60 protein-coding genes, 3 tRNA genes and 4 pseudogenes (2 of these 67 running past the window's edge) are annotated in these 54048 nt (G+C 63.3%); 24 read left to right on the top strand and 43 right to left on the bottom strand.

The features are described 5' to 3' along the window. Window positions 1-51, bottom strand: the start of a protein-coding gene (locus ACVIGA_RS00875; RefSeq protein WP_456664963.1) for a TonB-dependent receptor family protein. 2337 nt of this gene lie to the left of the window's left edge; the window shows 51 of its 2388 coding nt (coding positions 1-51); it begins with the start codon at window positions 49-51; its stop codon lies beyond the left edge, outside the window. 84 nt (window positions 52-135) lie between these two features. After that, window positions 136-756 (bottom strand): DUF2946 domain-containing protein, encoded by a 621-nt coding sequence (locus ACVIGA_RS00880; RefSeq protein ID WP_456664964.1) that lies wholly within the window; start codon window positions 754-756, stop codon window positions 136-138. A 209-nt stretch (window positions 757-965) separates the two neighbouring features. Between ACVIGA_RS00880 and ACVIGA_RS00885 the strand changes: the two genes are divergently transcribed. From ACVIGA_RS00885 to ACVIGA_RS00900, 4 genes are all read left to right on the top strand, one after another. Next, on the top strand, window positions 966-1391 hold the full coding sequence (locus tag ACVIGA_RS00885; RefSeq protein ID WP_456664965.1) for a globin: 426 nt from the start codon (window positions 966-968) through the stop codon (window positions 1389-1391). An 88-nt stretch (window positions 1392-1479) separates the two neighbouring features. Continuing rightward, entirely contained in the window at window positions 1480-2517 is a 1038-nt protein-coding gene (locus ACVIGA_RS00890) for a sugar ABC transporter substrate-binding protein (protein ID WP_223967258.1), read from the top strand. Window positions 2518-2526: 9 nt separating this feature from the next. Continuing rightward, window positions 2527-4029 (top strand): sugar ABC transporter ATP-binding protein, encoded by a 1503-nt coding sequence (locus ACVIGA_RS00895; RefSeq protein WP_456664966.1) that lies wholly within the window; start codon window positions 2527-2529, stop codon window positions 4027-4029. A 12-nt stretch (window positions 4030-4041) separates the two neighbouring features. Beyond that, window positions 4042-5076, top strand: a complete 1035-nt coding sequence (locus ACVIGA_RS00900) for an ABC transporter permease (protein WP_456664967.1) — start codon at window positions 4042-4044, stop codon at window positions 5074-5076. Between the two features lie 351 nt (window positions 5077-5427). Here ACVIGA_RS00900 and ACVIGA_RS00905 read toward each other — a convergent pair whose 3' ends face one another. The 23 genes from ACVIGA_RS00905 to ACVIGA_RS01015 all read right to left on the bottom strand — a co-directional run bounded on the left by ACVIGA_RS00905 (window position 5428) and on the right by ACVIGA_RS01015 (window position 28720). After that, entirely contained in the window at window positions 5428-6621 is a 1194-nt protein-coding gene (locus ACVIGA_RS00905; RefSeq protein WP_456664968.1) for an aspartate kinase, read from the bottom strand. Window positions 6622-6660: 39 nt separating this feature from the next. Then, window positions 6661-7893, bottom strand: a complete 1233-nt coding sequence (locus tag ACVIGA_RS00910; RefSeq protein ID WP_456670711.1) for a peptidase M15 — start codon at window positions 7891-7893, stop codon at window positions 6661-6663. A 785-nt stretch (window positions 7894-8678) separates the two neighbouring features. After that, entirely contained in the window at window positions 8679-9983 is a 1305-nt protein-coding gene (gene mtnK, locus ACVIGA_RS00915; protein ID WP_456664969.1) for an S-methyl-5-thioribose kinase, read from the bottom strand. Window positions 9984-10054: 71 nt separating this feature from the next. Beyond that, a complete protein-coding gene (locus ACVIGA_RS00920) occupies window positions 10055-10330 on the bottom strand; it encodes a DUF1467 family protein (RefSeq protein WP_223967252.1) in 276 nt (91 codons plus the stop codon). A gap of 6 nt (window positions 10331-10336) precedes the next feature. Continuing rightward, on the bottom strand, window positions 10337-10741 hold the full coding sequence (mce, locus tag ACVIGA_RS00925; protein WP_016841811.1) for a methylmalonyl-CoA epimerase: 405 nt from the start codon (window positions 10739-10741) through the stop codon (window positions 10337-10339). A 42-nt stretch (window positions 10742-10783) separates the two neighbouring features. Further along, on the bottom strand, window positions 10784-12454 hold the full coding sequence (locus tag ACVIGA_RS00930; RefSeq protein ID WP_456664970.1) for a ribonuclease J: 1671 nt from the start codon (window positions 12452-12454) through the stop codon (window positions 10784-10786). Next, the gene (locus ACVIGA_RS00935) at window positions 12454-13260 is read right to left on the bottom strand and encodes a biotin--[acetyl-CoA-carboxylase] ligase (protein WP_456664971.1); all 807 of its coding nucleotides are present in this window, start codon (window positions 13258-13260) and stop codon (window positions 12454-12456) included. Before ACVIGA_RS00935 ends, ACVIGA_RS00930 begins: the two co-directional genes overlap by 1 nt. A gap of 61 nt (window positions 13261-13321) precedes the next feature. Then, on the bottom strand, window positions 13322-14758 hold the full coding sequence (gene nuoN, locus ACVIGA_RS00940; protein ID WP_375774963.1) for an NADH-quinone oxidoreductase subunit NuoN: 1437 nt from the start codon (window positions 14756-14758) through the stop codon (window positions 13322-13324). Between the two features lie 10 nt (window positions 14759-14768). Further along, complete coding sequence (locus tag ACVIGA_RS00945) at window positions 14769-16283, bottom strand: NADH-quinone oxidoreductase subunit M (protein WP_212314858.1); 1515 nt, start codon at window positions 16281-16283, stop codon at window positions 14769-14771. Continuing rightward, a complete protein-coding gene (nuoL, locus tag ACVIGA_RS00950) occupies window positions 16284-18371 on the bottom strand; it encodes an NADH-quinone oxidoreductase subunit L (RefSeq protein ID WP_456664972.1) in 2088 nt (695 codons plus the stop codon). 8 nt (window positions 18372-18379) lie between these two features. After that, complete coding sequence (gene nuoK / locus ACVIGA_RS00955; RefSeq protein WP_027537255.1) at window positions 18380-18688, bottom strand: NADH-quinone oxidoreductase subunit NuoK; 309 nt, start codon at window positions 18686-18688, stop codon at window positions 18380-18382. Beyond that, window positions 18685-19323: an NADH-quinone oxidoreductase subunit J gene (locus ACVIGA_RS00960; RefSeq protein ID WP_375774965.1), complete on the bottom strand. Its 639-nt coding sequence runs from the start codon at window positions 19321-19323 to the stop codon at window positions 18685-18687. Before ACVIGA_RS00960 ends, nuoK begins: the two co-directional genes overlap by 4 nt. A gap of 9 nt (window positions 19324-19332) precedes the next feature. After that, window positions 19333-19827, bottom strand: coding sequence for an NADH-quinone oxidoreductase subunit NuoI (gene nuoI / locus ACVIGA_RS00965; protein WP_097673576.1), 495 nt, complete (start codon window positions 19825-19827; stop codon window positions 19333-19335). 7 nt (window positions 19828-19834) lie between these two features. Further along, window positions 19835-20905: an NADH-quinone oxidoreductase subunit NuoH gene (nuoH, locus tag ACVIGA_RS00970; protein ID WP_223967244.1), complete on the bottom strand. Its 1071-nt coding sequence runs from the start codon at window positions 20903-20905 to the stop codon at window positions 19835-19837. A gap of 10 nt (window positions 20906-20915) precedes the next feature. Beyond that, entirely contained in the window at window positions 20916-22991 is a 2076-nt protein-coding gene (gene nuoG / locus ACVIGA_RS00975; RefSeq protein WP_456664973.1) for an NADH-quinone oxidoreductase subunit NuoG, read from the bottom strand. A 9-nt stretch (window positions 22992-23000) separates the two neighbouring features. After that, window positions 23001-24326 (bottom strand): NADH-quinone oxidoreductase subunit NuoF, encoded by a 1326-nt coding sequence (gene nuoF / locus ACVIGA_RS00980; protein WP_456664974.1) that lies wholly within the window; start codon window positions 24324-24326, stop codon window positions 23001-23003. 19 nt (window positions 24327-24345) lie between these two features. Further along, on the bottom strand, window positions 24346-24570 hold the full coding sequence (locus ACVIGA_RS00985) for a hypothetical protein (protein ID WP_456664975.1): 225 nt from the start codon (window positions 24568-24570) through the stop codon (window positions 24346-24348). After that, a complete protein-coding gene (gene nuoE, locus ACVIGA_RS00990) occupies window positions 24570-25181 on the bottom strand; it encodes an NADH-quinone oxidoreductase subunit NuoE (RefSeq protein WP_163153441.1) in 612 nt (203 codons plus the stop codon). The genes ACVIGA_RS00985 and nuoE overlap by 1 nt, the downstream gene beginning before the upstream one ends. Before the next feature lie 41 nt (window positions 25182-25222). After that, the gene (locus tag ACVIGA_RS00995; protein ID WP_375782744.1) at window positions 25223-26419 is read right to left on the bottom strand and encodes an NADH-quinone oxidoreductase subunit D; all 1197 of its coding nucleotides are present in this window, start codon (window positions 26417-26419) and stop codon (window positions 25223-25225) included. Continuing rightward, window positions 26416-27033 (bottom strand): NADH-quinone oxidoreductase subunit C, encoded by a 618-nt coding sequence (locus ACVIGA_RS01000; RefSeq protein ID WP_223967239.1) that lies wholly within the window; start codon window positions 27031-27033, stop codon window positions 26416-26418. The genes ACVIGA_RS00995 and ACVIGA_RS01000 overlap by 4 nt, the downstream gene beginning before the upstream one ends. Window positions 27034-27043: 10 nt before the next feature. Then, a complete protein-coding gene (locus ACVIGA_RS01005) occupies window positions 27044-27634 on the bottom strand; it encodes a NuoB/complex I 20 kDa subunit family protein (RefSeq protein ID WP_163153433.1) in 591 nt (196 codons plus the stop codon). Next, window positions 27625-27990: an NADH-quinone oxidoreductase subunit A gene (locus ACVIGA_RS01010; RefSeq protein ID WP_018271860.1), complete on the bottom strand. Its 366-nt coding sequence runs from the start codon at window positions 27988-27990 to the stop codon at window positions 27625-27627. Before ACVIGA_RS01010 ends, ACVIGA_RS01005 begins: the two co-directional genes overlap by 10 nt. A 214-nt stretch (window positions 27991-28204) precedes the next feature. After that, window positions 28205-28720 (bottom strand): MarR family winged helix-turn-helix transcriptional regulator, encoded by a 516-nt coding sequence (locus tag ACVIGA_RS01015; RefSeq protein WP_456664976.1) that lies wholly within the window; start codon window positions 28718-28720, stop codon window positions 28205-28207. Between the two features lie 150 nt (window positions 28721-28870). Here ACVIGA_RS01015 and ACVIGA_RS01020 point away from each other — a divergent pair, with 150 nt between their 5' ends. After that, entirely contained in the window at window positions 28871-30061 is a 1191-nt protein-coding gene (locus ACVIGA_RS01020; protein WP_456664977.1) for a Rieske 2Fe-2S domain-containing protein, read from the top strand. A gap of 50 nt (window positions 30062-30111) precedes the next feature. Further along, a complete protein-coding gene (locus ACVIGA_RS01025) occupies window positions 30112-31404 on the top strand; it encodes a spinster family MFS transporter (RefSeq protein ID WP_456664978.1) in 1293 nt (430 codons plus the stop codon). On the opposite strand, the gene ACVIGA_RS01030 is transcribed toward ACVIGA_RS01025, so the two are convergent. Next, the gene (locus ACVIGA_RS01030; RefSeq protein WP_456664979.1) at window positions 31401-32219 is read right to left on the bottom strand and encodes an alpha/beta fold hydrolase; all 819 of its coding nucleotides are present in this window, start codon (window positions 32217-32219) and stop codon (window positions 31401-31403) included. The two genes, ACVIGA_RS01025 and ACVIGA_RS01030, sit on opposite strands and share 4 nt — an antisense overlap. 191 nt (window positions 32220-32410) lie before the next feature. Beyond that, entirely contained in the window at window positions 32411-33313 is a 903-nt protein-coding gene (locus ACVIGA_RS01035; RefSeq protein WP_456664980.1) for a TRAP transporter substrate-binding protein, read from the bottom strand. 238 nt (window positions 33314-33551) lie between these two features. On the opposite strand from ACVIGA_RS01035, the gene ACVIGA_RS01040 reads away from it, so the two are divergent. From ACVIGA_RS01040 to ACVIGA_RS01065, 6 genes are all read left to right on the top strand, one after another. Beyond that, window positions 33552-33755: a hypothetical protein gene (locus tag ACVIGA_RS01040; protein ID WP_021079164.1), complete on the top strand. Its 204-nt coding sequence runs from the start codon at window positions 33552-33554 to the stop codon at window positions 33753-33755. Window positions 33756-33808: 53 nt separating this feature from the next. After that, the gene (locus tag ACVIGA_RS01045; RefSeq protein WP_456664981.1) at window positions 33809-33949 is read left to right on the top strand and encodes a hypothetical protein; all 141 of its coding nucleotides are present in this window, start codon (window positions 33809-33811) and stop codon (window positions 33947-33949) included. Window positions 33950-34047: 98 nt separating this feature from the next. Further along, window positions 34048-34248, top strand: coding sequence for a hypothetical protein (locus ACVIGA_RS01050; RefSeq protein ID WP_456664982.1), 201 nt, complete (start codon window positions 34048-34050; stop codon window positions 34246-34248). Window positions 34249-34287: 39 nt separating this feature from the next. Further along, on the top strand, window positions 34288-34455 hold the full coding sequence (locus ACVIGA_RS01055) for a hypothetical protein (RefSeq protein ID WP_223967230.1): 168 nt from the start codon (window positions 34288-34290) through the stop codon (window positions 34453-34455). A 166-nt stretch (window positions 34456-34621) separates the two neighbouring features. Further along, on the top strand, window positions 34622-35923 hold the full coding sequence (locus ACVIGA_RS01060; protein WP_456664983.1) for a hypothetical protein: 1302 nt from the start codon (window positions 34622-34624) through the stop codon (window positions 35921-35923). Between the two features lie 444 nt (window positions 35924-36367). Further along, the gene (locus ACVIGA_RS01065) at window positions 36368-36553 is read left to right on the top strand and encodes a hypothetical protein (RefSeq protein WP_223967228.1); all 186 of its coding nucleotides are present in this window, start codon (window positions 36368-36370) and stop codon (window positions 36551-36553) included. A 117-nt stretch (window positions 36554-36670) separates the two neighbouring features. Here the strand turns inward: ACVIGA_RS01065 and ACVIGA_RS01070 are convergent. Further along, window positions 36671-36747: transfer RNA gene (locus tag ACVIGA_RS01070), tRNA-Asp, on the bottom strand. Between the two features lie 307 nt (window positions 36748-37054). Between ACVIGA_RS01070 and ACVIGA_RS01075 the strand changes: the two genes are divergently transcribed. Further along, a complete protein-coding gene (locus tag ACVIGA_RS01075) occupies window positions 37055-37378 on the top strand; it encodes an HU family DNA-binding protein (protein WP_224924859.1) in 324 nt (107 codons plus the stop codon). A gap of 158 nt (window positions 37379-37536) precedes the next feature. Continuing rightward, window positions 37537-38796 (top strand): peptidase T, encoded by a 1260-nt coding sequence (gene pepT / locus ACVIGA_RS01080; protein ID WP_456664984.1) that lies wholly within the window; start codon window positions 37537-37539, stop codon window positions 38794-38796. Between the two features lie 121 nt (window positions 38797-38917). Here the strand turns inward: pepT and ACVIGA_RS01085 are convergent, their stop codons facing one another. The 9 genes and pseudogenes from ACVIGA_RS01085 to ACVIGA_RS01125 form a co-directional block, all read right to left on the bottom strand. Further along, window positions 38918-39769 (bottom strand): class I SAM-dependent methyltransferase, encoded by an 852-nt coding sequence (locus tag ACVIGA_RS01085; RefSeq protein ID WP_456664985.1) that lies wholly within the window; start codon window positions 39767-39769, stop codon window positions 38918-38920. A 34-nt stretch (window positions 39770-39803) separates the two neighbouring features. Beyond that, on the bottom strand, window positions 39804-40109 hold the full coding sequence (locus ACVIGA_RS01090; RefSeq protein WP_456664986.1) for a YciI family protein: 306 nt from the start codon (window positions 40107-40109) through the stop codon (window positions 39804-39806). A 22-nt stretch (window positions 40110-40131) separates the two neighbouring features. Further along, window positions 40132-40425, bottom strand: a complete 294-nt coding sequence (locus ACVIGA_RS01095) for a hypothetical protein (RefSeq protein WP_375774981.1) — start codon at window positions 40423-40425, stop codon at window positions 40132-40134. A gap of 459 nt (window positions 40426-40884) precedes the next feature. After that, window positions 40885-41250 (bottom strand): annotated as a pseudogene (locus ACVIGA_RS01100) (integrase core domain-containing protein); the annotation flags it as partial. A gap of 27 nt (window positions 41251-41277) precedes the next feature. Next, on the bottom strand, window positions 41278-42156 hold the full coding sequence (locus ACVIGA_RS01105; RefSeq protein ID WP_456664987.1) for a hypothetical protein: 879 nt from the start codon (window positions 42154-42156) through the stop codon (window positions 41278-41280). A gap of 114 nt (window positions 42157-42270) precedes the next feature. Continuing rightward, window positions 42271-44418 carry a S8 family peptidase gene (locus tag ACVIGA_RS01110; protein ID WP_456670712.1) on the bottom strand — a complete coding sequence of 716 codons (2148 nt, stop codon included), beginning with the start codon at window positions 44416-44418 and terminating at the stop codon, window positions 42271-42273. A 271-nt stretch (window positions 44419-44689) separates the two neighbouring features. Then, window positions 44690-45790 carry an AAA family ATPase gene (locus ACVIGA_RS01115; protein ID WP_456664988.1) on the bottom strand — a complete coding sequence of 367 codons (1101 nt, stop codon included), beginning with the start codon at window positions 45788-45790 and terminating at the stop codon, window positions 44690-44692. A 495-nt stretch (window positions 45791-46285) separates the two neighbouring features. Next, window positions 46286-46449: pseudogene (locus ACVIGA_RS01120) on the bottom strand (IS3 family transposase); the annotation flags it as partial. A gap of 48 nt (window positions 46450-46497) precedes the next feature. Next, window positions 46498-46574 (bottom strand) — tRNA-Val (locus tag ACVIGA_RS01125). A gap of 302 nt (window positions 46575-46876) precedes the next feature. Here ACVIGA_RS01125 and ACVIGA_RS01130 point away from each other — a divergent pair. From ACVIGA_RS01130 to ACVIGA_RS01165, 8 genes are all read left to right on the top strand, one after another. Further along, a complete protein-coding gene (locus ACVIGA_RS01130; protein ID WP_456664989.1) occupies window positions 46877-47317 on the top strand; it encodes a hypothetical protein in 441 nt (146 codons plus the stop codon). After that, window positions 47286-47447 (top strand): hypothetical protein, encoded by a 162-nt coding sequence (locus ACVIGA_RS01135; RefSeq protein WP_456664990.1) that lies wholly within the window; start codon window positions 47286-47288, stop codon window positions 47445-47447. Before ACVIGA_RS01130 ends, ACVIGA_RS01135 begins: the two co-directional genes overlap by 32 nt. Window positions 47448-47942: 495 nt before the next feature. Further along, on the top strand, window positions 47943-48185 hold the full coding sequence (locus tag ACVIGA_RS01140; protein ID WP_456664991.1) for a hypothetical protein: 243 nt from the start codon (window positions 47943-47945) through the stop codon (window positions 48183-48185). Window positions 48186-48289: 104 nt separating this feature from the next. Next, a complete protein-coding gene (locus tag ACVIGA_RS01145) occupies window positions 48290-48466 on the top strand; it encodes a hypothetical protein (RefSeq protein WP_456664992.1) in 177 nt (58 codons plus the stop codon). Continuing rightward, window positions 48463-49122, top strand: coding sequence for a hypothetical protein (locus ACVIGA_RS01150; protein WP_456664993.1), 660 nt, complete (start codon window positions 48463-48465; stop codon window positions 49120-49122). Before ACVIGA_RS01145 ends, ACVIGA_RS01150 begins: the two co-directional genes overlap by 4 nt. A 5-nt stretch (window positions 49123-49127) precedes the next feature. Next, the gene (locus ACVIGA_RS01155; RefSeq protein WP_456664994.1) at window positions 49128-49604 is read left to right on the top strand and encodes a hypothetical protein; all 477 of its coding nucleotides are present in this window, start codon (window positions 49128-49130) and stop codon (window positions 49602-49604) included. Between the two features lie 232 nt (window positions 49605-49836). Further along, window positions 49837-50208, top strand: a complete 372-nt coding sequence (locus ACVIGA_RS01160) for a hypothetical protein (RefSeq protein ID WP_456664995.1) — start codon at window positions 49837-49839, stop codon at window positions 50206-50208. Window positions 50209-50219: 11 nt separating this feature from the next. Beyond that, a complete protein-coding gene (locus tag ACVIGA_RS01165) occupies window positions 50220-50744 on the top strand; it encodes an HD domain-containing protein (protein WP_456670713.1) in 525 nt (174 codons plus the stop codon). 47 nt (window positions 50745-50791) lie between these two features. Here the strand turns inward: ACVIGA_RS01165 and ACVIGA_RS01170 are convergent. The 6 genes and pseudogenes from ACVIGA_RS01170 to ACVIGA_RS01195 all read right to left on the bottom strand — a co-directional run bounded on the left by ACVIGA_RS01170 (window position 50792) and on the right by ACVIGA_RS01195 (window position 53125). Beyond that, window positions 50792-50868: transfer RNA gene (locus ACVIGA_RS01170), tRNA-His, on the bottom strand. 253 nt (window positions 50869-51121) lie between these two features. Then, window positions 51122-51295 (bottom strand): annotated as a pseudogene (locus ACVIGA_RS01175) (IS256 family transposase); the annotation flags it as partial. After that, a pseudogene (locus ACVIGA_RS01180) lies at window positions 51268-51437 on the bottom strand (IS5-like element ISNeu3 family transposase); the annotation flags it as partial. The pseudogenes ACVIGA_RS01180 and ACVIGA_RS01175, both read right to left, overlap by 28 nt. A 210-nt stretch (window positions 51438-51647) precedes the next feature. Continuing rightward, entirely contained in the window at window positions 51648-52316 is a 669-nt protein-coding gene (locus ACVIGA_RS01185; protein WP_456664996.1) for a toll/interleukin-1 receptor domain-containing protein, read from the bottom strand. A 6-nt stretch (window positions 52317-52322) separates the two neighbouring features. Then, window positions 52323-52520: a hypothetical protein gene (locus tag ACVIGA_RS01190; protein WP_456664997.1), complete on the bottom strand. Its 198-nt coding sequence runs from the start codon at window positions 52518-52520 to the stop codon at window positions 52323-52325. Between the two features lie 347 nt (window positions 52521-52867). Beyond that, window positions 52868-53125: a hypothetical protein gene (locus tag ACVIGA_RS01195; RefSeq protein ID WP_456671011.1), complete on the bottom strand. Its 258-nt coding sequence runs from the start codon at window positions 53123-53125 to the stop codon at window positions 52868-52870. 122 nt (window positions 53126-53247) lie between these two features. On the opposite strand from ACVIGA_RS01195, the gene ACVIGA_RS01200 reads away from it, so the two are divergent. Further along, on the top strand, window positions 53248-53775 hold the full coding sequence (locus tag ACVIGA_RS01200; protein ID WP_456664998.1) for a Csu type fimbrial protein: 528 nt from the start codon (window positions 53248-53250) through the stop codon (window positions 53773-53775). An 11-nt stretch (window positions 53776-53786) separates the two neighbouring features. Beyond that, window positions 53787-54048: the 5' end (the start) of a fimbrial biogenesis chaperone gene (locus tag ACVIGA_RS01205; RefSeq protein WP_456664999.1), read on the top strand. 467 nt of this gene lie beyond the right edge of the window; only the first 262 of its 729 coding nucleotides appear in the window; the start codon lies at window positions 53787-53789; its stop codon lies off the right edge, out of view.

Genomic DNA, 54048 nt, shown 5'->3' on the forward strand with positions numbered 1-54048 from the left:
AAAGCCCAGCGTCAGCGCACTGGCCGCGGCCCGCGGATGAAATCGAAACATGGATGAATCCTGACACCGGCTCTTCGGCCGGCTTGCTCTAAGGCACTCGCCGGCGCGCGAGGCGCACCGGCAGCGAGAACGTCGTCAGGAAAACAGCGGCGGCGCGCGGGCTTGCGCGGAGAGGCGCGCCTGCGAGCGATCGAATTCGTTGGCGAAATCAAGCCAGGCGATGCGCGTCGAAGGCCGCTCGACGGCGTGAGCCGTGATTTCGGGGTTATCAACGGGCGCACCGGTCTGCAGCACGCTGCATGCGGAACAACAACCGTCGTGGGCATCATGACCGGTCTGGTCACCCTGCCCGGCTCCGGAGCCGGCATTGCCATGGCAGATGGTGGCAGGCGCGAGTGGATCGGACAGGGCAAGGCTCGTCGCCCAGCAGGCCCCGATCGGTGCGAAAATCTGCACCAGCAGGGCAACCAGGACTATGGGCAGAAAAATCTTCAGCCGCCGGCGCATCGCAAAACCCATCCGGTACGGAACTAACCACCACAGGCCTCGGAAGTCGAGATCACCAACCTCGCGCATTTCTTCCGGCTGACGGAAATTGCCGGGCGTGACACTTGCGTCACGGCCACTCCACAGGCCTTTGTATCCCCTTACCCCGTCACGTGTTTTCAGCTCACTTTCGCAACTGCCGGTGGCACTATCCCAATCATTTCGCAAATTGCTCGAAATTTGAACAATCGTTGCCGAAAATGATGACAAGGCTGGAAAGATAGTCTACCAATTCGGGCTCAGGCCAGCCGCGAGGTGTGTCCTGGTGGTCCAAGTCTCGGGAGGAGCCCGACGCGCACAAGCAGCGTCACCCCATGAATCAAGATCAAATCGAATTTTTGGGGCAAATAGGGTCGACACAATTTTTGGAGCAGGGCTTGGAGCCCTGCTCTTTTTTTATGTGATGATCGCAAAGCACTATGACTCCATCATCGAATCCAATCGAACGCAGCTTTGAACTCGCAGCCGCGGCTTGCGATGATCTGACGCCGCACGTGTACCAGCGCCTGTTTCGCGAACATCCCGAGGCGCAGGCGATGTTTCGTACCGAAGGCAGCGAGCCGGTGAAGGGCTCGATGCTGGCGTTGACGATCGAAGCCATCCTCGATTTCGCGGGCGAGCGCCGCGGACATTTTCGCCTGATCGAATCCGAAGTGTTCTCGCATGATGCCTACGGGACGCCGCGCGAATTGTTCGTCGCATTCTTCGCCGTGATCGCGGACTGCTTGCGCGAAATTGTCGGCGAGCAATGGTCTGACGAGATCGATGCTGCGTGGCACAAGCTGCTTCGCGACATCGAGGCCATCGTGCTGCAACAGAAACATCTCGTGGACGCGAGGGCGTAGCGTCACCGTTCCGATTGTGACACACTCCCTTTATCCGCGGCGCGTGCAACTGACGCCGACGGTCAGAAAAACGAAGAGGGAGCAAACAATGCCAGGAACCGACAAGGGGATGGACAAGGCGTCGACGACTCGGCGTGACCTTCTGCAATTGGCGGCGGCAGGCGGAGCTGCGGCCGGCCTGTTCGGCGGAATGGGCGTGACGACGTCCGCGCTCGCAGCCGAAATGGGACGTTCGGAAAAGCCGCTGAAAGCCGCGTTCTCCAACGCCGGATTGCAGGCGACGTGGTGCGCGCAGGGCAAGCAGGCCGCAGAATTCTGGGGCAAGCTGTTCAACGTCGAGGTGACCTGGTTCGACGGCCAGCTCGATGCCGTCAAGCAGCGCGCCGCAATCGACAACATGGCGTCGCAGAAATGGGATTTCGTCGCGATCCAGGCGTTCGGCATCGGCACGCTGACCCAGCCGGTGCAAAAGATGATCGACGCCGGCACCCCCGTGATCGACATGGACACGCTGATCGCGCCACTCGACCAGATCAACGTCCATTCGTTCCTCGCCCCGGACAACGAGTTCATGGGCGCCTCGGTGACGCAGGCGCTGTGCAACGCGATCGGCGGCAAGGGCAAGGTCATCATGACCCAGGGCGCGCTCGGCCACACCGGCGCGCAGGGCCGCGCCAAGGGCTTCAACTCGGTCGTCAAGCAATTCCCGAACATCGAGGTGCTGGATACCCAGCCCGCCGACTGGGACGTCTCCAAGACCGCCCGGCTCTGGGAAACCTACCTGACAAAATATCCGCAGATCGACGCGGCGTTCTTCCACAATGACGACATGGCGCTTGCCGCCGCCAACATCATGAAGGCGCACAACCGCACCAACATCCTGATCGGCGGCGTCGACGCCATGCCGCCGGCGATCCAGGCGGTCAGCGAAGGCCGCATGTTCGCAACCGTGCGCAATCCGTCCTGCCGCATCCATGGCGGTGCGATCGTCGCGGGCGTCGCTGCCGTGGTCGGCGGCGAGAAGAGTGGCCAGGGCATTCCAAAGAATGTCGTGACCGATGGTCCCGTGGTGACCAAGGCCAACGCCGCCGGCATGCAATGGATGGAGGATCACTTCCTGATCTGAGCGGTCCGCATGTCGCAGGGACGCTCCCCGATCCTCGAGTTGAACCAGATCACGAAGGCCTTCGGCGGTGTCGAAGCCCTTCGTGGGGTCGACTTCGCGCTGCACGCCGGCGAGATCCATGGTCTCGTCGGCGAGAACGGCGCCGGAAAAAGCACGCTGATGAAGATCATCGCCGGCGTGCATCCGGAGTTCTCCGGCCGCTTCGTGCTCGACGGCAAGGAAACCCGCTTCCGCTCCACCCGCGACGCCCATGCCGCCGGCATCGGGATGGTGCATCAGGAGCTCAGCGTCGCGCCTGATCTCACCGTCGCCGAGAACGTCTTCCTCGGCAACCAGCCGACCAACCGCCTCGGCTTCGTACAATGGCGGCGGATGGCGCGCGAGGCCGGCGAGCAGCTGTCCCGGTTCGGCATCGACGTCGATCCGATGACGCGGCTCGGCGACCTGCCGATCGGCCTGCAGCAACTGATCGAGATCGCCCGCGTGCTGTTCTCCGGCGCGCGCATCGTCATCCTCGACGAGCCGACCTCCGCCCTCTCCCCACCCGAGGTCGAGCGCCTGTTCACGACGCTGCACAAGCTCCGTGACGACGGCACCAGCATCGTCTTCATCTCGCATTTCATCGAGGACATCCTGCGGGTGTCCGACGTGGTCACCGTGTTCCGCAACGGGCGGAAGATCGCCGAGACCGCGTCCGCGGATACCACCAAGGGCGCGCTGATCGAAGCCATGATCGGCCGCGGCGGCGAGGCGCTGGAGCACAGCTACACCGACGACCTGATGCTCCCGCAACCGGGGGGCGGCTCGACGGTGCTGAAGGTCGATCAGCTCTCGCTCCGCCGCAGCCTGCAGGACGTCTCGTTCGAGGCCCGCGCCGGTGAGGTGCTCGGCATCTACGGCTTCATGGGCTGCGGCCAATTGGAGCTGTCGCGTATCCTGTTCGGCAAGCTGAGACCCTACGGCGGAACGCTTGTCGTCGATGGCGCCGCGAAAACCTTCCGCAGCACCGCCGCCGCTCGGCGGGCCGGCGTTGCGCTGGTGCCGGAGAGCCGCCGCGCCATGCTGTTCCACCAGGAGCCGGTCTACAAGAACATCTCGATCAGCATCCTCGAGCGGATCTCGGCGCTGCTGCTCAAGCCGGTGCGCGAGCGCGCCATCGCCCAGCGCCAGGTCGAGCAGTTGCAGATCAGGCCGCCGGTGGTCGGCCTCGATCTCGGCATGCTCTCGGGCGGCAACCAGCAGAAGGTGGCGCTGGCGAAATGGCTGACCTACCCGCCGCGCCTGCTCGTGCTGTGCGAGCCGACCCGCGGCATGGATGTCGGGGCCAAGAACGACGTGATCAACATCGTGCGCGACCTCCGCGCCAAGGGACTGGCGATCATCGTGCTGTCGACGGAGCCGGAGACGGTGTTGTCGCTGGCCGACCGGATCCTGGTGCTGAAGCGCGGCGCGGTGGTGCGCGAATTCGCCGGCGAAGCAGTCAGCAAGGATCGGCTGCTCGAGGCGGCGTAATGGAGAGTCATCATGGCGAGCAGTGACAGCGCGACGAGCCCAGCCGATCACAAGCGGCCGCGCGGGCTGGCGCCGTTCCTGCGCTCGCAGATGCGCAACATCGCGCCGTTCCTGACGCTGATCTTCCTCAGCGGCTTCTTCGCGATCGCGAGCCCGTCGTTTGCGACCATCGACAATCTCGGCAATATCCTCACCCAAGTGTCGGTCACCGGCATCATCGCGGTCGGCCTCACCTTCGTGATCCTGTGCGCCGAGATCGATCTGTCGATCGCCAGCATCGCCAACGTCACCGGCATTGCGGTGGCGTACTTCACGCTGCAGGAGTCCTACGTCAACATCGCCAATATCCCGATGCCGGGTTTTGTCGCGATCCTGCTGGCGCTGGCGCTGTGCGCGCTGCTCGGCCTCGTCAACGCCCTGGGCCTGACCATCATCGGCATCCCCTCCTTCATCATGACGCTCGCCATGATGCAGATCGCGGCCGGCGTCTCGGCGCTTCTGGTGCGCGGCCAGATCGCCTACAAGGTGCCGCCGCTGATCACGACGCTCGGCTCGGGCTCGATCGGCGGCATCCCCTGGATCGTGATCGTCGCCGCGGTGATGCTGCTCGGCGGCCATCTGGTGCTGACCTACACGCGTTTCGGCCGCTACGTCTACATGGTCGGCGGCAACCGCGAGGCCGCCGAATTTGCCGGCCTCAACGTCAAGCTCATCCTCGGCAGCGTGTTGGTGATCTCGGCGGTCTGCTCGGGGATCGGCGGCATGCTTGGCGTCGCGCATTTCGGCAGCGCGCAGCAGAACGAGTTCGACACCTATCTCCTGGATTCGATCGCGGCCGTTGTGGTCGGCGGCACCAGCCTGTTCGGCGGCCGCGGCGGCATCGGCAACACCATCGTCGGCCTGTTCGTGCTCGGCGTGCTCAACAACGGCCTCGACCACGTCAACATCGACAGCTTCCTGAAGATCCTGATCCGCGGCCTGATCCTGCTCGCCGCGCTGATCATCAACGTCTACGCGCAGCGGCTGCGGGAGCAGGCAGCGGAGTGAGTTTGCTGAAACCGCTCGGCATGAACGTGCCGGAGGCGCTCGTCCTCTCCAGTTGTCGATATCGCGGCACATCCACCGCTGTCGTCCTGGCGAAAGCCAGGACCCATCCCCCGCAGCAGGAGTTGTGAATGGGATTCGTCGTTCCAGCGTCGCGCAACAACGATCACTTGGGGCAATGGGTCCTGGCCTTCGCCAGGACGACGATGAGTATGGGGACGCTGCTTTGCGTTCTCGGGGCACATTTCGCCCGAGCTTGCGCCGTCGGGCAACTCAGTGGCATGGGCGGCGATCGCAAATCGCGCCGACACCGCGTGCACGATCATTCATCCGCGCCATCGCGAATTCGCAGTGCTAGATCAGCGAATGCAAAGCCCTGACCGCGGCCTCACGGCTCTCCACCGGAACAAAGAAACTTACCGAATGCGATGACAAGACATACTTGTCGGCGATGATCCCGTGATGTTGCAGAATCTGAACCGCCTTGTATGGCAGGTCCGAAGAAATGCCGCCGAAGCAAGTGAGGCTCACCGAACTCAGAGTCTCGCGCTGCTTGCGCAGGTCTTTGCTCCCTTCCAGTGTGCGGAGCAACGCGTCGAGTGTCTCCGAATCGCAAGTCATCATGATGCGGGTTTTGTCGGCGGTGAAAGCCGAGGCCAGGAGTTGCGGCCAAGGCAAGCCATTTTGCTTGAGATGCAGCGCGAACTTCTCAAAGCCTTGATTGAGGTTCGCCGAATCGATCTCCACGTGCTCAATGCGAGCCATTGAGTTGACGGCCAGGACTTTTCCGTTCTCCATGTCCGCGACCTCCTTCGTCACTTGCGTGCTGTGTCGAGCGCCGCCCCACTTTCTCAAGACCAGAGGCACGTTTTGGCTGTGGGCCAGCTCCACGCTGCGGAAATGCAGGACTTTTGCGCCCCAGAAACACATTTCGGACAGGGATGCGAAATCCAGCTGACGCAAGGGTCTTGTATCCGCGACGATGCGAGGATCAGCCGAGCACACTCCGTCGACTTCCTTGATAATCTCGCAGCACTCCGCCTTGAGCGCCGCAGCCATGGCGACCGCAGTGGTATCGCTGCCACCCCGGCCAAGCGTCGTGATTTCCTTGGTCAGCGGATCGACGCCCTGGAAGCCCGCCAAGACCACGACGCGTCCGCGATCGAGCTCTTCGCGCACACGAATGGGCCGCACATCCAAGATGCGTGCGGATGAATGGGATCCGTCGGTCATCACACCGGCCTGACTGCCGGTAAAGCTGATCGCCGGCACGCCTAGATCAGATAGCGCCATGCTCATCAAGGACATGCTGATGCGCTCGCCGGTGGTCAACAACATATCGAGTTCGCGGCGATTGGGATGCGGGCTGATCTGATAGGCCATCCTGACGAGTTCGTCGGTGGTCTTGCCCATCGCTGAAACGATCGCCACGACACGATGACCACGGCCATGCAAATCAGCGACACTGCTCGCCACTGCGCGGATTCTTGCCGGTGTTTCGAGACAGGCGCCGCCATATTTTTGTACGATGATGGGATTGCTAGGCATTCTTGCCCGCGTCGTGTTGAAAGGCGCAGCCGAACCGGATCAGATCGTTCTCCCCTTCGACGCTTTTGCGGTTTTTGATCGTTTCGCCGCGACCTGCAGAGCGCCCCGGTTGCGCTTCTTGATATCCGCTTCCGCGTGTTGAGCTTTCGTCCCGCCGCGGTGAGCGGCGTATTCCTTGCCGTCTATCGGCGCGACATGCGGTGGATCTCGATTGAGATACGGTCGTCCGATTCCAAAGTCCGATCCGCGCGCATCGATCCATTTCCAAAGGGCCTCAGTGGAAACCCAACGCTCCGCGCGCGTCGCGCCTTTGACGCTCACGATATCAGCGGCAAGCCCGTGGCCGTAGCCACCGCGGAAGCTCCCTCCATGGTATGACTTGTCGGACGCCGCCTTCAGGCCGCTCGCGATCGATTGACGGTAGTCATCGCGGAACGCGCTGGTTATCCCGGGCGACAACCCGGCCTGCTCCGCCGCGTAGAGCGCATGAAAGAGCTTGAGTTTGAAGCCCCGATCCACCCCTCCAATCACGTAGTCGATCATCGGCATGCCCATTCTTCCCGCCGCCTTCGGATCCTTCCACGTGAAATCGTTATCGACGCGCCTGCTGAACGTCCTGGTGACGGTCACCGTCTTGCGCTTCCTTTTGACCGTTACTTTCCGCTGCTCTTGTACGCTGATGGTGTCTTCCTTGGGCGTCCGCTCGTAGAGGGCCCACAGGTACCGGTCGATGCACACGTCAACGACGAGGCACTCTTCGAAAATATCCAGGGGTCTCGCGGCCTCCTTGGTGTCGCTCGACACTGGAGGCGCGCTCGCTGTCGTCGTTTGCACCCGCGATGTTTCGACCGGCAGCGTCTGCGACGAATCCGGCAACGCCGCTACGACAATCGATTTCGGCTCGCTTGAGGTCGCCGTCGCATCAGGGGTCGTCGCCGGCATCGATTCAACCGCCATCGCCGCGTCGACGTTAGCGACAGCGTTGCGCGTGACGTCTGCCTGCAGGGTGGCCGTCGTGAAGGCCGGCTCCGTCACGGGTTCGGCAGCCATCGTCACCTCAGCGTTCACGTTGGCAACGTTGCTGGCTGCAGGTGTCTGTGGCGTATCGGCCAGTTCGGCATTGGCGGCGAGAGATGGTGCGAGGCCCTCGATGGGCGCTGCTCCAAAGTTCCCCATACCGGCAAAGCCAGCAAGCCAGGCAGCGAGCCAACCTGCGAGAACGACCGCCCCGCACAGCTCTGGCGTCACCGTCGCAATTCGCCGCGGGTTCATCATCCCGTAGCCTCCAAAGGCCCGATCCGAGCCCTGTTGCACAGCCAAGCACGCGACGGGGTCAATCATTTGGATCAAAATGTAAACGCGCAATGGGCGGAAGCCGTTGGCCCTACGCTTTTCCAAAGGGTGTTGCTCGAGCGCAACGCGCGATCGCTGGCAGCGTGCCGCCGCCTTCGGTGATTTTCACCAGCTATGAAGCTCTGATGTTCGCTCCAGGTCAGGAGCTGAAGTTGGGCCCCTCATCGCTCGCTCATGGTTAATTCCGTACTCAAGCGCCGTGGCAATGGCCCAAATATTCGCTAACCTCTGGTGGGCAGCGGAGGGCTCGCCTTTGTCAGCGTCGAGGGCACACCGTGAGAGGATCGGCTGGAAAATGGCGGTCGCGGCCGGGCTTGCTCTAAGTCAGGCCGCGGTAGCAGCACCGCCCGATAACCCAAATCCTGCGGTTGCCCCATGGTTTGAGAGCCTGAAGCAACCAGGCACCGGTGCATCGTGCTGCTCGATTGCGGATTGCCGGACGGTAGAGTTCCGACAGGACCGAGACGGCTACGAAGTCCTAATCGATGGTCGCTGGAAGTTGTCGGCGCCATTCTGGCTGCGGGTCCCACCGAACAGGATCATCAACAGAACCGACAATCCGACGAACCGCGCCGTGGTCTGTTTCACGCCTGAGGCCGGCATTCTCTGTTTCGTGCGTCCGGCCGAAAGTTAGTTCATGCCGGGGCGGCCTGCCAAACAATCCTGGCCGATCCTTGCCGCACACGACGATCGAGTGCTCCCGGTCATCTGGCGAACTCCGGCTGCCAGTGGCGGAGCTCACGCGCGGCGTAGGTGACTGTGCCGATCGTCGTGTAGGACGCAGCCTCCAGCATCATGTTGCGAGCGAGCTTGAGGGCGCGTGCCTCGCAGATCGCGCGCTGCTTCTCGTCCGCGATCCACTCGAAATCGATGTTGTGCGCAAGGCCAAGGATGCGCCGGATGGTCTTGGCGGCGGCGAAGCCGACCGTGTCCTGGAACAGCCGCGCCATATAGGCCTGCCGCTCCGCCTCCAGCCGCGCGGCGCCGGCCTCGCCCGCGAACAGCGACGCCGGATAGCCGTCGCCATCAGCCTCGCTGCGCCACAGCGCGAGAAACTTGCGCGAAAATTCGCTCCAGACGCCCTCGATGGTTTCCAGGAGCCAGGCCTCGAACGCTGCGCGCTCGCCCGGCGTGCGCTCATGACCGGCGGAGGCCAGATAGGCCATCAGGAGATTGCCGATGACGGCACCGATGTCGAAACCCATCGGACCATAGAAGGCGAATTCGGGATCGATCACCTTGGTCTCGCTGTCGGTGACCATGATCGAGCCGGTGTGCAGGTCGCCGTGCAGCAACGCCTCCGGGCTCGCCATGAATTTCAGCTTGAGCCTGGAGATCGCGACATGGAGGTCGAGATCCTCGCGGAACGCCGCCGCCGTCGCGTCGAGATACGGCGCGGTCCAGCGATTCTGCTCGGCGATACGATAGGGGTCGGTGAAGATCAGATCCTCGGTGATCTTGCAGAGCGCGTGGTTGCCGGCGAAATCGGCGATCCCCTGCTTCTTATCCGCAGCCGACAGCGCCAGGTCGGACGTGAAGAACAGCGTCTGCGCCAGGAAAGTCGAGACATCCTCGACAAAGCGCGGATAACGCGTGGCGCCGATCAGGCCCTTGCGCATGATGATGTGCGGCTCAAGCAGCTCCATCGCGGTGAGCGCGAGCGGCGCATCATGATGCAGCACCGCCGGCACGAGGTTCGGCGCCAGCCGTGCCTGATGCACCAGCGCCAGATGCTCGTAATGGGCTCGCGACAGCGGCAGCGGCCAGCTCTCGCCGACCAGCCGCACATAGGGCAACGCCTGCTTGACGGCGATGCCGCCGCTGCTGCCCTTGACGATGAAGACGAGGTTGAGATTGCCGTCGCCGACCTCGCTGATCGACCAGTCGGCCGGCGCTCCGCCGAGTTGGGTGACGATGCCGGGAAGGCTCGCGAGATAGTCGCGCAGATCGGCTTCCCGCAGGATTCGATAGGCGCTCTGCCCGGAGCCTGGCTGGGCCTGCAGGTTCATCGTGGTCGCCTCCTCCGCATCGCCGAGGTGAGGTTGATCCTCACTCCATCGGCATCAGATCCTGGTCGGCTTTAGAACGGCATCCCCATCAGCTTGGACAGCCGCTCGACCGAGAGATAGCCGGCATAATAGGCCCACATGCCGATCGCGAAGATCACGGCCGAGATCAGCGTGGTCCAAAACAGCTTGCGGCCCATCCGCGCCATGATCGGCGCGCCGGGGTCGGTGCCGGGCGCGCCGACGCCGTCCTCATGCTGGCTGCGTATGCCGAACGGCAATGTCAGGAACAGCACGAGCCACCAAAGGACGAAGTAGATCGCAAGCCCGGTGGAGATCTGGTACGCCATGTGGTCTCAGGCCTGTTCGATCTCGACCAAGGCGCCGGAAAAGTCCTTGGGGTGGAAGAACAGCACCGGCTTGCCGTGCGCGCCGATCTTCGGCTGGCCATCGCCCAGCACCCGCGCACCCTCGGCGATCATGCGGTCGCGGGCCGCGATGATGTCGGGCACGTCGTAACAGACATGGTGGATGCCGCCGTCGGCGTTGCGCTCGACGAACTTTGCGATCGGCGAGGCCTCGCCGAGCGGCTCGATGAACTCGATCTTGGTGTTGGGCAGCGTCACGAACACGGTGATGACGCCATGTTCCGGCAGCGGCACCGCATCGGAAATCTCGGCATTGAAGGCCGTGCCGTAGATTTTGGCGGCCTGCTTGGCGTCCTTGACCGCAATGGCGACGTGATTGAGCCGGCCCAGCATATCTCTCTCCCTTTGTCGTTGCGCACGCCTTAAAGGCGTGTGTCAGACCGTCAGAACGTGCACGACGCAGATCGGCTTCTTGCCCCACTGCTCGTTCAGCGCGGCCCGCACCGCGCGGCGCACCGATTCCCCGAGCGCGTCCGGATCGCGGCGCCGCGGCTTGGGCAAGCCCTCGATCGTCGATACCACGACATCGAACACGATGTCGTCGAGCAGCTCGCCCGCCGCATTGTTCTCCGGCATGCCGACCAGATCAACCTCGGGATCGTCGACCATCTCGCCCTGCGCGGTCATGGCGATGGCCACGAAGGCGCAGCCCGCAAAACCCATCCGCCGCCGCTCGACCACGGCGCGCGACTTGGAGTCCTCCAGGATGGTTCCGTCCTTGTAGAGCCGGCCCGACGGCACTTCGCCGACGATGCCGGGATCGCCGGGCCCGAGCTTGACGAGGTCGCCGTTGCGGCAGGTCAGGACTTTCGGGACACCCGCAGCGCGCGCCAGCTTGGCGTGCTCGGCGAGATGCAGCGCCTCGCCATGCACGGGGATCAGCAGCTGCGGCCGCACCCAGGAGATCATGTCGCGCAGCTCGTCGCGGCGCGGATGGCCGGAGACGTGCACCAGATGCTCGCGGTCGGTGATGATTTCGACGCCCTGCGTCACCAGCCCGTTGATGATGCCGCCGACCGCCTTCTCGTTGCCGGGGATGGTGCGGGAGGAGAAGATCACGGTGTCGCCCCTGTTCAGGGTCACCTGCGGGTGATCGTTGTTGGCGATCCGGGCCAGCGCGGCGCGGGGCTCGCCCTGGCTGCCGGTGCACAGCGCCAGCACCTTGTCGGCCGGGAAATGGCCGTAATAGTCGGTGCTGCGGAATTTGTGCGAGCTGTCGAGATAGCCGCATTCGCGCGCGACCTGCACCACGCGCTCCATGGCGCGGCCGACCACGACGACCTCGCGATCGGCGGCGTTCGCAGCGTCCGCCACCGCCCTCACGCGGGCGACATTGGAGGCGAAGGTCGTGACCGCGACCCGGCCCTTGGCCGCCTTGACCAGCTTCTTGATGGTGGCGGCAACCTCGGTCTCCGAGGGCGAGCGCCCGTCGCGCACAGCGTTGGTGGAATCGCCGACCAGCGCCAGCACGCCTTCGTCACCGAGCTCGCGCAGCCGCCGCTCGTCGGTCGGCAGGCCGATGATCGGGGTCGGATCGATCTTCCAGTCGCCGGTGTGCAGCACGATGCCGACATCGGTCTTGATCGCCAGCGCGTGCGATTCCGGAATCGAATGCGCCACCGGGATGAACTCGACATTGAACGGGCCGATATCGACCCGGCCGCCCGACGGGATCACCGTGATCGGGATCTTTGGCGGATTGCGCTCGGCGGCGCATTTGGCCTCGAACAGCGCCGCGCTGAACTGAGTTGCGTAGATCTTGCAGCCGAGCTTCGGCCAGAGATCGATGATCGCGCCGAAATGGTCCTCATGAGCGTGCGTCAGCACGAGGCCCATCAGATTGTTGCGCTCCTTCTCGAGAAAACGCACATCCGGCATGATCAGGTCGATGCCCGGCAGATGCTCCTCGTCGCCAAAGGAGACGCCGAGATCGACCGCGAGGAACGAGCGCTGGTGTCGGTTACCGAGCCCATAGATCGACAAATTCATGCCGATCTCGCCGACGCCGCCGAGCGGTGCAAAGGTAAGCTCGTCAGGTCGCGCCATCACACCGCCCTCTTAGAGGCTGCGCTGCCGAAATAGACCTCGCCCGCCGCGACCGGGACACGCTTGCCCTCGGCCGTACACACGATCAGACAACCTGTCTCGTCGATGGTTTCGAAGATGCCCTCGATGGTCGCCGAGCCCGTGTTGATCGCGACCTCGCCGCCAAGCCCGGCCGCGCGCTCGAGCCAGCGCCGACGGATCTCCGCAAAGCCGCGGCCGTTGTCCCAGATGCCGCGGAACTCGACCCAGGCATCGGACAGCGCCGTGAACAGCTCTTCCGCACTGATTTGGACGCCGAGCTCGGCCAGCGACACCGCAGGTGTCGGCGTGCCCTCGGGCGACGCCACGACATTGGTGCCGATGCCGACAACCACCGCGAGGCGATCGCCGACGGCTTCGGCCTCCATATTGATGCCAACCAGCTTCGCGCCACCAGCGAGCACGTCGTTCGGCCACTTCAGCGCATATCTCGGCCGGTCAGAACCGAGACGAAGGGCCGCCTCGACACTGACCTTCTCCAGGGCGGCTTCCTCCGACAGCCCGGCGACAAAGCCGAGCGTCGCGGCAACGGCCGGCGGAACGTCCATCAATTCGAGAATGCTGCTGGCAAGGTTGCCGCGCGGCGCGATCCATACCCGCTGCCGCCGGCCCCGCCCTGCGGTCTGCTCGGTGGTGACGAACCACATCGGCCCCTGCTCGCCGTCGCGGGCGCGCAGCATCGCCTCGGCGTTGGTCGAGCCGATCTGGTCGAAGGCGGCGAGCTTATAGCCCGCCGCAATGGCCCGAGATCCGAGCGTGAAGGTCATAGTGAGGTTATGCGCATGATCCGATCCGAAAGCCAGCGCCCTGTTTTCGGGATCATGTGCATCAGAATAGCGACTTCGCCGCCGCCGTGGCCACGCTCACCAGCGGGCCCGGATAGGCGAAGAAGAAGATGTTGAAGATGCCTGCGACCGCCAGCACGGTGCGCAGCTCGACGCGGACCGGGTCGAGCTTGCCGAGCGGCTGGTCGAAATACATCACCTTGACGATCGACAGATAGTAGAACGCGCCCACCACGCTGGTCAGCACGCCGATCACCGCGAGCGTGAACAGATTGGCCTTGATCGCGGCGACGAACACGTACCATTTGCCGAAGAAGCCGGCGAGCGGCGGCACGCCGGCCAGCGAGAACAGCAGCATTGCGAAGATGAATGCGATCAGCGGGTTGGTGCGGGACAGACCGGCGAAATCGCTGATCTGCTCCAGCGCCTGGCCGTTGCGCTTCATCGCCAGAATGATCGAGAAGGTCCCGAGCGTCATCGCGACATAGATCGTGATGTAGATCAGCACGCCCTGCGCGCCCTCGACCGTGCCGGAGGCGAGGCCGACCAGCGCAAAGCCCATATGGCCGATCGACGAATAGGCCATCAGCCGCTTGATGTTGGTCTGACCGATCGCGGCGAACGAGCCCAGCGCCATCGAGGCGATCGCCACGAACACCAGGATCTGCTGCCACTGGGTGACGATGCCCGGGAACGCGGTCAGCGTCGCACGGGTGAACACGGCGAGCGCCGCGACCTTCGGGGCCGAGGCGAAGAACGCCGTCACCGGGGTCGGCGCGCCCTCATAGACGTCGGGCGTCCACATGTGGAACGGGACCGCCGAGACCTTGAAGCAGAGGCCGGCGAGCAGGAACACCAGGCCGAACACGATGCCGATGCTGCCGGTGGTCGCGGCGGCCGCGATGCCGGCGAAGCTGACCGTGCCCGTGAAGCCGTAGATCAGCGAGGCGCCGTAGAGCAGCATGCCCGACGACAGCGCGCCGAGCACGAAATACTTCAGGCCGGCTTCGCTCGACTTGGCGTTGTCGCGCTGGCTGGCGGCGACGACGTACAGCGCAAGGCTCATCAGCTCAAGGCCGAGGTAGAGCGAGATCAGGTCGCCGGCCGAGATCAGCACCATCATGCCGAGCGTCGACAGCAGCACCAGGATCGAGAACTCGAAGTTGCGGGTCGACGGCTGGGACAGGTACTCGGTCGACAGGATCAGCGTCGCCGCGGAGGCGATCAAAGCGAGGACCTTCAGGAAACGGGCGAAGTCGTCGACGATGAAGCTACCGCCAAAGGTGACGAGTTTGCCGGCCGGCAGCCACAGCTCCAGCACGCCGGTCAGGACCAACAGACACACCGCGAGCGCGGTGATCAGCCGGGTCGTCCCCTGCCCGCGATAGGCTCCGATCATCAACAGCACCATGGCGCCGACCGCGAGCACCAGCTCCGGCAGCACCGGCTGCAACTGATAACCTGCACTGGAAAAGCTCATGACAGCGGCCTTACTGCGTAACCAGCGCGGCTGCCTTCACGGCAGTCACGGCGGTGTTGTAATTGTTGACGAGCTGCTGCACCGAGGCGGCCGACATGTCGAGCACCGGCTTCGGGTAGACGCCGAACAGGATGGTCAGCGCGATCAGCGGGAACAGCGTCACGCATTCGCGGAAGGTGAGATCCTTGATCGACATCAGCGACGGCTTGACCAGCGCGCCGAACACCACCTTGCGGTAGAGCCAGAGCGCGTAGCAGGCCGACAGGATCACGCCCGTGGTGGCGAAGAACGCCGTCGGCAGCGAGATCTTGAAGGTGCCGAGCAAGGTCATGAACTCGCCGACGAAGCCGCTCGTGCCGGGCAGACCGACATTGGCCATGGTGAAGACCATGAAGGTCATCGCGTAGAGCGGCATCCGGTTGACGAGGCCGCCATAGGCCGCGATCTCGCGGGTGTGCATGCGGTCGTAGACGATGCCGACGCAGAGGAACAGCGCGCCGGAGACGATGCCGTGCGAGATCATCTGGAACATGCCGCCGGCGACGCCCTGCGTGGTCACCGCGAAGATGCCCATGGTGACAAAGCCCATATGCGCGACCGACGAGTACGCGATCAGCTTCTTCATGTCCTCCTGCATCATCGCCACCAGCGAGGTGTAGATGATGGCGATGACGGACAGCGTGAACACGAACGGCGCGAAGTCGTGCGAGGCCAGCGGGAACATCGGCAGCGAGAAGCGCAGGAAGCCGTAGCCGCCCATCTTCAGCAGGATCGCGGCCAGGATCACCGAGCCCGCCGTCGGCGCCTCGACATGCGCGTCAGGCAGCCAGGTGTGCACCGGCCACATCGGCATCTTCACTGCGAACGAGGCGAAGAACGCCAGCCACGCCCAGGTCTGCATCGAGCGCGGCACCGCGGTGTGCATCAGGGTCGGGATGTCGGTGGTGCCGGCGTTCCAGTACAGCGCCATGATGGCGAGCAGCATCAGCACCGAGCCGAGGAACGTATAGAGAAAGAACTTGAACGAGGCGTAGACCCGGCGCGGACCGCCCCAGACGCCGATGATCAGGAACATCGGGATCAGGCCGCCCTCGAAGAACAGATAGAACAGCACGAGATCGAGCGCCGAGAAGGTGCCGACCATCAGCGTTTCCAGGATCAGGAACGCCATCATGTATTCGCTGACGCGCTGCGTCACCGACTTCCAACTCGCGATGATGCAGAGCGGCATGATCGCGGTGGTCAGGATGATCAGCGGCAGCGAGATGCCGTCGATGCCCATGTGGTAGGTGATGCCGGTGGCGAGCCAGGACGTCTTCTCGACGAACTGGAAGTCGGACTGCGCGGGATCGAAGCGCGCGACCAGGATCAGCGACACCGCGAAGGTGATCAGCGTGGTCCACAGTGCGATCCACCGCGCCGTGCGGCTCGCGGTCTCGTCGCCGCCCCGCGCCAGCAGGTAGACCAGGATCGCGCCGACCGCCGGCAGGAAGGTCGTGACGGAAAGGATGGGCCAGGTTGTCATTTACTGGCCTCCCAAGCCGAACATGAACCAGGTGATCAATCCGGCGGCCCCGATCAGCATCGCGAACGCGTAGTGATAGAGGTAGCCGGTCTGCAATTTGACGACGTTGCGGGTGACGTCGAGCACGCGGGCCGAGACGCCGTCCGGACCGAAGCCGTCGATGACGAAGCCATCGCCCTTCTTCCACAGCGTGTAGCCGAGCCACTTCGCCGGGCGCACGAAAATCCAGTCGTACAGCTCGTCGAAGTACCATTTGTTGAGCAGGAACTGGTAGAGCATCGGCTGCTGGTTCGCGAGCTCGACCGGCAGGTACGGCCTGCGGATGTAGAACAGGTACGAGATGAACAGGCCGAGCGCCATCATCACGGTGGGCAGCGGCGCGAGCCAGCTCGGCATGTGCTCCATGTCCTCGAGGATGTGCGGGTTCATCTTCACGGACTCGCGGAAGAATTCCTCGACGCCGTGCGGGCTGGCGAACACTTCCTTGAACGGCAGACCCGCCAGGATCGAGCCGGCGGCGAGCACGCCGATCGGCACCAGCATCCAGACCGGGCTCTCATGCGCCGCCTCATAGTGCTTCTGGTCGTGCGGCTCGCCGAAGAACGTCTTGAAGATCAGGCGCCAAGAGTAGAACGAGGTCAGGCCGGCGGCCACGATCGTCATCAGATAGGCGTAGGTCGCGAACGGGTTGTGCGCGGCGTAGGCCGCCTCGATGATCGCGTCCTTGGAGAAGTAGCCGGCGAACAGCGGGAAGCCGGTCAGCGCCAGGGTGCCGATACACATCACCGCGAAGGTGTACGGGATCTTGCGCCACAGGCCGCCCATGTTGCGGATGTCCTGCTCGTGGTGCATCGCGTAGATCACCGAGCCGGAACCCAAGAACAGCAGCGCCTTGAAGAAGGCGTGCGTGAACAGATGGAACATGCCGACCGAATAGGCCCCTGCGCCCATCGCCACGAACATGTAGCCGAGCTGCGAACAGGTCGAGTAGGCGACGATGCGCTTGATGTCGTTCTGCACGAGGCCGATCGTGGCGGCGAAGAACGCCGTAGTCGCACCGAAGAACATCACCACCGCCTGCGCGGTCGGCGACAGCTCGAACAACGGCGACAGCCGCGCCACCATGAAGACGCCGGCGGTGACCATGGTCGCGGCGTGGATCAGCGCCGACACCGGGGTCGGGCCTTCCATCGCGTCCGGCAACCAGGTGTGCAGCAGGAACTGGGCCGATTTGCCCATCGCGCCCATGAACAGGAACAGACAGGTCAAGGTCAGCGCGTCGGGATGCCAGCCGAAGAAGTCGATGGTCTTACCGGTCAGCCCGGGCGCGGCATGGAAGATGGTCTCGAAGTCGGTCGAGCCGACCAGCGCGAAGATCGCGAAGATGCCGAGCGCGAAGCCGAAGTCGCCGACGCGGTTGACCACGAACGCCTTGATCGCCGCCGCATTGGCTGACGGCTTCTGGTACCAGAACCCGATCAGCAGGTAGCTTGCCAGACCGACGCCCTCCCAGCCGAAGAACAGCTGCACGAGGTTGTCCGAGGTCACCAACATCAGCATCGCGAAGGTGAACAGCGAGAGATAGCCGAAGAAGCGCGGCCGGTTCGGATCCTCGTCCATGTAGCCGATGGAATAGAGGTGAACGAGCGCGGACACGGTGTTGACCACGACCAGCATGACGGCGGTCAGGGTGTCGACCCGCAGCGTCCAGGCCACCTGCAGGTCGCCCGAGGTGATCCAGGGCAGCAGTACGACGCGCGCGTCATGGTGCATGAAGCCGACATCGACCAGCGTGAACCAGGACAGCGCCGCCGACACGAACAAGAGGCCCGTGGTGATCAGTTCGGCCAGCCGGGAGCCCGCCGCCGCCGGCTCGGCGACGTGGTGGTCGTCGTGGTCATGGTCATCATGGCCGTGATCGTCGTGGGCCGCCGAGGCATGGGAATCAGAAGCATGGGCGTCGCCATGCGCGTCGTCGTGATGGTCGACGGTATCGCCGCTCGGGCAGCGCGCATGCGCGCCGACCAGCGAGATGATGCCTGCGAGGATGGCGCCCAGCAGCGGCAGGAATACGATTGCCTGTATCATTTGCCGGACTAGCCCTTCATCAGATTGACGTCTTCAACCGCGATCGAACCGCGGTTGCGGAAATACACCACCAGCACGGCGAGGCCGATCGCGGCCTCGGCTGCCGCCACCGTCAACACCAGCAGTGCGAACACCTGGCCGACGATGTCGCCGAGGAAGGTCGAGAACGCCACCAAATTGATGTTGACCGAGAGCAGGATCAGCTCGATCGACATCAGGATGACGATGATGTTCTTGCGGTTGAGGAAGATGCCGAGGATCCCGAGCGTGAACAGGATCGCGCCGACCGCCAGATAGTGCCCTAGCCCGATCGTCATTTCACCCACTCCGCCGCATCGGCATCCTGCAGGCCCTGCCCCGACGCCACCTTGCGCATCGCCATCGCCATTTCCGGCGTGCGCGCGTTCTGCACATTGATGTTCTGCCGCTTGACGTTGGCCTTGTGGCGCAGCGTCAGCACGATGGCGCCGATCATCGCGACCAGCAGCACCATGCCGGCGAGCTGGAAGTAATGGATGTACTTCGTATAGAGCACGAGGCCGAGCGCCTCGGTGTTGCTGATATTGGTCGGGATCGCCGCCGTGATCGTCTTGGTGACCTGCGGGTTGATCACCCAGGCGCCGACGACGAGCAGCAGCTCGAACAGGAAGATGCCGCCAATCACGATGCCGACGGGCAGATACTGGATGAAGCCCTCGCGCAGCTCGACGAAGTCGACGTCGAGCATCATGATCACGAACAGGAACAGCACCGCGACGGCGCCGACATAGACCACGATCAGCATCATCCCGAGGAACTCGGCGCCCATCAGGATGAACAGGCCCGAGGCGTTGACGAACGCCAGGATCAGGTACAGCACGGAGTGCACGGGATTGCGCGAGACAATCACCATGACCGCCGAGGCCACACAGGCCGCAGCGAACAGATAGAAGAACAGCGCCGGAAGGATCATGCCCTCACCTCACCGGTACGGCGCGTCGAGCGCGATCGACTTCGCAATCTCGCGCTCCCAGCGGTCGCCATTGGCGAGCAGCTTCGCCTTGTCATAGTAGAGTTCCTCGCGGGTCTCGGTCGCGAATTCGAAATTCGGTCCCTCGACGATGGCGTCTACCGGGCATGCCTCCTGGCACAGCCCGCAATAGATGCACTTCACCATGTCGATGTCGTAGCGCACCGTGCGGCGGGTGCCGTCGTTGCGGCGCGGGCCGGCCTCGATCGTGATCGCCTGCGCCGGGCAGATCGCCTCGCACAGCTTGCAGGCGATGCAACGCTCCTCGCCATTCGGATAGCGGCGCAGCGCGTGCTCGCCGCGGAAGCGCGGCGAGATCGGCCCCTTCTCGAAGGGATAATTCAGCGTCGGCTTCGGCTTGAAGAAATAGCGCATGGCGAGAACGAACGCCGAGACGAATTCCGAGAGCAGAAGCGAGCGGGCTGTTGCGTTGACGTTGACACTCATGACGACCTCACTTCGGCGCGATGCCGGCGAATTGCAGCACACCGGCCACGATCACCACCATCGCCAGCGACAGCGGCAGGAACACCTTCCAGCCGAGCCGCATCAGTTGATCGTAGCGGTAGCGCGGCACGATCGCCTTCGCCATCGCGAACATGAAGAACATGAAGAACACCTTCAGGGCGAACCAGACGATGCCCGGAATCCAGGTGAACGGCGGCAGGTTGACCGGCGGCAGCCAGCCGCCCAGGAACAGGATCGACGCCAGCGCGCACATCGTGGTGATCGCGACATACTCGCCGAGCATGAACAAGAGATACGGCGTCGAGCCGTATTCGGTCATGAAGCCGGCGACCAGTTCGGATTCCGCTTCGACCAGGTCGAACGGCGGACGGTTGGTTTCCGCCAGCGCCGAGACGTAGAACACCACGAACATCGGGAACAGCGGCCACACATACCAGTTCAGGATGGTGAGCTGCGGCAGGCCGATCAGGTGCGCGAGCCCGCGGCTATTCTGGGCCTCGACCACCGCCGACAAGTTGAGCGAGCCGACGCAGAGCAGCACGGTGATGATGACGAAGCCGATCGAGACCTCGTAGGACACCATCTGCGCCGCCGAGCGCAGCGCGGCCAGGAACGGATATTTCGAGTTCGACGACCAGCCGGCCATGATGACGCCGTAGATCGACAGCGACGAGATCGCGAAGATGTAGAGAATGCCGACATTAATGTCGGAGATCACCCAGCCGAGATTGAACGGGATCACGGCCCAGGCGGCCAGCGCCAGGATACACGAGACAAGCGGCGCCAGCAGGAACACGCCCTTGTTGGAGCCGGACGGAATCACCGGCTCCTTCAGCACGAACTTCAGCAGGTCGGCGAAGGATTGCAGCAATCCGAACGGGCCGACCACGTTGGGCCCGCGGCGGATCTGCACCGCCGCCCAGATCTTGCGGTCGGCGAGCAGGATGTAGGCAATCGCGATCAGCAGCACGACGAGCAGCAACAGGCTTTCCGCGACCATGATGATCAGCGGCCAGAGGAAGCCGGTCCAGAACGCGCTTGCGAAGAATTCAGCCATCAGGTCACGCTCACTCCGCTGCCGTCAGCATTCGGCCCGACGCCAGCCGCGAGCATTCCGCCATCACGGCAGAGGCCCGCGCAATCGGGTTGGTCAGATAGAAATCCTCGATGGTCGGCTTGAATGCCGCCTTGTCGATGCTGCCGCCCTTGCCGGCCAGCGCCTTGACGTCATCAGCCTTGCCGGCCTCGATCTGGTCGAGCCGCATCAGATGCGGAGCGGTCTTGAACATCGCCTGGCGCAGCGCCTGCAGCGAGTCGAACGGCAGCTTCTTGCCGAGCACGTCGGACAGCGCGCGGATGATCGCCCAGTCCTCGCGGGCTTCACCCGGCGGGAACGCGGCACGGTTGGCGATCTGCGCCCGGCCCTCGGTGTTGACGAAGATGCCGGACTTCTCGGTATAGGCGGCGCCCGGCAGGATCACGTCGGCGCGGTGCGCGCCCTTGTCGCCATGGGTGCCGATATAAACGACGAAGGTGCCATCCGGCGCCTTGATCTCATCGGCGCCGAGCAGGAACAGCACGTCGAGCGTGCCGAAGGTCGTCATCTGCGCCGTGGTCAGGCCACCGCCTACCGGCGAGAAACCGATATCGAGCGCGCCCGCGCGCGAGGCGGTGTCCTGCAGCACGGCAAAGCCGTTCCAGCCGTCCTTCAGCGCACCGACATCGACGGCGAGCTTGGCAGCCTGCGCCAGCACCGCCGCGCCGTCATGCCTGGTGTAGGCGCCGGCGCCGACCAGGATGATCGGGTTCTTGGCGTTCTTCAGCACGTCGGCAAACGAGTGCTTGCCCGCCACGAGGTCGGCGAGCGTGTCGGTGCCCGCACCGAGATATTCGTGGTCGTAAGTGAAATCGGCCTTGGCGCCGATCATGCCGACCTTGAGCCCGCCGGTGCGCCAGCGCTTGCGGATCCGAGCGTTCAGCACCGCGGCTTCCTTGCGCGGGTGCGAGCCGATGATCAGGATCGCGTCGGCCTGGTCGATGCCGGCAATGGTCGGGTTGAAGATGTAGGAGCCGCGGCCAGCCTTGGCGTCGAACGCGTCGCCGCCCTGCACCGCCAGATTGACCGAGCCGAACTTCGCGAGCAGTTCCTTCAGCGCATACATTTCGTCAACGGCGGCGAGATCGCCGGCGATCGCACCGATCCGCTTGCCGTCGATGCGGCCGGCCTTGGCGGCGATGGCAGCAAAGGCTTCCTGCCAGGTCGCAGGCTTGAGCTGACCGTTCTCGCGCACATAGGGACGGTCGAGGCGCTGCGTGCGCAGGCCGTCGACGACGTGGCGGGTCTTGTCGGAGATCCACTCCTCGTTCACGGCCTCATTGATGCGCGGCAGGATGCGCATCACCTCGCGGCCGCGGGTGTCGACGCGGATCGCTGAGCCGACACCGTCCATGACGTCGACCGACTGCGTCTTGCCGAGCTCCCAGGGGCGCGCCGCGAAGGCATACGGCTTCGAGGTCAGCGCGCCGACCGGGCAGATATCGACGAGGTTGCCCTGCAGCTCCGAGCTCAGCGCCTGCTCCAGGTAGGTGGTGATCTCCATGTCCTCGCCGCGCCCGGTCGCGCCCATTTCCGGCGCGCCGCAGACTTCGGCGGAGAAGCGGACGCAGCGCGTGCACTGGATGCAGCGGTTCATCGAGGTCTTGACCAGCGCGCCGAGATACTTGTCCTCGACCGCGCGCTTGTTCTCGGCGAAACGGCTGGTGTCGACGCCGTAACCCATCGCCTGATCCTGCAAGTCGCACTCGCCGCCCTGGTCGCAGATCGGGCAGTCGAGCGGATGGTTGATCAGCAGGAATTCCATCACGCCTTCGCGCGCCTTCTTGACCATCGGCGAACGGGTCGAGATCTCCGGCGGCTCACCCTTCGGGCCCGGACGGCAGTCGCGCACGGCCCAGGCGCAGCTTGCGACCGGCTTTGGGCCGCCCTTCACCTCGACCAGGCACATCCGGCAATTGCCGGCGATCGACAGCCGCTCGTGATAGCAGAAGCGCGGAATCTCGGCGCCGGCCGCCTCGCACGCCTGCAACAGCGTGTACTCCGGCGGCACATCGATCTCTTTGCCATCGACGATGATCTTGCTCATGTCTCTTCTCTACTCCGCCGCGACCATATGGACGGGATCACGAACGCCCTGATCGTCGAGATCGGCCTTGTGCGAATACTGATCGATGCGCTCTTCAATCTCGTGACGGAAATGCGCAATCAGACCCTGGATCGGCCACGCTGCTGCGTCGCCGAGCGCGCAGATGGTGTGGCCTTCGACCTGCTTGGTGACCTCGAGCAGCATGTCGATCTCGCGCTTGTGGGCGCGGCCGTCTGCCATGCGGGTCAGGACGCGCCACATCCAGCCGGTGCCCTCGCGGCACGGCGTGCACTGGCCGCAGCTCTCATGCTTGTAGAAATAGGAGATGCGCGCGATCGCCCGGATCAGGTCGGTCGACTTGTCCATCACGATCACGGCCGCGGTGCCGAGGCCCGAGCGCAGTTTGCTCAGGCTGTCGAAATCCATCGGCGTGTCGATGATCTGGTCGGCCGGCACCATGCGCACCGACGAGCCGCCGGGGATCACAGCCTTCAGATTGTGCCAGCCGCCGCGAATGCCGCCGCAATGCTTCTCGATCAGCTCGCGGAACGGGATCCCCATCGCCTCTTCGACGTTGCAGGGCCGCTCGACGTGACCGGAAATGCAGAACAGCTTGGTGCCGACATTGTTCGGACGGCCGATGGCGGCGAACCAGGCGGCGCCGCGGCGCAGGATGTCGGGCGCAACCGCAATCGACTCGACGTTGTTGACGGTGGTCGGGCAGCCATAGAGGCCGACATTGGCCGGGAACGGCGGCTTCAGCCGCGGCTGGCCCTTCTTGCCCTCGAGGCTTTCGAGCAGCGCGGTTTCCTCGCCGCAGATATAGGCGCCGGCGCCGTGTGCGACATAGATGTCGAACGGCCAGCCGTTGATGTTGTCCTTGCCGACCAGCTTGGCCTCATAGGCCTGGTCGATCGCCGCCTGCAGCCGCTCGCGCTCGCGAATGAACTCGCCGCGGATATAGATGTAGCAGGCATTCGCTCCCATCGCGAAGCTCGCGAGCAGGCAGCCTTCGACCAGGAGATGCGGGTCGTGCCGCATGATCTCGCGGTCCTTGCAGGTGCCGGGCTCGGACTCGTCGGCGTTGACGACGAGATAGCTCGGACGGCCGTCCTTGGATTCCTTGGGCATGAAAGACCACTTCATGCCGGTCGGGAAGCCCGCACCGCCGCGGCCGCGCAGGCCCGACGCCTTCATCTCATTGATGATCCAGTCGCGGCCCTTGTCGATGATCCCCTTGGTGCCATCCCAAGCGCCTCTGCGGCGCGCGCCCTCGAGGCCCCAATCATGGAGGCCGTAGAGGTTCTTGAAGATGCGGTCCTTGTCGTCGAGCATGCTCAAAACTTTCCGAACATCACCGATTGGCTTGGGAGTAAGCGAGCCCGGCGGCACAGCCGCCGAACACGATGGCCCACAACAGGCTGGATTCCAGCGTCGCGCTCAGGCCGTAACGTTGCAGCAGGAACATGAAGCCGGCCGCGACGGCGGTATGCAGGGCGATCGTGCGCCAGGCCTTCATCGCAGCGCCCCTCTCCGCCTTGTTTTCCTGCCCGCTTGCCAGCACCTGAAAGCCTCGCATCAGGTGGTTTCCTTCAGCGTCGTCGGCCCGCCTGCGGGCGCCGAGAACTGGCGGTCGGTCTGCGGGCCCGGCTTCGGCGGATTGCCGGCGGCAAAGCCGTCGAGCACCTTGCCGAAGCTTTCCTTGGTCAGGTCCTCATAGGTGTCCTTCCAGATCAGCACCATCGGCGCGTTCACGCAGGCGCCGAGACACTCGACCTCTTCCCAGGAGAAGTTGCCGTCCTTCGACAGCTGGAACGGATCGTGATGGATGCGATGCTGGCACACCTCGATCAGATCGGCGGCGCCGCGCAGCCGGCACGGCGTGGTGCCGCAGACCTGCACATGCGCCTTCTTGCCGACCGGCGAGAGCTGGAACATGGTGTAGAAGGTCGCGATCTCCAGCATGCGGATATGCGGCATCTCGAGCAGGTCGGCGACGGCGCGGATCGCCGCTTCCGAGACCCAGCCGTCATGCTGCTCCTGCACGCGCCACAGAATCGCGATCGCAGCCGAGGCCTGACGGCCCGGCGGATACTTCTCGATCTGCTTCTTGGCCCAGGCGAGATTCTCGTCCGTGAACGTGAAGCTCGCGGGCTGCAATTCCTTCGGGGCAAGGCGGCGGACGGACATCGATCAAACTCTCATTGCGGGCGGTGCGGATGCGGACATCATCACCGGTCGACCTCGCCGAACACGATGTCCAGCGAGCCAAGGATGGCGGAAACGTCGGCCAGCAGATGGCCCTTGCAGATGTGATCCATCGCCTGCAGATGGGCGAAACCCGGCGCGCGGATCTTGCACTTGTAGGGCTTGTTGGTGCCGTCGGCGACGAGATAGACGCCGAACTCGCCCTTCGGCGCCTCGACCGCGGCGTAGACCTCGCCGGCCGGCACGTGCACGCCTTCGGTGTAGAGCTTGAAGTGATGGATCAGCGCTTCCATCGAGCGCTTCATGTCACCACGGCGCGGCGGCGCGATCTTGTTGTCCTCGACCACGACCGGGCCCTGCCCGTCCGCCGCCTTCAGCTTCTGGATGCACTGCTTCATGATGCGCACCGACTGACGCATCTCTTCCATGCGGATCAAATAGCGGTCGTAGCAGTCGCCGTTCTTGCCGATCGGAATGTCGAAATCCATCTCGGCGTAGCACTCGTAAGGCTGCGACTTGCGCAGGTCCCAGGCCGCGCCCGAGCCGCGTACCATCACGCCGGAGAAGCCCCACTCCCAGGCTTCCTTCAGCGGTACCACGCCGATGTCGACGTTGCGCTGTTTGAAGATGCGGTTGCCGGTGAGCAGCGTATCGAGGTCGTCGACCACCTTGAGGAACGGATCGCACCACGCCTCGATATCGTCGATCAGCTTCGGTGGCAGATCCTGGTGCACACCGCCGACGCGGAAGAACGCCGCGTGCATGCGCGAGCCCGAGGCGCGCTCATAGAACACCATCAGCTTCTCGCGCTCTTCAAAACCCCACAGCGGCGGGGTCAGCGCGCCGACGTCCATCGCCTGCGTGGTGACGTTGAGCAGATGGGAAAGAATGCGGCCGATCTCGCAGTACAGCACGCGGATGAGCTGGCCGCGACGCGGCACCGTGATGCCGAGCAGCTTCTCCGCCGCGAGGCAGAACGCGTGCTCCTGGTTCATCGGCGCGACGTAGTCGAGCCGGTCGAAATACGGAATCGCCTGCAGATAGGTCTTGTGCTCGATCAGCTTCTCGGTGCCGCGGTGAAGCAGGCCGATATGCGGATCGACGCGCTCGACGACTTCGCCGTCGAGCTCCAGCACGAGGCGAAGCACGCCGTGCGCCGCCGGATGCTGCGGGCCGAAATTGATCGTGAAGTTACGAAGATCTTGCGGTTGCTCGTTCATGGCTTCGGCTCCGCCTTGGCCTTCTCGTCACCGGGCAGCGGATAGTCCGCGCCTTCCCAGGGCGAGAGGAAATCGAACTTGCGGAATTCCTGGTTGAGCCGGACCGGCTCATACAGCACCCGCTTCTCCTGATCGTCGTAGCGAACCTCGACGAAGCCGGTGAGCGGGAAATCCTTGCGCAGCGGATGGCCGTCGAAGCCGTAATCCGTCAGCAGGCGGCGCATATCCGGATGCCCGACGAAGATTACGCCGTAGAGATCGTAGGTCTCGCGCTCGAACCAGTCGGCGCCGGGGAAGACACCGATGATCGACGGCACCTGCGTGGTCTCGTCGGCCTGGCCGCGCACCCGGATGCGCGTGTTCAGCGTCGGCGACAGCAAATGGTAGACGACATCGAAGCGCTTCTCGCGGCTCGGATAGTCGACCGCGGTCACGTCGGTGAAGTTGACGAAGCGGCAGTTCGGATCGTCACGCAGAAAACTGACGACGTCCACGATTCTGCCAATCTCGACGTCAATAGTGAGTTGATTAAACGCGACCGAGTGCGCCGTGGCGGCGCCCGGAAGCGCGCTCACGATCGTCTGCCCAAGGGCGTCGAGCTTGCCGTCGTCCATGCCTGAAACCTTAGCGTTCGATAGTGCCGATACGGCGGATCTTCTTCTGCAGCAGCAGCACGCCGTAGAGCAGCGCCTCCGCCGTGGGCGGGCAGCCCGGCACGTAGATGTCGATCGGCACGATGCGGTCGCAACCACGCACCACCGAGTAGGAATAGTGGTAGTAGCCGCCGCCGTTGGCGCAGGAGCCCATCGAGATGACGTAGCGCGGCTCCGGCATCTGGTCGTAGACCTTGCGCAGCGCGGGCGCCATCTTGTTGGTCAGGGTGCCCGCAACGATCATCACGTCGGACTGCCGCGGCGAAGCACGCGGCGCAAAGCCGAAGCGCTCGACGTCGTAGCGCGGCATCGAGACCTGCATCATCTCGACCGCGCAGCAGGCGAGACCGAAGGTCATCCACATCAGGGAGCCGGTACGCGCCCAGGTGATGAGGTCATCGGCCGCGGCGACGAAGAAGCCCTTGTCGGACAGCTCGTGATTGACCTCGAGGAAAAACGGATCATTGGCGCCGACCGGCTTGCCGGTCGACGGATCGAGAATGCCTCTCGGAGCTTGCGCTATCGCCGGCTGCGAGGTTGCGGCGGTGGGGCTCAATCCCATTCGAGCGCGCCTTTCTTCCATTCATACGCGAACCCGACCGTCAGCACGGCCAGGAACACCATCATCGACCAGAAACCGGTCGCGCCCAGCTTTCCGAACGCCACGGCCCAGGGGAACAGGAACGCCACTTCGAGATCGAAGATGATGAAGAGGATCGCCACCAGATAGAAGCGGACGTCGAACTTCATGCGGGCGTCATCAAAAGCGTTGAATCCGCATTCATAGGCGGACAACTTTTCCGGATCCGGCGACTGGAACGCGACCAGGAACGGCGCGATCAGGAGCGCCAGCCCGATCAGGCTCGCTACCCCGATAAAGACCACAAGTGGGAGATAATTCTGCAGGATGCCGGTCATCGGCGAGGCCTTCTTGCTGCGGTTTCGGACGTCCCGCAGATTCGTTGATTGGAATTGTTCTTGAGGCTTTAGCGCAGCGCAACAGGGGGCGCAAGACAAGCAATTTTGACGCTTTTACCGTCCCTCCCGCGGGCTCTTTGCCGCATCAGGCGGAAGCGCTTGCCACAACGGGGAAGGCCGCGGGCGCCGTCCGGTGCCCTGCGCTTTCCCCATATCAGCCCAGCTCCCGTTCGGCGGCGAGCATCTCGGCCGCGGTCAGCGTCAGGCGGTCGATATGTCCGAGCAGCAGCTCAAGATCCTGCGGACCAAGTTGTTCCAGCAAGCGCCGGTTTCGCTCCTGCGCGCCGGCCACAATGGCGTCATGGGCGGCAAGCCCGGCTTTGGTGAGGGAGACAAGTGTTTCCCGATTGTCACGCGGGTTGGCGGCCTTGGCGACCAGTTTGCGCGCAACGAGCTCGGCGAGCGCCCGGCTGATCTGCCCCTTGTCCATGCCGACGGCTTCGGTAAGCCGCACCACGCTCATCGGCGGCCGCCGGCCGAGCGAGGCAACCAGGCCGAACTCGACCGACGACAGACCTGTCAGGCGCTTGTAGCGCAGCAACGCACCGCGCCTGAGCAGATTCGCCAGCACCATCAGTCGCGACGACATCATCGCGGTGATCGGCGCCAGCTCGGCGTCAACCATCGCCTCCGGCGGCAAGGCCCTCGCAGTCCTGAACTTCTCGGTCATCGCCAACCTCTGCCAACAAAGCTGATCGCTGCCAAGCTAATCGAGATCGTTGACATTGTCATCGATATATCGTTGACTTCGTCAACAACGTTGACTGCCATCAACGACACAGCGACCGTCGACGAGAATCCGGCGGCGGGAGGAAACAGCATGACGATGACCCAGCTCGACCGCGATTTCGGCACGGCCTATGCGATGAAGCCGTCCACTACCCGGACCGAGCTCACCTCGGTCGTCCGCGGCACACCGATGGGCGAGCTGTTGCGCCGCTACTGGCACCCGATCGGCCTTTCCAGCGACGCCACCGATATCCCCAGAAAAGTCCGTGCGCTCGGTGAGGACCTGATCCTGTTCCGCGACCGGCACGGCCGGGTCGGCCTGCTGCATGCGCGCTGCTGCCATCGCGGCACCACACTCTATTACGGCAAGGTCGAGGAAGACGGCATCCGCTGCTGCTACCACGGCTGGAAGTTCGACACCGAGGGCCGCTGCCTCGAACAGCCCTGCGAGCCCGAAGGCGGCCTGTTCAAGGACAAGGTGCGCCAGCCCTGGTATCCGGTGCAGGAACGCTACGGCCTGATCTTCGCCTATATGGGCCCGGCGGATAAGCAGCCGGTGCTGCCGCGCTACGAGTGCCTGGACAATATGGACGACGGCGAGTTCGTCGAGGCCGACGATTCCTCGATCGGCGGCGGCGGGCCTGCCGTGATCCCCTGCAACTGGCTGCAGCATTTCGAGAATGTCGCCGACCCCTATCACGTGCCGGTGCTGCACGGCTCGTTTTCGGGGCCGCAATTCACGACCATGATGGCCTCGATGCCCGAGGTGAAGTTCGAGATGTCGCCGCGCGGCGTCGCGGTGCGCTCGATCCGCAGGCAGGACGACGGCAAGGTGTTCTATCGCGTCACCGAGGCCGCCCTGCCCACGCTCCGCGTCGTGCCCAACCCGCGGGTCGCGCAATTCGCCCGCGTCGAATCGATCGGTTGGACCCTGCCGATCGACGACACCTCGTTCCGCATCTATGTCGCCGGCCGGGTCAAGAACGCGGGCGATATCGGCCGGATGCGCTCGAAGTTCAACGGCAAGTTCTGGTGGGACATGACGGAGCAGGAGCACCAGCAATTCCCCGGCGACTACGAGGCGCAGGTCGGCCAGGGGCCGGTGACGGTTCATTCGGAAGAGCATTTCGGCCAGAGCGACCGCGGCGTCCTGATGATCCGCCGGATGCTCTCTGACCAGCTCGAGGCCATAGCCGCCGGCCGCGACCCGATCGGCGTGTCGTTCGATGCCGATGCCGGGCCGGTGGAATTCGAGGCAGGGAATTACATCCGCGAGGGGTAAGGCCCGCGCGCAAGGCAAACAAGAAAAGACAAAAATCGGGGGAGGAAGTCATGGTCGATGTCGCACCGCAGGCGGCTGCAGCCACACAGGCGGCTGCCGCGCCCTCCGCGCGCCGCTATTACGTGCTCGGCCTGCTCACGATCATCTACGCCCTCAACTTCCTCGACCGCACGATCTTCAACGTGCTGATCGAGCCCATCAAGAAGGAGTTCGCGCTCAGCGACACCACGATGGGCCTGCTCGCCGGGTTCGGCTTCGTGCTGTTCTACTCGTTGCTCGGCATTCCCATCGCGCGGATGGCGGATCGCCTCAACCGCCGCAACATCGTCGCGGCAGCCTTCGCGTTCTGGAGTGCGATGACCTATCTCTGCGGCATGGCCTCTAGCGTCGCGACGCTGGCACTGGCGCGGGTCGGGGTCGGCATCGGAGAGTCGGCGGGCACGCCGGCCTCGCAATCGATGATCGCCGATCTGTTCGACAAGAACGAGCGTCCGCGCGCGCTCGGCATCTACGCGATCGGCACCTATCTCGGCGTCTTCCTCGGCTATTTCATCGGCGGCTATGTCAATCAGCACTATGGCTGGCGGATGGCCTTCTTCACCGCGGGCCTGCCCGGCATCGCGCTCGCCGCGGTGCTGTGGCTGACGATCTCCGAGCCGAGGCGCGGTGCGATGGCCGAGACCTTCAAGGCCGAGCCGATCGGGCCGACGCTGGGCTTCCTGATCGCGCAGCCGAGCTTCCTCATCGTGCTGGTCGGCTTTTGCCTCACAACCTACACCAACTACGCCACCGCGGTGTGGATCCCGCCGTTCCTGGCGCGCATCCATCACCTCACCAGCGCCGAGATCGGCACCTATGCCGGCACCTTCAAGGGCCTCGCCGGCATGGTGGGCACGTTGATCGGCGGCCTCGTGGTGGCGCAGATCGGCCGCCGCGACGACCGCTGGAAGCTGTGGGCGCCCGCGATCATGTCCGGACTCGCCGGTCCGGTGTTCGCGCTGTGCATGCTGACGCAAAGCTTCACGCTGATGGTCGCGATGCTGGCTCTGACCTCGTTCATGGTCGGCTTCCATCTCGGCCCGATCTTCGCGATCGCCCAGACGGTCGCAAAGCCCAGCATGCGCGCGCTGGCCTCGGCGATCGTGCTGCTCACCGCGACCTGTTTCGGCCAGGGCGTCGGCCCCCTCGCCGTCGGCATGATCAACGACGCCCTGAAGGGCGCGTACGGCACGGATGCGGTTCGCTACTCGCTGCTGTCGGCAGCGGTCACGACGACACTCGGCGCGCTGCTGTTCGTCTGGGCAGCGCGCTGGATTCGATCGGACATCGTGCGCGCCAGCTAAGCGTCCATGAAGGCCAGCAAGTCGGCCATCAGGCGCGCGCGGTGCGTCAGCGGCAGAGCGTGCGGCGCGCCTTCATAGACCGCGAGCTTGCTTCCCTTGATCAGCGCCGCCGTCTTCGCGCCTGTCAGTTCGAGCGGCGCGCTGGCATCCTTGTCGCCGTGCACGATCAGGGTCGGGCGGTCGATCCTCTTGGCTGCGGCGCGCAGATCGGCGAACGAGATGGTCATGCGGCAGGCCAGCGCCACCGGCAGCGGCACGCTCAGCATCATCTCCCTGATCCAGGCCCGCGTGGCATCTGGCGTGTCGGGCATGAAGAACGGCGCCTCGTTCTCGCCCATCCATTTCGGGAAGTCCTGCGCGATCGCGGCATTCTGGGCCTCGACCATCGCCCTCGGCACCGCGACCGGATTGTCGTCGGTCTGGACGATGAACGGCGTGGTCGGCGCCACCAGGACCAGCCGCGCGATGCGCTCCGCACCGTGACGCGCCAGATAGTTCACCGCCTCGATCGATCCCATCGAATGCGCGACGATCGTGACATCGTGCAGATCGTGCTGCTCGATCACGGCAGCGACATCGTCGGTCAGCGTGTCGAGATCGTATCCCGTCATCGGCATGTCGGAACGGCCATGACCGCGCCGGTCAGGCGCAACGCAGCGAAAGCCCTTGGCGTTCAGTGCCACGATCTGGCTGCCCCAGACGCCGGAATTGAATGTCCATGCGGCAAGCAGCAGCACCGGCTTACCCGAGCCCCAATTCTGCACAAACAGTTTTGTGCCGTCGCTTGCGGTCGCATAGAGCGGTTTGCTGACCATGATGGAAGTCCCTTTGCAGATCGATCGGCAACATCGCCGCCGATGCACCGACCATCGCAAAGGGAGATCGCGCGCGCGATTACGTGTCAGGTAATCACGCGCGTGATGTCAGGCTGCGCTCACGTCAGCTTGCCGGTGTATTTCTCCAGCGCCGCCCAGGCGTCCGCGCCATAGGTCTTTTGCCACTGCGTTTAGAAGCCGGCTTTCACCAACGCGGCCCTGAACTGCACCGGATCGGGCTTGTTGAAAGTCATGCCCTTCTCGGTCAGCTCGGCCTGCAACGAGCGGTCCATCTCGACCAGATCGGCGCGCTCCTTCACCGCCGCCGCGTCGAATGCCGCATTGATCAGTTCGAGCAGCTCGGGCGGCAGACCCGCCATCGCGCGGCGGTTGCCGAGGATCCAGTAGCCGCTCCAGCAATGGTTCGACAGCGCGCAGTATTTCTGCACCTCGTACAACTTTCCGGTCGAGACCTGCGCCAGCGGATTCTCCTGCCCTTCGACGATGTGGGTCTGCAGCGCCGAATAGAGCTCGCTGTAGGAGATGCTCGACGGCAATGCGCCCAGTCCTGAGAACAGTGAGGTCAGCAATGCCGTCACCGGCACGCGAATCTTGAAGCCCTTGAGATCGTCGACGCTGTTGAGCTGCCGGCTCGACGACGAGGTGATCTGGCGGAAGCCGTTGTCCCAGACCTTCTTCAGCGGCACGACGCCGGTCCTGGCGATCGCATCGCGGACGATGTCGCCGACGCCGCCGTCCATCGCCGCCCAGACCTGGTCGTAGGACTGGAAGGCGAAGCCGATGCTGGGCAGGCCCGACAGCGGCACCAGCGTCGACAGCGTCATACTGGGCGCGGCCAACAGCTCGATCCCGCCGGCGCGGACCTGCGAGAGCATCTCCGGATCGCCGCCGAGCTGGCTGTTGGCAAACACCGTGATGTTGACCCGGCCCGACGACTGCGCCCCGACCGCCTTCGCCGCCTCGACCAAACGGATTGTTAGCGGATGGGTTTCCGGAGTGTTGACGCCGAGCTTGAAGTCGAACTCGGCAGCGGCAAGAGACGGCTTACCAAACATCGCCGCGGCAAGTGCCACGGAGCCAGTTCCCAGCACCCGCCGTCGGGTCATATTCCTTGTTTTCATTATTGTTTTTCTCCCAAGCGCCGTCCGCGCCCGCGGCCAGTTTCAGCCCTCTCTTTCTGTGACGCAAGGCACGGTGAAACCAATCCGCCTGTGGCACGAAACCATTTCCGGGAACTCACGAAACGATCCGGAAACAGATGGCGCTTACCAGTAGCTGCCATAGACGGCGCATAGACGCCCGGAGGCGACCATGAACCACTCGATCCATTCAGCCGATCGCGCGACCCATCTCAAGATTGTGGTGGTTGCGCTCGTTGCGGCCATCGGGGTTGCGGCTTTCGGCATTTCGGCCCGAAATAATGCGGATTTCACCCAGACCGCCCAGACTAACCAGGTCATCAAGGCCGGTAAGCCTGTCGCGATCACCTCCTCGGGCACCTCGACGGTCCGCTAAGACGGTGTTGAGGCGTCGGCAAACAAGGCGGCCGCCTTCGGGCGGCTTTTTTGTTGGTCCTGATCGTCTCGCGCTTCGATCAAGACAATGTGGCCTTCGCCAGCGTCGGCTACGGCGATTGCAGGACCACCGAGATCGGGTCGCGCGAGATGCATGCGCGGCTTGGCCAACGCGCGGCCGCGGCGAAATCTTAACCGCCTCCTAACGCGGTCATTCGATTGCGATCCGCTCCGCGACCCCCGTTTTAAAAATTGTTCCGTAAGGTGGACGTCAACAGAGGCGCAGGCCCACAATGAATTTGCAGCAGCAAGTAATTTCGACCGGATTCAAGATCATCTGCACGGATTGCGGCAGCCTGGCGATCAAGGTCGCCGATCCCGCGCATGCGTCCGGCGACACCATCATCGAATGCCGCCGCTGCAACGCCGTACGCGGCACGGTGGCGGACCTGCACATCATGGCGCGGCGCGGCCGCGACCTGTTCGAATTCTAACCCCCGGCGCCGCCGATGCTGTCAGACCCGAACGCGACCATGCAGAGCGACATTCCCCTGGACACGGTCTGGTCGATCCTCGAGGCCGCCAACGAATTGGGCGACACCCATACGGTCGATGCCTGCCGCCGCATCATCGACGCGAATTTGCGTGGCGACGCCCCCGGACAATCCGACCTGAACGCGGTCGCCGCATTCTTTGCTTGATCAAGGCAACGCGTCGCGCGTTTGTGAATTCAATGTGGCGCCACGGTGACCGATCGCCCGGCGGAAACATAACAATACGGATCGAGACGCCGCTTAACCTTGCTTGACTTGATTGGCCCAAGGCCGACTTGCTAGCTGTCACACAGCTTTCGAATCGGACGGGCCGATGCAATTGACGCGCGACGACCTGACTGTCGGGGTCACAATCTTCGCCTTCTTCGTCATCAGCACCGCCTCGATGATCGCCTGCGGGCACGCGTTCCCGGCGATGCATGTCTGGCGCTCCGGCATCACTGCCGAGGCCATCCTCGGCACCGCGATGATGGCCTTCTTCATCCCGGCGTTCGTCGCGAGCCGCTTCAGCTTCGGTTATCTGGTGAGCTTCGCGCTGCTGTCAGCGGTGTTCGGCTTCGTCTGGCTCAGCTTCTTCAGCGCGTTCGATTATCCGCATGCCATCGCCCGCTGGGCCATGATCGCCGCGTTGACTACTGCCATGATCCCCCTGATGTTCCAGAACATGCCGGTGTGGCGGCCCGGCCTGTCTGATGCGGCGATCAAACGCATTGCGCTGCTGCTGCTGGCGTCGTCCTTCGTCGTGCTGGTCGCCGACATCTCGTACGGCGCCAATCTCGGCAATCCCTATGGCGCAGCGCGCAACGCCGTCACGCGGCCGGCGCTGTTGAACTATCTCACTGGAATCATCATCGGCGCGGTGCTGCCCTATCTGTTCGCGCATTTTGCGTCGCGCCGGAAATGGATGCAGGCCGCCTGCGTGTTGCTGTTTGCGCTTTGCTTCTATCCGGTGGTCAACAACAAGACCGTGCTGCTGCTGCCGATCTGGCTGCCGTTTCTGTTCTGGCTGTTCGGCCGGTTCAACCCGCGGCTGGCCACGGTGCTCGCATTTCTGATTCCGATGATCATCGGGCTGACGGCGTTCGCCATGCTCGGCGCCGACCGCGACTACGTCGTGTTCAGCGCCATCAATCTGCGCTTCCTCGCAATCCCGTCGCTCGCCCTTGATCAATATGCTGACTTCTTTGCACACCGCGACCTGACCCGCTTCTGCCAGATATCGATCGTGCGACAGGTGACCGCCTGCCCGTATGGCGAGCTTGGCCCGGCGCTCGGAGCGATCTATCGCGACGGCAATTTCAACGCCTCCTTCCTCGCCACTGAGGGCATCGCGTCGGTTGGTCTTGCGCTCGCCCCGGTTTCGGCACTCGTGTGCGGCCTGATCCTGTCGGTGGGGTCGATGGTCTCGCGGCACCTGTCACCGCGCTTCGTCGCGGTATCGTCAGGCATCGCCGTTCAGGCCATCATGAACGTGCCGCTCACGACAAGCCTGGCCTCGAACGGGATCGCGCTGCTGTTCCTGCTGTGGTGGCTGACGCCCGAATGGCGAACGGAAGCTTCGCATCATCAGCAACAGTCAACGCGGCCCATCGATGCCGTCGGTGTCGCGGCCTGACCGATCGACAGCCGCCACGAAGCAACGCCAATACGATCCTGTGGCGGCCTCACTTCTTCGGAGAACGATGATGCTCTGATACGGAGAGATCCCGTTCACGGCAGGATGTTCGACAACACCATATCCGCGCTCGCGTCGCTTGAATGTCCTGAACTGTCTTCGCCTACTCCGGCAACTTTAGGACCCATCGAAAGCGCCTGAGTTCCGCAAGCCGGTGGAACCGCTGAGGTGGTTTCCGCTCACTGGCTGCGACCGCTGTCGCCGAGGGCGATGCCATGAGAGTAAGGCTGACGTCAGGCTCGCGCGTTACGCTCCGCGCTCGAACCGAGACCTGACGTACGTCCGTTTCTCGCTGGTCTGGGTGGCGATAGTCACTACCGCATGAGCCGATGTGATGTTCGCGTGCGAGGCGAACCAGTTGGCCGGCCTCCAGGAAGCATGTCGATGAAAGTCCGCGAGCTACTTCAACTGCTCCAAGCGCTCCCGGATCAGGACGCAACGGTCGTGATTGGCGAAGGAGCGAAGCCGGAAACCTGGCTGATCGTGTCGGGCGTCGCGGAGTGTCAGATTGCGCGCGTGAATGAGGATCACGCGATTGCCGGGAGCGAACGGGCGATCGAGATCGTCTGAGAGGTGGCGACTATCGGAGCGCGGGAAGCCCGAGCAAAAAGACGTTCAAGGGATCATGACGGCGCTGCGCGCGACACGCCTTAAATCTGGAACCTGGGTCTAAGTGCTTGATAAGACTGGCGCGAGAGACGGGACTCGAACCCGCGGCCTCCGCCGTGACAGGGCGGCGCTCTAACCAACTGAGCTACTCCCGCGGATGCCGATCATCGGATTGATCCGCGCAGAACCGAGGGCATAAAGGCCCGCATCCCGATAGTCAAGCACGTTGCGGAGCCCTGCACAGCGCGGGCATTTTCGCGCTGTGGACGCGAGTTGTCGCCTGTTTTCAGGGGAAACGGCGTAGTCAGCAAAGCCCCGAATCAAATAAGGCCTGATACGTCTGGGCTTCCTGTGGCCGGGCCCGGCGCTGCCCGTTCCCAGAACCGGCGGTTTCAGGACTCTTCCGGACGCATTTTCCCGACGCGAACGGCGCGCCATTCGCGTGAAAGCAGCAATCCAGCCATTCAGCAACGAGGAGGGCCACACATGGCGAAGAAAGCAGCGACCCCGGCGACGATCACGCTGAAGCACCTGGCCGCGGCCATCGCCGAAGAGCAGGAGCTGTCCAAGAAGCAGGCCGAGGCGATCCTGACCGACATGGTCACCCGGATCACCAAGCACCTCAAGAAGGGCGAGCGGATCCGCATCGTCGGCCTCGGCATCCTCCAGGTTCGCAAGCGCGCCGCCCGCATGGGCCGCAACCCGGCAACCGGCGAGCAGATCCACATCAAGGCGAGCAAGAAGGTCGCCTTCCGCGCCGCCAAGGAGCTGAAGGAAGCCGTTTAGGGTCCTTAACTTGCTTGATACCAAGCGCCATTCCGGCTCGCGACGCGGCCCCGGAGTGGCGCTTTTCTGTTGTAGAGTTGTCTCTCGATGCGCTTTGCTTGCGCGAACCAACTTCGCCTGAGCGTCTTGTTCCTGTCCTCCATTCCTGCGCGGTCTTCATGCTGGCACCGGCTCTCGACTTCAAGCACACCGTCACCGAGCGCTTCCTGCGCTATGTCGTGATCGACACCCAGTCCGATCCGGATTCACCCACCACGCCCTCCACCGAGAAGCAGAAGAATCTCGGCCGCCTGCTGGTCGCCGAGTTGCAGGCGATGGGCATATCGGATGCGCATCTTGATCCCCACGGATACGTCTATGCGACGATCCCGGCCAACACCGACAAGACGGTGCCGGTGATCTGCTTCTGCTCGCACATGGACACTTCACCCGACTGCACCGGCAAGAACGTCAAGCCGCAGGTCGTGAAGAATTATCGCGGCGGCGACATCGCGCTCCCGGCCGATGCCTCGCAGGTGATCCGCGCCTCCGAGCACGAAGCGCTGGCCGACCAGATCGGCAACGACATCATCACGACCGACGGCACCACCCTGCTCGGCGCCGACAACAAGGCCGGCCTTGCCGAGATCATGGACGCCGCGCATTTCCTGGTCACCAACCCGCAGGTAAAGCACGGCACCATCAAGATCCTGTTCACGCCGGACGAGGAGATCGGCCGCGGCGTCGACAAGGTCGACATCAAGAAGCTCGGCGCCGATTTCGGCTACACCATGGACGGCGAGACCGCGGGTCACATCGAGGACGAGACCTTCTCCGCCGACGGCGCCAGCATCATCATCGAAGGCGTAGCGACCCATCCGGGCTTCGCCAAGGGCAAGATGGAGCACGCGATCAAGATCGCGGCCGCCATCGTCGATCGCCTGCCCAAGGACACCTGTTCGCCCGAGACCACCGAAGGCAAGGAAGGCTTTCTGCATCCGGTCGCGATCTCGGGGGCGCTGGAGAACGCGCGGATCGACTTCATCGTGCGCGATTTCACCGAGGCCGGCCTGAAGCAGAAGGAAGCGCTGCTCGAAAAGATCGTGCAGGACGTCATGAAGGGATATCCGCGCTCGACCTACCGCATGGAGGTCAAGCAGCAATACCGCAACATGAAGGAGGTGATCGATCGCCACCCGCAGATCGTCGCCTATGCGATCGAGGCGATCGAGCGCGCCGGGCTATCGCCGGTGAAAACCTCGATCCGCGGCGGCACGGACGGCTCGCGGCTTTCGTTCATGGGACTGCCCTGCCCGAACATCTTCGCCGGCGAGCACGCATTTCATTCGCGGCTCGAATGGGTGAGCCGCCAGGACATGGAGAAGGCCGTGCAGACCATCGTGCATCTGGCGATGATCTGGGAAGAGAAGGCCGCCTAGCGACCCGCGCCGCTTCGCCGTCATTGCGAGCGAAGCGAAGCAATCTATGCTACGCGTGTGAGGACAGATGGATTGCCTCGTCGCTACGCTCCTCGCAACGACGAAATCACCAACTTATTCTCTAGGCCCGCGCCGTCACGATCCAGATCGCGCCGGGCAGCAGCACGGAATCGCCCTTCGCAAACGGCGTCAACGCCTCGCGGATCGACGTGACGGCGGCGGCCCGTAGGTCATCCGGTTGTCCTTCCAGTGCGCGGCTGGCGGGCCCGATCTCGAGCGCGCTCTGGACGGCGGCGTCAATTCCGCGCCCGATCGCGACGTCGAACTCAAGCCGGCAGGGCTCCATCGCGATGCCGGCAAACCCTGCTTCGCCGAGGATTCGGTTCACGCGCGCCTCGGACGCGAATGAAAACGGACCGGGGTCATCGGGACCAAGCTGCGGCAGCTTCGGCACGTGCTTGTAGACCGCCTGCAACGGCGCCATGAAGAAGGGATTTTCGCGCGGCTCCTGCCAGCAGGCGAAGGCGAGCCGGCCCGACGGCTTCAGCGCCTTGTGCAGATTGGCGAACGACGCCGCCGGATCGGCAAAGAACATCACGCCGAAGCGCGACGCCAGGAGATCGAAGCTTGCGGGATCGAACGGAAAGACCGTGGCGTCGGCGAGTGCATAGGTGACCGGCGCATCCTTCGGCGTGCTTTGCCGTGCCCGCTCCAACATCGGCCCGGAGACGTCGACGCCGAACACATGGCCTGACAGCCCCACCCTGTTCGCAAACCCATTCGTCGAAGCGCCGCTTCCGCAGCCGACATCGACGATGCGCTCGCCGGCCTTCGGCGCGGCGCGATCGATCAGGAGGTCGAGCACCGGCTGCAGCACGATATCCTGTGCGGCCTGCCTGGATGCCCAGCGCTGACCGCCCGGCCCGTTCCAATATGCAATCTGATCGGCGTTTTGCGGATGGCCAGCGTTCATGCGATCCAACCTTGTTGAGGAGCTTCCAGAGATTCTAGCAAGTCTCGCGCGTCGCAGCGCGCAGCATCGGCATGATCTGATAGGTGAACCCGGCATTGGCCCTGACGACGGGATCGTTGGCGACGATCTCCTGCGGATCGGCATCGTCAGGTAGTTGCAGCACGCCCAGTCCCCAGACGCCGGCGGGATCGGCGACCGGCCCGAAGATCAGCGCCTTGCCGGCTTGCAGCAATTCGCCGCAATAGGCGACATGCGCCTGCATGATGGTGGCTTCCTGCGGCGTCATGTCCTGCGGAAAGGTCGGGCGCGGTCCGGTCAATTTGCAGACGTAGTGCTTCATCGACCTGGTCCGCCCTCTCGAATTATTTGGCGGCGGCGCTCGTCGGCTTGGCCGGCTTCGGCGCAGGCGTCTTGGCGGCAGTCCCCTTCGGGCCAGCCTGTCCGTCATTGCTGCGCGCAATGCCCCACGGATCGGTCGGTTTCTGGTCCGGCACGCCACTGAGCGCGCGCTGGTAGGCGCGCTGCTGCCGCGCCTCGTTGGCCACATCCGACGGCGACTTCTCGATCTCTTCGCGATAGCGCTGAACGTGGTCCTGCTGCGCCAATGCCGGTCCGGCAATCATGGTGAGAAGAAAAATCGCGGCGAGTTTGCGCATGCATCGAGTTCCCGGTTAGGCGGAGAGATTAGCATCGCAGCCGTGCCGGCATCAAATGTGCGCGGCAAGAATGATGATGAAGGCAGTCATACTTTTGTCCGCCTCGGCTCGTAGCTCGCGGGGAACAGCAGCGATTCCTGATGAAGCAGTCCGCCTTCGCTCTTCGAGCTTCGGCGCGACAGCCTTCGCCCTGCGGCACCGCGCAGCGGGTGAATCCATCCGCAAAGGCTTGCCGAGCCGTAGCCCGCAGGGCGAAGGCTGGTAGGCGGCGAGAGATTCGAACTCCCGACCCTCTCGGTGTAAACGAGCAACCACGACTTAGAAAGCCAAGAATATCAACAATATTAAGGTTTCCGCGCCAAGAACGCTAACCGAACTATTGCCGAACAAACCATGTTTTACGATTGACGTCCTGCTGACGGCAAATGCCTCCGGCGGAATGGCAAGCCTTTGTCGTCATCAGTAAGTCAGCTTATCTCGCTGATCTGCTCCCCGATATGCGCTCGTTTGTAAGTAGACTCTGTTCAGGGTTTGGCCCCAATCGGAGCGGGTTGCGAACTCGGTCGGTGTGAGCCCTTTGAGGCTCGTGTGCGGTCGGTGTTGTAGTCGATCCTCCATTCCTCGATAATCTGGCGCGCCTCGTTGGATTTCCAAATAGGTGCTCGTTCAGGCATTCGTCGCGCAGCCTGCCGTTGAAGCTTTCGACAAAGCCATTCTGCATCGGCTAGCCAGGCGCGATGTAGTGCCACTCTTATCCTGCCAAGCCAGGATCGTGTTCGGAATGAACTCGGTGCCGTTGTTGCTCACGATCATGCGGGGCAGCCCCGTACCGCACCTCCCTGTCGCGGTAGGTTAGTCTTCAAACGGCGAGATTTTCAGGATAAGGTAGTTGAAGGGAATCGCCGCGCCCGTGTCTTTCTGAACAATGCGCTGCGATCCGACGTTCCACGCCAGTCTCGACCAATCCCAGTCGTTCTCGTCGGTCTGGATGATCGCGAATGAGCCGTGCCGCAACGCGACCGAGGTCGGGCTGTCCGAGAAGTCGAAGCCGAGATTGAAAGAATGGATTTGTCTGTTCTTGCTACGCTTGAGGACCGCGCTGACCACCGACGAAGCGAGCCCGACGAACGGCTTCAATGCCGGTTGAACTGTCGTCAAAAGGTTCAACCCGTCACGGAAAGAGCCGCCGCTCAAGGCGGCGAGGAAATCTTCGTCGCCCTTGCTACCGACATTGATGGTCCGCCCTTCGAAGGCGATGCCGTTATTCCCTACGGTCACGCCAAGGAAGATGGGAGCGCCATTGATTGAAGCGGTTCCGCCATCGTTTGCCTTCGTCGTTAGCGCGAATTGCATCTCCTCCTGTTCGCCATCGGCCTGGTTCTTGCCGGTGAACTCGCAGAGGATTTCGTGTTGGCCCCTTCCGGGATAGCAATGCACGTAGAGCCGCTCGATAGTAATTTTGACCCGCGAGTTCTTGAGCGCGGGATCCGGCGGTAGCACGACCGCGTTCGTGATGGCGGCGGTGCCGTCCGAAGGTGCCGACGGAATGTAACCGATCAGAAGACCGGTGTATCCATAGACTTGGTCCTGCCACGGCATGCTTAGGCCTTGCCCGGTGCCGCCCTTGGCATGGAGCTTGTCCGCGGCATCGTCGTCGCCGATCTCGCGGAGATACTTGATGACTGCTTTGGGATTTTGAGCTCCAAGGCTGTCGTTCGCGGACCATGCCATATCAGGTTCTCACTCTTGCCCGCGGGCGGGCCGGGATCGGGATGCGCTTCACTCGGGCGCGCGAAACGACGTCGGCGTTGAGGTCCTGCCTGATCGGCTGGGCCATCTCGAGGGTCACCGCGAGCGAATACGGGACCTGCTCCTTTGAGAAGGCGGCGAGATCGGCGCGTGCCTGCACGCCGACGAAGATGTATCCCTTCCCGGCGTTCTTGATGAGCTTCTTGCCCGGCAGGACGAGAGGTGCTGGAGTGTGCCCTTGCGGGTGACGTCGGCAACCGGCCCAGTGGGGATCCGCGATTTGTTGTCGTCCTTGAGACCATCGAGTCCTTCCCAGAATCCACGCTTGCCGTCCTCGTCGACGATTTCGACGAGGACGCCGCGATACCGGTTTGTGACGGGATCGATGGGGCTGCTGTAGGCGAGGGTCAAGGTCACGCGGCGGATTTCCCGGTTGGCGATCATCGCGCGCGGGATCGGGAGTCGATATTCGTGCAGGGTATCGTGTCCGATCATGTCGTCGGCGAGAAGTGTTATGCGGTGTCCCTGCTCGTCTTCGATGCGATCGTGATCGACCCGTCCGTAGCCGAGGCTTCGGGACACGGCCTCGCGCTTGCGGCGCCAATGGCCGGGATAGAGGTTGTGGAGGATCTCGCCAGTTTGTCCCCATGCGCATCCATGGGCGAGCAGCGCCTTTAGGATGACTGCGCGAGTCGGGCTTGCGACCCAGCTTTCGTTGTTTTCGCTGAAGAGGTCTTCGGCGATATCTGCCATCCGAATTGCGGCTCGCGTGGTAAGCGCTGCGGCGTTGCTTGTCCCGGTCGCACGCCCTCGCCTGTCGTTCGCCAGGCCGGAGGGATCGGGGATGGCGGTCAGTTGGCCGACGGAATGGTGTTCGTGGGCGAACGCGAAAAGTCCCTCGTCGTCTTTGTTGACGCGCACGAGCTGACGCCCGCCGAGTTCGATCAGGTCCGGCTTGATCGCACGATTGATCCCGAGGCCAAGCGATGACGTCAGGTTCGTGACGCCCGACACGGGGTCGTAAGGCTCGGTCATTCCGGGCGGACACGCGCCTGCGCTGTCGCCGTGGACTGCGCCGACTGTAAGACCGTTCATCGTTTCGGCGGGACTTAGAATGGCCCGTTTTCCCTTGGCCCTTTCGACGGAGCTCAGGATCGCTACCTGGCGTTCGTCGGGATCCGCATTGATGAACTCGTCGATTTCGTCATAGGCATCAACGGCGAAGGGTTCGTTGGAATTGCCAGCGCTCACGACGAACAGCAGGCGATACTCGTGGCTGAGATAGTCGAGAAGCTTGGCCCAGTATGTCGGCCTTTGCGCATATGGCGCTTCGCTGTCACAGACGGAATGATTGATGATGACGATGCCCTCGCCTTGCGCAGGTTTGCCGTCGATCCCTTCCATCAGCGCGGTCACGGCCCGGTAGACCATCGCCATCGGTAACTTGTCGGGCGGGGTGCATTCGGTGTTGAGGTTCTGCGGCGCGGCGAGCACGGGCACAACCGTGAGCGGGCGATCAATTGCATCCTGTGGCTGGCCGAGATCGCCATGCACGATCAGGGAGGCCATGGAGGTGCCATGCTTTCGGCGAAAGACTGGAACGGTGTTCGCGGCGATGTCCACTTCCTGAATGTCGAGGCGGCCAGACAGCAGAACATGACTTTCCACGGGATAGCCGTCGAGAAGCGCTGCGACCGCGGGGCGTGCCGGGTTCGCCTCGCCTGCCACGTCGCCCGCCTGCGGGTCTTCTTCGTCCATGCGTTCGCCGTCGGGCCTGTACAGCGACTGAGGCCGTACCTTCATGACGCAATCGGCATTGGCGATCGGGCCTTCGATCTGCCTGAGCATCAGTGCCTGCGCGGCCGAAATCTCGACGAGGGCCGCCTGATAGTGGATCGGCTCGATGGTTGCGAAGTCCAGGAGCGTACCGTCGATGGTCTTCATCAGGGCCTCGACATAGGTCCTGGCCTGCGCGCGCAGATCGGGATCCGAGCGGTACCAGAGGTCGATCTCGACCCTGACAGGCGCACCGGGGCGATCGCGCAGCATGCGTTCGACGTAGCGGTTCATGAACGGATCGACCCTGTCCTTGGCGGACCAGGGGCGGACATCGCTGAGATACTTGAATAGGGCCCACCATTCGCCATCGGCGCCGGGTGGCTTGTCCTCACCGTTGCTGAAGCGCTTCCAGATCGAGACGACCTTCTGCAGGCCCTTGAGGGTCGGCATCGTGACGTAGAGCATGCTCTGCGCGTCGTCGGCCCGCTCGTCGCCCTGCCCCGCGTTTTCGCCCGCGGCGTCCCCGTCACCCTCGTCGTCGCCGTCGGAGAGATCGTAATCCTCGCCGAGCCAGTCGATTCCCGCGCCGCGCGCGGCCTCGATCAGCTTGGCGACGGTGGAGACGGGACCGATGACCTCGAAGACCAACGCCCTGTCTGGCGCAACTTCCGCAGGCGAATCCTTCAGATCGGCGCCGCCGAGGATGCGGCCGATGCCGTTCTCGATGCTGTCGAACTTATGATTGTGTCTCTTCGCCTGGTCGGCCGAGGAGATCGCCTTGGGGAAGTGTGGCCTCCTGCCCCTTTTTCTTTCTTCGCGCGCGGGCTCGCGAAGGATTCGTACGATCGGACGTTGAGCCATCGGCGGCGAATCCCCCTACCTTCCGGCGCCGCTGCCAACGTTCTACCGCCCCTCGGAAAGCGTCATTCGGCGCCAATTGGCCCCGTGATAAAACGACTTTCCGCCTGGCGTCCACTGTTATCGCTTCGATTTCAGAGAAGGTTTCGCCGGAAAATAGTCGAACGAATTCGTCGCCCGACATGCCGATATGCCCGAACGAACTCTCGGTCCGCTCATACCAGTCGCGCAGTTCGGCCTCGCCGGGGGGAGGTAATTCGATCCGCAGTTCGAAGCGGCGCCAGACGGCTCGGTCGAGCATTTCCGGGTGGTTGGTGGCGCAGACGACGACGCAGTGGCTCGGCATCGAATCCATGTTGAGGAGAAGTGAGGAGACGACGCGCTTGATCTCTCCGGTTTCCTGGGTGTCGGATCGTTCCTTGCCGACGCTGTCGAACTCGTCGAAGAACAGGACGCACGGGGTGCGAGAGACGTATTCGACGATGTCCTGCAGGCGCGAAGCGGTCTCACCGAGGTAGCTGCCGACGAGCCCTTCGTATCTAACGGTCAGGAAGGGAAGTGCGAGTTCGCTGGCGAGCGCCGCCGCGAGGCTTGTCTTGCCGGTGCCGGGCGGCCCGATCAGCAGAACTTTGTGTCTCGGCTCGAGCGAATGCGAGCGCAGCAGTGCCGTCTCCCGAATCTCGCCGACCAAATCCTGCAGGTCGCCCACGATCCGGCGCGGGAGAACCAGATCGGATATCTGTCTCGTCGGGTCGGTTTCCCGAAGCAGGCCGCGGAGGGCTTCAGGAAGCATTGGCGAACCTCCGCCCGCGAACCGAGAGGGCCGCGGCGCCGGTGCTGACGTCGCGCTCTGATTAGTCTCCTTGGAATTCTGGCGGTGGGCTTCGCGGATCAGCGCCGACATGGTATCGCCGATGGACCTGGGGTTATTTTGCCCGGAGGCCGTGTGAAGCCGAAATGCCGAATGCCCCTTGCTCATGTCACTATCCCCTCGTAGGCGTGCCCCAATCGCCCAGAAGGCCGCAGCGATACCCGGCGAGAACGCCCTCCTGACAAATGGTGACCGATCATGGCTCGCGGCGCAAGCTTGGCAGTTTGGAGCCGGACATCATGACGAGGGACCAACGTCCGGCCGTTTGTAGCTCCTGCGTGCCGCAGAACCTTCACGATAGCCTCAATCGAGCCCATTTTCGCATCCTTTGCACCCCTGCCGTTGTGCCGGTCACCCGACTTCAGTTGGCCGAATGGCAAGATATTCCACAGGCCATTTTGGCGGCCGCGCCTAAATGATCGGTTGAGACGCCGAGACTTTCTTACGTTCGCAACAACGGCGGAACGCGCGCCCTAGTTCTGCTGGAGCCGACGATCTCATGGAGCCGATTTGAATCAGCTTGTCCGGCGGACAATGCGGCAGTGTTCTTATTTTGTTCAAGCGAAAATGCTCCGGCTCGGACGCAAACCAGCGTGAAGGGATCCGAGTCAAGTCGTCGACCAGCGTATCAGGACGCGGAAGCGCCGGCCGCTGACCAGCGTGTCCATCACGAAGTCGAGCGACCAGAGGAGGTTCTGATCCTGCGGGATCGACATCGGGCCCGGGCACCCAACCCGTTTGCGGCCACCGCGCTTGCGCACGGTAAGACAACGCCGAAACTGTACCTATCCAAGCGAATTCCCCTGAGCGATCGTTGGTAGGCGGTGACGGATTCGAACCGCCGACATCCTGCGTGTAAAGCAGGCGCTCTAACCAGCTGAGCTAACCGCCCTCAGACCATTTCGGCGACCGCGAGCGCCCATCCGAAAAAATATCTCGGTGATAAAGAGTCTCAGATTACCAATCTAACCATATGTTCTTAAAACACTTTTGTCGCGCCAACACTCTTCTATTGAAACGTAAAAACTACGTCCAAAAAGAGCATCGATTTTTGGTTAAAAACATCAACATTATGAGTGGCTTACCACAGTGCGAATGAAAGTGCCGAACCTCTCGGAAATCTCCGTGTAAACGAGCTAACAAGCCCGATAACATTGCAAAATCGAATGTTTTGCGCCTGCGGAGGTTAGAACGATGACCGAACGCAGGGCGAACGAACGGCGTTTCATTATTGAACCGCTATTGACGGCCGGTTCCAGCGGGCGCGTCGTCGACGTGGCCAGAACTCTACCACGAATCGTCGCGGCTTTCGACCGCCGCTTCCCAGTATTCCGCTCCCCTGAAGACTGCGCAGGCCTCTGCTGCTGGGCGTCCGAGCTCTTCGCCTCTGCCGTGCCTGGCGCTCGCATGATCCACCTCCTCGGCTCCCGGCGGAACTTCCTGAACCGGGTCGACGACTTTCCGACTCGAGACCCATTTTTCTACCACGTCGTCGCGGTCGTCCGCGGCCAGGCCTTTGGCTGGACCCGCCGGCAGCTTGAGCCGCGCGCGCGCCATCCCTTCGTCCAGCCGGTCGCCGAGCTCTGGCGGGATTGGATCCGGCTTGGCCGGTCGCCGGAAGAGTTGGGACTATGAGCCGGCCGGCGCAATCCTTCGGTCGCGCGAGACCGAAGTCCTCGCCCGGCTCGCCGCCGACGGTGGCATGACGGCGATGGAGATCGGCCACGACTTCGGCCATTACCCGAACGGCAAGCCGGCCACCTAGGCCGAGCTCGGCCGCCTCCTCGTCCATCCCCTGCTGCGTGTCGGCTCCGTCACCAAGGCCGGCCGCAAGCCTCTTCGCTTCGAAATCACGGAACGCGGTCGCATCGCGATCGCGCTGTTCCGAGCCGTCGCCAACAGGAAGGGATCAATATGACGCGAACGCTCGAGGGAAAGCTGATCGGTGCCGAGGACGGCAGCAGACGGCGTAGAAGCACTTCTTCGACCAGGCTCAGCCGTTCTTTCCGCTCGGCTTCTCGATCGGCCAGCGCAGCCAGGGCCACTGGGACGTCTACGCGCAGAGATGCCCAGGACGGGCGTCGGCATGGAAAGCCGCTCATCCCACCGGATCGACGTCCGAGAGCGACCGCGAGAACGAGCGCGCGTTTCGCATCCGGGGCGGCCCGGGCAATGTCCTGGTCTACGACGAGCGCTGGGATCCGCACCGCCCGTTTCCCCGAGGCGAACTGAGATTCCGCAGCATCATCGCTGCAATGGTTTGGATCTGCGAAGAGCTCATGCAGGAGCCGAGCGCACGAACGCCCCTTTCCTTTGGCTGGTCGTCGTCCTGCTCGCCATCCCAGCATATTTCCTCGCCAAAACATGGTTTCAACCGGCCGGCATCTCCGCGACCGTCGGCGCGACCCTCCTTGTCGTCGTGAACCTTCGATTTGGCATCCCGGCGGCGCTCACCGTCGGCGGCTACGTCATCACCACGATCGCCGAAATGAACGGAGGCTAGCCTCGCCGAACTCAACCATTCTGGCCGCGGCGATCATCCTCGCCCACTCATGGTACCCGCCCCAATGCTGCAACGGCGATGAGCATGGCGGAGATTGCCGGCCGGTGCCGTGTGAGCAACTGACCGCCGACCCGGGCAATCCCGACCAGGTCGTCTACGGCGACCACGCTGCGGCCAAGGCCGAGATCCGCCAAAGTCCGGATGGCCAGTGCCACGTCTGCGCGCGGCCGTCGTCGTGGAAAATGTTCTGTGCCTGGATGCCGAAAGAGGTGACGTCATGACTGATGTAGCAACCGTTACCCATCGGCCTGTGTCCGATGAACGCGCGTTCGAGCTCGCTCGCCGCCTCAAGGATCATCTGACGGCCGAAGAGGCCGCCATTGCGATCATGGAATACGCGACCGACGCCATCGAGCAGGAGCGCGCTGATCGCACCTGGATCTCACCGATCAACACCGTAGCCGATCTGGTGAACAATCTGCTGACGCTTGACCAGGCGCTGGCGGTCTATAGCGCTTACTTCATCGATCGCTGCCGCGCCCGTGGGCTGTCCCTATCGCTCGAGCACGTTGCCAACGGTCGGATCAAACGCGACGCCTCCATTCCGCCCAGCCTCGTTATTTGGTCGTCGATCGACCAGCGTCTGCAGGCCGGGCTAGCGGCCACGGTAGAGCCTCACACAGTGCTGCGGGTTGCCCAAGCCTCGGCTCTGGCTCGGCGCCTGTGCCAAATGTTTGATAGCGCCGGCGAAAGTCAGAGAACCGCTCGCGCTCGCCACGCCTCCGCAATTTACCAGTTGCTCGACGACGACGAGGCCGAGCAGCGCAAATGCGATGCTGACCCCGTCGCATATCTTCAGGCGTGCGAGGAATCCGCCTCCATCCCGAGGCGCCCGCTCGCGGCACGACACACGCTGTCCAGCTGCGCCAGGCGCTGATCGAAATGCACGGTGCTTTCGTGAAAGCCTGGGGCTTCGAACCGGGGCCAGAAAATACCATCTACCGACCGATACTGGACCGCGTCGACGCGGCGCTCGCTGCAGCGCCGCCGCGGACACCAGGCGCCCGGTGGCGCGAAGATGGAGAACCCGATCCGCACGGCGACCGGTACGATTGCGATCGTGGGCAGCTTGCCGGCGGCGACCTGACTGATGACGAAGTGGCCAACGCCGTGTTCCTCGATGCCAGCACCAAAAACCTGGCCATCGCGAAGGACCGCATCCGCTGGCTGTCCCGCCGGCTCGAGACCGCCGACGCCGGCCTCGCCAAGGTCAAGCAGATTATCGAAGACGTCGACAACCGCGCGTTGGCCGCCGACGGTCCGGTGACACCGACGCTTCAGGAGATGACAGACGAGGAAATGCGCAAGATCTTCGCGCTCGCCTCGCGCAAGCCGGAGGATTGGCGGCCATGCCTCTGATGCCTTTTCTGGACATTGCCCCTCAAGCGATCGCCGAGGAGTTCCGAACGCCCTCGCCATACCGGCCGCTGATCCTTGATCTTGACCCGCAGGAGCGCTGGCCGTGCATGGTCCGATACGATCGACGCGGCACGGTCTATGTGCCGCGCGATCTATTCCGGTTCGAGCCGGATCAACCCGGGAACGACGCCATGAGCACTTCGGTCTGGTGTGTCAAACACAGGGATGGTTGGTGCGCGGCACAGCCGAACGCCGAATTCCCGGATTCGGCGACCTCGATCGAGACGAAATGCGGATACTGGGTCGTTCTGCCATGGGGCTGCGAGAAGCGCATTCCGACGTGCGCGGAATGCCGATGAAGTTTATTCCCGTCAGCACAATCGCCGACCTCGAGACACTCGAAGACGAGCAAATCCTCGAGGGCGATCGTTCGGCCGAGCGCGGAGATCCCGAGCCGGGACCAAACCGCGGCCGATCGTTCTGGCACGGATGGCGGAATCGTATGATGGACTTGGGAGAGTTGCCTGGCGACGAAGCGTCCAGGTCTTTGGCCGGCGAGTATTTGGCTGCTCAGCGGCTGCGACGGGCGATGGAGGAGAAATGAACTTGATCGATATGGCCCGCGAATTCGCGCGGGAGAAACACGCACAGCAGAAACGGAGCCACACCGGCGAACCCTACTTCGTGCATCTCGAGGAAGTCGCCGGCATCGTCGCGCGCGCCGGCCTGTCGGAGACTGCGATCGCCGCGGCCTGGCTGCACGACACCGTCGAGGACACCGACGCCACCCTGCCCGAGATCTGTGCGAAGTTCGGTTCGGGTGTTGCTGTGATGGTGCTCGACCTCACCGACACGCCGCCCGGGCCCGGCATGAACCGGGCGAGCCAAGGGGAAATCGACCGTCGCCGCCTCGCCGCTGCTGGCCCGGAAACCCAGGGCATTAAGTGCGCCGACCTCATCAGCAACACCTCGACCATCGCAAAGCACGATCCTGGCTTCGCGCGACAGTATCTGCCGGAGAAGCGCGCCACCCTCGATATCCTGACGAAGGCGCCGGCGCCGCTTCTCGAACTGGCGCGGGCTTCGCTGCGCGCGGCCGAAGCTGAATTGGCGGGAGCTCTAGGAATCGAACCCACGTAACCGGTGTTGGAAGCCGGTGCCTTACCACTAGACGACACTCCCGTATTTGGTCCCTGGGGCCAGATTCGAACTGGCGATCACCGGTCCACAGTCGATCGCTTTGGGCCTCTAAGCTACCGCAGGGAAAATGGAAACAGCAGTCGAGCCGATCGCTTCCACATACGAGCGCTACAAGACTGCGCGCCTCTCCGGCATGTTCTCGGCACCAGCAAGCCGCTCGATCGGCGTCTCGACTACCAGAGGTTATCGTCTCGAAGAGCGATTGAGGAATGAACTTCCGGCAGATCAGTACGAAGCATTGATTTCACCAGCGGCTCGGAGACATCGCCGCCGCCGCAATGGGAGCTATCTCCAATTTTTGGTGACGACCGGGCCGGTCAGGCGGCGGCGGTTGCGGGCTGACGGTCGGTCGGCTTGGCGATGACCTCGATCCCGTCATTGAATGTCACACCGAGAACGAGTTTTGGCAACTGGTTGTGTCCGTCGAGCCGTCTCCAGCTTTTCTGTGCGCCCTCAAGCAATTTGTGAACATGAAGCGCAGCGGCCGACCGAGGCTGTCGCAGAGCATATGGATCTTGGTCGTCAATCCACCTCCGGAACGCCCCAACTCCTGAGTTTTGGCCCCCCTTTTGCGCTCGCGGCCTGCTGGTGGACACGAACCAGAGTGGTGTCGAGCATCAGGTATTTGTTGTCGCGAATCCTTGATCGTTCGGCAGAGGGTGTCAGAAGGAATGTGTAAGCAGGTTTCTGTGAGTTTACCCTACCGAGGAGCCTCACATGACGACGATAACACCTGAACTGCTTGATCAACTGCTTGCTAATTAGATTAAGGAAGGCCTCTTCCGGATCATCCGGCAAATCCTCGTATGGATCGAGGTCCAAAAAATCGTTCATGTGCATCTATTAACGCACGGTCGGGGGAGGGTTTGCATATTGGGCTAATACCTGTGAAAGCCCTTCGCGCACATCTGGTGGCAATAGCTGTCCGTGCGATTGCATGAGTGGCGGCAGGTAGTCACGGGCGCATAGGCTGGCGTGGCACACTTGCCCGTTCTGGGCTGAGACCGTTAGTAAGTGAGTAACCTGCTGGTCGCTCGCGCCGTGGAGATAGGGGCGAACGGCTTCGAAATGATATTCGGCTTGCCTGAAGCTGCGCGCATCAGCCACAAGCCTGATTCCAGCGTCAATCGCAAAACGAATGTCCCGAGAAGCTACGCCGCGCAGAAGCTGATGGTACGTGGCCTGGCCGCCCTGAAGGAGCGATGACTGGACGTGACTGATAAAGCCTTGGGGGATTGAGCCGTCCAAGGAGAGCGGGATCAACGTCATACGCCTAAAGGCTGCGATCCCGGACTCCTGTTTGCACCAAATCGACGAGTCGTACCGCTGGCTCAAGATCGGCACGAAAAGATCGGCCAAGCCGAGCTGGCGGAGGATCTCGTCGCGCCACTCGACGGAGACTTCGATATGCTCGTGGGCCATAAAGGACTGAACGCCGAGAGTGCCGAGAAGTTGAGCGACGCCCGCGGCGATTTCGCGGTCGGCAGTCTGGTAACTCATAAACGCTAACATTCCAGCTCAGTCCTCATTCCAGTTTGCGACGGTCAAGATCGTCGGCAGCTCGCCAAAGGTCCGCCAGAACGTCGGCGGGATCTCGATGCGCAGCTCGTGCTGCTCGTCGGTCCCGATGTAGAAGCTGCTCTCGTCTCCGGAGATGAAAAGCCGTATCGGGCAACCGGCATGCTTCGTCCAGCCTTTGAGGTTGGCGACGCTCATCGGCCCGAACCCGCTCCGGATGGCATTCGCTTCCTCGAAGATATCGGCCGCTGCCGACAAGGATGCGGGCCGCTTTTTGCTTGCTCCTCGGTAGTCATGGCGCGGCCCCGCTCTTGCACCTCGTCGCCGACGTCGATGAGGCTGAGCCGCTTTGCGCAACCGGCCGCCCGGGAGGCAAGCCTTGACGTTTTCGGGCTGAACATGTGATAGCCCGGGAACGCAGTGAATTCCCGAACGTCCGTGAAGGACTTTCTAAAGACCATCTCTGCTTATCATCGCTGTTGTTGATCCGGCTCGCTTTGCTCCCCCTATTCCTTTTTTTCGGAGCCAGTCACTAACTTCCTGGCTTAAGCTCCTGCTGCGGCCCCGCCGGGCTCCACGTTGCCGCTGAGAGCGGGCGTGCTCCATGCCATTAACTCGTAAGGCCGATGCGCCTTGCCCTTGCCGATGCATTCGACCTCCGGCGCGTGCAGGGAATTGAACTCGGCATCAAACTCGGGACCTGCGACAAGTTTCGCGGATACCGATACCGCGGCGGCGTGTTGCGCGGAAAGCTCACGGTGACGCTCAATCACATCAAAATTCGCATCTAATTCAGTCGCCATGGCGCATTTACCCCAGGCCACATTAGATCGGCACCAACCAATCCTGGTAGGTGCTTCCAGTCCTTCTCAGCGATACTAGACCATAGTGTCTGTACCGGCAGGGGGCACGCGAGCGCTCGCCCATGAATCAATGTTTCCGTCACCGCGCCTGGCCGCCATCAACGGTCTGGACGAGCAGGCTCCTGATAGCAGCGGCGATCTTCGTGCCTGAACTTGCCCACGCCGCCACTGCGACGGGGCAGTTCAATGTCACGATCACGATCCAGTCGAACTGCATCGTCCAGTCGGCGACCGATCTGGCGTTTGGATCGCAGGGCGTTCTCAGCGCGAACGTCGATGCCCAGAGCACGATCTCCGTTCAGTGCACGAATACAACGCCCTATACCGTCGGCATCAGCGCGGGGAACGGTGCCGGCGCGACAGTCGCAGCACGCCTGATGACCGGAACAGCAGCGGCAACGGTCACCTATTCAGTTTACCGTGATGCCGCGCGCAGTCTGGTCTGGGGCACCACTATTGGAACGGACACGTTGGCTGGGACCGGAACCGGCGCTCCTCAACCGATCACCGTTTATGGTCGTGTTCCGCCTCAGTCGACACCGGCGGCCGGTGGATACAGCGACACGCTGACGGTGACCGTCACTTACTAACGGAAACGCCTATGCCTGGACTGCTTGCCCGCGTGAGCCGCATCGCCGTCGCTTGCCTTTGTGCTGCGCGCGTAGAGGCGGCCTCGCTCCGCGTGGCGCCGACCACTCTCGACTTGCTGGCGCCCGACAGCGCCGCGACGCTGAACCTGCGCAACGAGGACAGCCGGTCAATCAATGTGCAAATCCGAGTGTTCCGCTGGACGCAAAGCGGGGGGGCGGATCGGCTTGAACCGACCTCCGACGTCGTAGCCAGCCCGCCAAGTCAGACGCTTG

The sequence above is a fragment of the Bradyrhizobium sp. USDA 3240 genome, assembly GCF_054063295.1.

What these genes read in the sequence shown, in the direction of transcription:
- ACVIGA_RS00885 (WP_456664965.1), top strand. Translation starts at nt 966, where the DNA reads ATGACTCCATCATCGAATCCAATCGAACGCAGCTTTGAACTCGCAGCC.
- ACVIGA_RS00890 (WP_223967258.1), top strand. Translation starts at nt 1,480, where the DNA reads ATGCCAGGAACCGACAAGGGGATGGACAAGGCGTCGACGACTCGGCGT.
- ACVIGA_RS00895 (WP_456664966.1), top strand. Translation starts at nt 2,527, where the DNA reads ATGTCGCAGGGACGCTCCCCGATCCTCGAGTTGAACCAGATCACGAAG.
- ACVIGA_RS00900 (WP_456664967.1), top strand. Translation starts at nt 4,042, where the DNA reads ATGGCGAGCAGTGACAGCGCGACGAGCCCAGCCGATCACAAGCGGCCG.
- ACVIGA_RS00905 (WP_456664968.1), bottom strand. Translation starts at nt 6,621, where the DNA reads ATGCCTAGCAATCCCATCATCGTACAAAAATATGGCGGCGCCTGTCTC.
- ACVIGA_RS00910 (WP_456670711.1), bottom strand. Translation starts at nt 7,893, where the DNA reads ATGAACCCGCGGCGAATTGCGACGGTGACGCCAGAGCTGTGCGGGGCG.
- mtnK (WP_456664969.1), bottom strand. Translation starts at nt 9,983, where the DNA reads ATGAACCTGCAGGCCCAGCCAGGCTCCGGGCAGAGCGCCTATCGAATC.
- ACVIGA_RS00920 (WP_223967252.1), bottom strand. Translation starts at nt 10,330, where the DNA reads ATGGCGTACCAGATCTCCACCGGGCTTGCGATCTACTTCGTCCTTTGG.
- mce (WP_016841811.1), bottom strand. Translation starts at nt 10,741, where the DNA reads ATGCTGGGCCGGCTCAATCACGTCGCCATTGCGGTCAAGGACGCCAAG.
- ACVIGA_RS00930 (WP_456664970.1), bottom strand. Translation starts at nt 12,454, where the DNA reads ATGGCGCGACCTGACGAGCTTACCTTTGCACCGCTCGGCGGCGTCGGC.
- ACVIGA_RS00935 (WP_456664971.1), bottom strand. Translation starts at nt 13,260, where the DNA reads ATGACCTTCACGCTCGGATCTCGGGCCATTGCGGCGGGCTATAAGCTC.
- nuoN (WP_375774963.1), bottom strand. Translation starts at nt 14,758, where the DNA reads ATGAGCTTTTCCAGTGCAGGTTATCAGTTGCAGCCGGTGCTGCCGGAG.
- ACVIGA_RS00945 (WP_212314858.1), bottom strand. Translation starts at nt 16,283, where the DNA reads ATGACAACCTGGCCCATCCTTTCCGTCACGACCTTCCTGCCGGCGGTC.
- nuoL (WP_456664972.1), bottom strand. Translation starts at nt 18,371, where the DNA reads ATGATACAGGCAATCGTATTCCTGCCGCTGCTGGGCGCCATCCTCGCA.
- nuoK (WP_027537255.1), bottom strand. Translation starts at nt 18,688, where the DNA reads ATGACGATCGGGCTAGGGCACTATCTGGCGGTCGGCGCGATCCTGTTC.
- ACVIGA_RS00960 (WP_375774965.1), bottom strand. Translation starts at nt 19,323, where the DNA reads ATGATCCTTCCGGCGCTGTTCTTCTATCTGTTCGCTGCGGCCTGTGTG.
- nuoI (WP_097673576.1), bottom strand. Translation starts at nt 19,827, where the DNA reads ATGAGTGTCAACGTCAACGCAACAGCCCGCTCGCTTCTGCTCTCGGAA.
- nuoH (WP_223967244.1), bottom strand. Translation starts at nt 20,905, where the DNA reads ATGGCTGAATTCTTCGCAAGCGCGTTCTGGACCGGCTTCCTCTGGCCG.
- nuoG (WP_456664973.1), bottom strand. Translation starts at nt 22,991, where the DNA reads ATGAGCAAGATCATCGTCGATGGCAAAGAGATCGATGTGCCGCCGGAG.
- nuoF (WP_456664974.1), bottom strand. Translation starts at nt 24,326, where the DNA reads ATGCTCGACGACAAGGACCGCATCTTCAAGAACCTCTACGGCCTCCAT.
- ACVIGA_RS00985 (WP_456664975.1), bottom strand. Translation starts at nt 24,570, where the DNA reads ATGCGAGGCTTTCAGGTGCTGGCAAGCGGGCAGGAAAACAAGGCGGAG.
- nuoE (WP_163153441.1), bottom strand. Translation starts at nt 25,181, where the DNA reads ATGTCCGTCCGCCGCCTTGCCCCGAAGGAATTGCAGCCCGCGAGCTTC.
- ACVIGA_RS00995 (WP_375782744.1), bottom strand. Translation starts at nt 26,419, where the DNA reads ATGAACGAGCAACCGCAAGATCTTCGTAACTTCACGATCAATTTCGGC.
- ACVIGA_RS01000 (WP_223967239.1), bottom strand. Translation starts at nt 27,033, where the DNA reads ATGGACGACGGCAAGCTCGACGCCCTTGGGCAGACGATCGTGAGCGCG.
- ACVIGA_RS01005 (WP_163153433.1), bottom strand. Translation starts at nt 27,634, where the DNA reads ATGGGATTGAGCCCCACCGCCGCAACCTCGCAGCCGGCGATAGCGCAA.
- ACVIGA_RS01010 (WP_018271860.1), bottom strand. Translation starts at nt 27,990, where the DNA reads ATGACCGGCATCCTGCAGAATTATCTCCCACTTGTGGTCTTTATCGGG.
- ACVIGA_RS01015 (WP_456664976.1), bottom strand. Translation starts at nt 28,720, where the DNA reads ATGACCGAGAAGTTCAGGACTGCGAGGGCCTTGCCGCCGGAGGCGATG.
- ACVIGA_RS01020 (WP_456664977.1), top strand. Translation starts at nt 28,871, where the DNA reads ATGACGATGACCCAGCTCGACCGCGATTTCGGCACGGCCTATGCGATG.
- ACVIGA_RS01025 (WP_456664978.1), top strand. Translation starts at nt 30,112, where the DNA reads ATGGTCGATGTCGCACCGCAGGCGGCTGCAGCCACACAGGCGGCTGCC.
- ACVIGA_RS01030 (WP_456664979.1), bottom strand. Translation starts at nt 32,219, where the DNA reads ATGGTCAGCAAACCGCTCTATGCGACCGCAAGCGACGGCACAAAACTG.
- ACVIGA_RS01040 (WP_021079164.1), top strand. Translation starts at nt 33,552, where the DNA reads ATGAACCACTCGATCCATTCAGCCGATCGCGCGACCCATCTCAAGATT.
- ACVIGA_RS01050 (WP_456664982.1), top strand. Translation starts at nt 34,048, where the DNA reads ATGAATTTGCAGCAGCAAGTAATTTCGACCGGATTCAAGATCATCTGC.
- ACVIGA_RS01055 (WP_223967230.1), top strand. Translation starts at nt 34,288, where the DNA reads ATGCAGAGCGACATTCCCCTGGACACGGTCTGGTCGATCCTCGAGGCC.
- ACVIGA_RS01060 (WP_456664983.1), top strand. Translation starts at nt 34,622, where the DNA reads ATGCAATTGACGCGCGACGACCTGACTGTCGGGGTCACAATCTTCGCC.
- ACVIGA_RS01065 (WP_223967228.1), top strand. Translation starts at nt 36,368, where the DNA reads ATGAAAGTCCGCGAGCTACTTCAACTGCTCCAAGCGCTCCCGGATCAG.
- pepT (WP_456664984.1), top strand. Translation starts at nt 37,537, where the DNA reads ATGCTGGCACCGGCTCTCGACTTCAAGCACACCGTCACCGAGCGCTTC.
- ACVIGA_RS01085 (WP_456664985.1), bottom strand. Translation starts at nt 39,769, where the DNA reads ATGAACGCTGGCCATCCGCAAAACGCCGATCAGATTGCATATTGGAAC.
- ACVIGA_RS01090 (WP_456664986.1), bottom strand. Translation starts at nt 40,109, where the DNA reads ATGAAGCACTACGTCTGCAAATTGACCGGACCGCGCCCGACCTTTCCG.
- ACVIGA_RS01095 (WP_375774981.1), bottom strand. Translation starts at nt 40,425, where the DNA reads ATGCGCAAACTCGCCGCGATTTTTCTTCTCACCATGATTGCCGGACCG.
- ACVIGA_RS01105 (WP_456664987.1), bottom strand. Translation starts at nt 42,156, where the DNA reads ATGGCATGGTCCGCGAACGACAGCCTTGGAGCTCAAAATCCCAAAGCA.
- ACVIGA_RS01110 (WP_456670712.1), bottom strand. Translation starts at nt 44,418, where the DNA reads ATGCTCTACGTCACGATGCCGACCCTCAAGGGCCTGCAGAAGGTCGTC.
- ACVIGA_RS01115 (WP_456664988.1), bottom strand. Translation starts at nt 45,790, where the DNA reads ATGAGCAAGGGGCATTCGGCATTTCGGCTTCACACGGCCTCCGGGCAA.
- ACVIGA_RS01130 (WP_456664989.1), top strand. Translation starts at nt 46,877, where the DNA reads ATGACCGAACGCAGGGCGAACGAACGGCGTTTCATTATTGAACCGCTA.
- ACVIGA_RS01150 (WP_456664993.1), top strand. Translation starts at nt 48,463, where the DNA reads ATGACTGATGTAGCAACCGTTACCCATCGGCCTGTGTCCGATGAACGC.
- ACVIGA_RS01155 (WP_456664994.1), top strand. Translation starts at nt 49,128, where the DNA reads ATGCACGGTGCTTTCGTGAAAGCCTGGGGCTTCGAACCGGGGCCAGAA.
- ACVIGA_RS01165 (WP_456670713.1), top strand. Translation starts at nt 50,220, where the DNA reads ATGGCCCGCGAATTCGCGCGGGAGAAACACGCACAGCAGAAACGGAGC.
- ACVIGA_RS01185 (WP_456664996.1), bottom strand. Translation starts at nt 52,316, where the DNA reads ATGTTAGCGTTTATGAGTTACCAGACTGCCGACCGCGAAATCGCCGCG.
- ACVIGA_RS01190 (WP_456664997.1), bottom strand. Translation starts at nt 52,520, where the DNA reads ATGAGCGTCGCCAACCTCAAAGGCTGGACGAAGCATGCCGGTTGCCCG.
- ACVIGA_RS01195 (WP_456671011.1), bottom strand. Translation starts at nt 53,125, where the DNA reads ATGGCGACTGAATTAGATGCGAATTTTGATGTGATTGAGCGTCACCGT.
- ACVIGA_RS01200 (WP_456664998.1), top strand. Translation starts at nt 53,248, where the DNA reads ATGAATCAATGTTTCCGTCACCGCGCCTGGCCGCCATCAACGGTCTGG.